Origin of the sequence: Geodermatophilus pulveris, assembly GCF_900188375.1 — a bacterium.
Lineage (GTDB): Bacteria > Actinomycetota > Actinomycetes > Mycobacteriales > Geodermatophilaceae > Geodermatophilus > Geodermatophilus pulveris.
On sequence record NZ_FZOO01000010.1, the window covers coordinates 57672 to 114075 of the forward strand.

The 56404-nt window shown below is 76.7% G+C and carries 54 protein-coding genes (1 of these 54 running past the window's edge); 20 read left to right on the plus strand and 34 right to left on the minus strand.

Features of this window, described 5'->3' with window-relative positions:
• Positions 1–20: 20 nt before the first annotated feature.
• Positions 21–635, minus strand: coding sequence for a hypothetical protein (locus CHB98_RS21830; RefSeq protein WP_179224647.1), 615 nt, complete (start codon positions 633–635; stop codon positions 21–23).
• A 107-nt stretch (positions 636–742) separates the two neighbouring features.
• Between CHB98_RS21830 and CHB98_RS17835 the strand changes: the two genes are divergently transcribed.
• The 3 genes from CHB98_RS17835 to CHB98_RS17845 all read left to right on the plus strand — a co-directional run bounded on the left by CHB98_RS17835 (position 743) and on the right by CHB98_RS17845 (position 3875).
• Complete coding sequence (locus CHB98_RS17835; protein WP_089306950.1) at positions 743–1588, plus strand: DUF1206 domain-containing protein; 846 nt, start codon at positions 743–745, stop codon at positions 1586–1588.
• A 149-nt stretch (positions 1589–1737) separates the two neighbouring features.
• A complete protein-coding gene (locus tag CHB98_RS17840; RefSeq protein WP_245821345.1) occupies positions 1738–2529 on the plus strand; it encodes a DUF1206 domain-containing protein in 792 nt (263 codons plus the stop codon).
• Between the two features lie 14 nt (positions 2530–2543).
• A complete protein-coding gene (locus tag CHB98_RS17845; RefSeq protein ID WP_179224649.1) occupies positions 2544–3875 on the plus strand; it encodes a DUF2254 domain-containing protein in 1332 nt (443 codons plus the stop codon).
• A gap of 56 nt (positions 3876–3931) precedes the next feature.
• Here CHB98_RS17845 and fabG read toward each other — a convergent pair whose 3' ends face one another.
• Positions 3932–4699, minus strand: a complete 768-nt coding sequence (gene fabG / locus CHB98_RS17850) for a 3-oxoacyl-ACP reductase FabG (RefSeq protein WP_089306953.1) — start codon at positions 4697–4699, stop codon at positions 3932–3934.
• A gap of 76 nt (positions 4700–4775) precedes the next feature.
• Positions 4776–5987, minus strand: a complete 1212-nt coding sequence (locus CHB98_RS17855; RefSeq protein ID WP_089306954.1) for an acetyl-CoA C-acetyltransferase — start codon at positions 5985–5987, stop codon at positions 4776–4778.
• Between the two features lie 122 nt (positions 5988–6109).
• Here CHB98_RS17855 and CHB98_RS17860 point away from each other — a divergent pair, with 122 nt between their 5' ends.
• Together CHB98_RS17860 and helR are read left to right on the plus strand one after the other, a co-directional pair.
• Positions 6110–7264 carry an MFS transporter gene (locus CHB98_RS17860; RefSeq protein ID WP_179224651.1) on the plus strand — a complete coding sequence of 385 codons (1155 nt, stop codon included), beginning with the start codon at positions 6110–6112 and terminating at the stop codon, positions 7262–7264.
• Positions 7265–7491: 227 nt separating this feature from the next.
• The gene (gene helR / locus CHB98_RS17865; protein WP_089307038.1) at positions 7492–9603 is read left to right on the plus strand and encodes an RNA polymerase recycling motor ATPase HelR; all 2112 of its coding nucleotides are present in this window, start codon (positions 7492–7494) and stop codon (positions 9601–9603) included.
• 58 nt (positions 9604–9661) lie between these two features.
• Here helR and CHB98_RS17870 read toward each other — a convergent pair whose 3' ends face one another.
• The 6 genes from CHB98_RS17870 to CHB98_RS17895 all read right to left on the minus strand — a co-directional run bounded on the left by CHB98_RS17870 (position 9662) and on the right by CHB98_RS17895 (position 15278).
• Positions 9662–10909, minus strand: a complete 1248-nt coding sequence (locus CHB98_RS17870; protein ID WP_089306956.1) for an ABC transporter substrate-binding protein — start codon at positions 10907–10909, stop codon at positions 9662–9664.
• Positions 10906–12156, minus strand: a complete 1251-nt coding sequence (locus tag CHB98_RS17875) for a branched-chain amino acid ABC transporter permease (protein WP_089306957.1) — start codon at positions 12154–12156, stop codon at positions 10906–10908. The genes CHB98_RS17870 and CHB98_RS17875 overlap by 4 nt, the downstream gene beginning before the upstream one ends.
• The gene (locus tag CHB98_RS17880) at positions 12149–13039 is read right to left on the minus strand and encodes a branched-chain amino acid ABC transporter permease (protein ID WP_089306958.1); all 891 of its coding nucleotides are present in this window, start codon (positions 13037–13039) and stop codon (positions 12149–12151) included. The genes CHB98_RS17875 and CHB98_RS17880 overlap by 8 nt, the downstream gene beginning before the upstream one ends.
• Complete coding sequence (locus CHB98_RS17885; protein WP_245821348.1) at positions 13036–13905, minus strand: ABC transporter ATP-binding protein; 870 nt, start codon at positions 13903–13905, stop codon at positions 13036–13038. Before CHB98_RS17885 ends, CHB98_RS17880 begins: the two co-directional genes overlap by 4 nt.
• Positions 13893–14681 (minus strand): ABC transporter ATP-binding protein, encoded by a 789-nt coding sequence (locus tag CHB98_RS17890; protein WP_089306959.1) that lies wholly within the window; start codon positions 14679–14681, stop codon positions 13893–13895. The genes CHB98_RS17885 and CHB98_RS17890 overlap by 13 nt, the downstream gene beginning before the upstream one ends.
• Before the next feature lie 243 nt (positions 14682–14924).
• Positions 14925–15278 carry an STAS domain-containing protein gene (locus tag CHB98_RS17895; protein ID WP_245821350.1) on the minus strand — a complete coding sequence of 118 codons (354 nt, stop codon included), beginning with the start codon at positions 15276–15278 and terminating at the stop codon, positions 14925–14927.
• A 191-nt stretch (positions 15279–15469) separates the two neighbouring features.
• Between CHB98_RS17895 and CHB98_RS17900 the strand changes: the two genes are divergently transcribed.
• Positions 15470–15751 (plus strand): hypothetical protein, encoded by a 282-nt coding sequence (locus CHB98_RS17900; protein WP_089306961.1) that lies wholly within the window; start codon positions 15470–15472, stop codon positions 15749–15751.
• 53 nt (positions 15752–15804) lie between these two features.
• On the opposite strand, the gene CHB98_RS17905 is transcribed toward CHB98_RS17900, so the two are convergent.
• On the minus strand, positions 15805–18795 hold the full coding sequence (locus CHB98_RS17905; RefSeq protein WP_245821352.1) for a sacsin N-terminal ATP-binding-like domain-containing protein: 2991 nt from the start codon (positions 18793–18795) through the stop codon (positions 15805–15807).
• A 175-nt stretch (positions 18796–18970) separates the two neighbouring features.
• The gene (locus tag CHB98_RS17910) at positions 18971–19303 is read right to left on the minus strand and encodes a hypothetical protein (protein WP_143425125.1); all 333 of its coding nucleotides are present in this window, start codon (positions 19301–19303) and stop codon (positions 18971–18973) included.
• A gap of 42 nt (positions 19304–19345) precedes the next feature.
• On the opposite strand from CHB98_RS17910, the gene ppk2 reads away from it, so the two are divergent.
• Positions 19346–20278: a polyphosphate kinase 2 gene (gene ppk2 / locus CHB98_RS17915; protein WP_089306963.1), complete on the plus strand. Its 933-nt coding sequence runs from the start codon at positions 19346–19348 to the stop codon at positions 20276–20278.
• 62 nt (positions 20279–20340) lie between these two features.
• On the opposite strand, the gene CHB98_RS17920 is transcribed toward ppk2, so the two are convergent.
• Both CHB98_RS17920 and CHB98_RS17925 read right to left on the minus strand, forming a co-directional pair.
• Positions 20341–21207, minus strand: a complete 867-nt coding sequence (locus CHB98_RS17920; RefSeq protein WP_089306964.1) for a DUF559 domain-containing protein — start codon at positions 21205–21207, stop codon at positions 20341–20343.
• Positions 21208–21334: 127 nt separating this feature from the next.
• Positions 21335–22654 (minus strand): MFS transporter, encoded by a 1320-nt coding sequence (locus CHB98_RS17925; protein ID WP_245821354.1) that lies wholly within the window; start codon positions 22652–22654, stop codon positions 21335–21337.
• 71 nt (positions 22655–22725) lie between these two features.
• Here CHB98_RS17925 and CHB98_RS17930 point away from each other — a divergent pair, with 71 nt between their 5' ends.
• From CHB98_RS17930 to CHB98_RS17940, 3 genes are all read left to right on the plus strand, one after another.
• Positions 22726–23745, plus strand: coding sequence for a GlxA family transcriptional regulator (locus CHB98_RS17930; protein ID WP_089306966.1), 1020 nt, complete (start codon positions 22726–22728; stop codon positions 23743–23745).
• A 220-nt stretch (positions 23746–23965) separates the two neighbouring features.
• A complete protein-coding gene (locus tag CHB98_RS17935) occupies positions 23966–25573 on the plus strand; it encodes a DEAD/DEAH box helicase (RefSeq protein ID WP_245821356.1) in 1608 nt (535 codons plus the stop codon).
• Between the two features lie 145 nt (positions 25574–25718).
• Positions 25719–26222 carry a plastocyanin/azurin family copper-binding protein gene (locus CHB98_RS17940; protein WP_089306967.1) on the plus strand — a complete coding sequence of 168 codons (504 nt, stop codon included), beginning with the start codon at positions 25719–25721 and terminating at the stop codon, positions 26220–26222.
• 38 nt (positions 26223–26260) lie between these two features.
• Here CHB98_RS17940 and CHB98_RS17945 read toward each other — a convergent pair whose 3' ends face one another.
• The 8 genes from CHB98_RS17945 to CHB98_RS17980 all read right to left on the minus strand — a co-directional run bounded on the left by CHB98_RS17945 (position 26261) and on the right by CHB98_RS17980 (position 35141).
• Positions 26261–27268 carry a sugar phosphate isomerase/epimerase family protein gene (locus tag CHB98_RS17945; RefSeq protein WP_089306968.1) on the minus strand — a complete coding sequence of 336 codons (1008 nt, stop codon included), beginning with the start codon at positions 27266–27268 and terminating at the stop codon, positions 26261–26263.
• 11 nt (positions 27269–27279) lie between these two features.
• Positions 27280–28443 (minus strand): Gfo/Idh/MocA family protein, encoded by a 1164-nt coding sequence (locus tag CHB98_RS17950; RefSeq protein WP_089306969.1) that lies wholly within the window; start codon positions 28441–28443, stop codon positions 27280–27282.
• 66 nt (positions 28444–28509) lie between these two features.
• The gene (locus tag CHB98_RS17955; RefSeq protein WP_089306970.1) at positions 28510–29574 is read right to left on the minus strand and encodes a substrate-binding domain-containing protein; all 1065 of its coding nucleotides are present in this window, start codon (positions 29572–29574) and stop codon (positions 28510–28512) included.
• Positions 29575–29668: 94 nt separating this feature from the next.
• Positions 29669–30835, minus strand: coding sequence for an ABC transporter permease (locus tag CHB98_RS17960; RefSeq protein ID WP_089306971.1), 1167 nt, complete (start codon positions 30833–30835; stop codon positions 29669–29671).
• Positions 30832–32403 (minus strand): sugar ABC transporter ATP-binding protein, encoded by a 1572-nt coding sequence (locus CHB98_RS17965; RefSeq protein ID WP_245821358.1) that lies wholly within the window; start codon positions 32401–32403, stop codon positions 30832–30834. Before CHB98_RS17965 ends, CHB98_RS17960 begins: the two co-directional genes overlap by 4 nt.
• Before the next feature lie 123 nt (positions 32404–32526).
• Positions 32527–33693 (minus strand): ROK family protein, encoded by a 1167-nt coding sequence (locus tag CHB98_RS17970; protein ID WP_089307043.1) that lies wholly within the window; start codon positions 33691–33693, stop codon positions 32527–32529.
• A gap of 70 nt (positions 33694–33763) precedes the next feature.
• Entirely contained in the window at positions 33764–34399 is a 636-nt protein-coding gene (locus CHB98_RS22815; RefSeq protein WP_179224655.1) for a CBS domain-containing protein, read from the minus strand.
• A gap of 70 nt (positions 34400–34469) precedes the next feature.
• The gene (locus tag CHB98_RS17980; protein WP_089306973.1) at positions 34470–35141 is read right to left on the minus strand and encodes an alpha/beta fold hydrolase; all 672 of its coding nucleotides are present in this window, start codon (positions 35139–35141) and stop codon (positions 34470–34472) included.
• Positions 35142–35267: 126 nt separating this feature from the next.
• Between CHB98_RS17980 and CHB98_RS17985 the strand changes: the two genes are divergently transcribed.
• Positions 35268–36689 (plus strand): NAD(P)/FAD-dependent oxidoreductase, encoded by a 1422-nt coding sequence (locus tag CHB98_RS17985; RefSeq protein ID WP_089307044.1) that lies wholly within the window; start codon positions 35268–35270, stop codon positions 36687–36689.
• Here CHB98_RS17985 and CHB98_RS17990 read toward each other — a convergent pair.
• The 3 genes from CHB98_RS17990 to CHB98_RS18000 form a co-directional block, all read right to left on the minus strand.
• Complete coding sequence (locus tag CHB98_RS17990) at positions 36686–37354, minus strand: alpha/beta hydrolase (RefSeq protein ID WP_089306974.1); 669 nt, start codon at positions 37352–37354, stop codon at positions 36686–36688. The genes CHB98_RS17985 and CHB98_RS17990 overlap by 4 nt on opposite strands.
• Positions 37351–38142 (minus strand): SDR family NAD(P)-dependent oxidoreductase, encoded by a 792-nt coding sequence (locus tag CHB98_RS17995; RefSeq protein WP_089306975.1) that lies wholly within the window; start codon positions 38140–38142, stop codon positions 37351–37353. Before CHB98_RS17995 ends, CHB98_RS17990 begins: the two co-directional genes overlap by 4 nt.
• A gap of 99 nt (positions 38143–38241) precedes the next feature.
• Positions 38242–40230: an alpha-amylase family protein gene (locus CHB98_RS18000; protein WP_245821360.1), complete on the minus strand. Its 1989-nt coding sequence runs from the start codon at positions 40228–40230 to the stop codon at positions 38242–38244.
• Between the two features lie 107 nt (positions 40231–40337).
• Here CHB98_RS18000 and CHB98_RS18005 point away from each other — a divergent pair, with 107 nt between their 5' ends.
• Together CHB98_RS18005 and CHB98_RS18010 are read left to right on the plus strand one after the other, a co-directional pair.
• On the plus strand, positions 40338–41282 hold the full coding sequence (locus tag CHB98_RS18005; RefSeq protein WP_089306977.1) for a S1C family serine protease: 945 nt from the start codon (positions 40338–40340) through the stop codon (positions 41280–41282).
• 130 nt (positions 41283–41412) lie between these two features.
• Positions 41413–42354, plus strand: a complete 942-nt coding sequence (locus CHB98_RS18010; protein WP_143425126.1) for a GGDEF domain-containing protein — start codon at positions 41413–41415, stop codon at positions 42352–42354.
• Between the two features lie 131 nt (positions 42355–42485).
• Here the strand turns inward: CHB98_RS18010 and CHB98_RS18015 are convergent, their stop codons facing one another.
• From CHB98_RS18015 to CHB98_RS18025, 3 genes are all read right to left on the minus strand, one after another.
• Entirely contained in the window at positions 42486–43295 is an 810-nt protein-coding gene (locus tag CHB98_RS18015) for an SDR family oxidoreductase (protein WP_089307045.1), read from the minus strand.
• 56 nt (positions 43296–43351) lie between these two features.
• On the minus strand, positions 43352–43543 hold the full coding sequence (locus tag CHB98_RS18020) for a hypothetical protein (protein WP_245821363.1): 192 nt from the start codon (positions 43541–43543) through the stop codon (positions 43352–43354).
• A 124-nt stretch (positions 43544–43667) separates the two neighbouring features.
• On the minus strand, positions 43668–44633 hold the full coding sequence (locus CHB98_RS18025; protein ID WP_089306979.1) for a helix-turn-helix transcriptional regulator: 966 nt from the start codon (positions 44631–44633) through the stop codon (positions 43668–43670).
• Positions 44634–44727: 94 nt separating this feature from the next.
• On the opposite strand from CHB98_RS18025, the gene CHB98_RS18030 reads away from it, so the two are divergent.
• On the plus strand, positions 44728–45249 hold the full coding sequence (locus tag CHB98_RS18030; RefSeq protein ID WP_089306980.1) for a DinB family protein: 522 nt from the start codon (positions 44728–44730) through the stop codon (positions 45247–45249).
• Positions 45250–45264: 15 nt separating this feature from the next.
• On the opposite strand, the gene CHB98_RS18035 is transcribed toward CHB98_RS18030, so the two are convergent.
• Together CHB98_RS18035 and mgrA are read right to left on the minus strand one after the other, a co-directional pair.
• Positions 45265–46191: a hypothetical protein gene (locus CHB98_RS18035; RefSeq protein ID WP_089306981.1), complete on the minus strand. Its 927-nt coding sequence runs from the start codon at positions 46189–46191 to the stop codon at positions 45265–45267.
• Between the two features lie 46 nt (positions 46192–46237).
• Positions 46238–47272, minus strand: a complete 1035-nt coding sequence (mgrA, locus tag CHB98_RS18040; RefSeq protein WP_089306982.1) for an L-glyceraldehyde 3-phosphate reductase — start codon at positions 47270–47272, stop codon at positions 46238–46240.
• A gap of 147 nt (positions 47273–47419) precedes the next feature.
• Between mgrA and CHB98_RS18045 the strand changes: the two genes are divergently transcribed.
• Together CHB98_RS18045 and CHB98_RS18050 are read left to right on the plus strand one after the other, a co-directional pair.
• Positions 47420–47662: a hypothetical protein gene (locus CHB98_RS18045; RefSeq protein ID WP_179224657.1), complete on the plus strand. Its 243-nt coding sequence runs from the start codon at positions 47420–47422 to the stop codon at positions 47660–47662.
• Entirely contained in the window at positions 47659–48087 is a 429-nt protein-coding gene (locus tag CHB98_RS18050) for a hypothetical protein (protein WP_089306984.1), read from the plus strand. Before CHB98_RS18045 ends, CHB98_RS18050 begins: the two co-directional genes overlap by 4 nt.
• A 31-nt stretch (positions 48088–48118) precedes the next feature.
• On the opposite strand, the gene CHB98_RS18055 is transcribed toward CHB98_RS18050, so the two are convergent.
• Complete coding sequence (locus tag CHB98_RS18055) at positions 48119–49303, minus strand: MFS transporter (RefSeq protein ID WP_245821365.1); 1185 nt, start codon at positions 49301–49303, stop codon at positions 48119–48121.
• 124 nt (positions 49304–49427) lie between these two features.
• On the opposite strand from CHB98_RS18055, the gene CHB98_RS18060 reads away from it, so the two are divergent.
• Entirely contained in the window at positions 49428–50495 is a 1068-nt protein-coding gene (locus CHB98_RS18060) for a LacI family DNA-binding transcriptional regulator (protein WP_089306985.1), read from the plus strand.
• A 12-nt stretch (positions 50496–50507) separates the two neighbouring features.
• Here CHB98_RS18060 and CHB98_RS22820 read toward each other — a convergent pair whose 3' ends face one another.
• Positions 50508–50963, minus strand: coding sequence for an ATP-dependent Clp protease proteolytic subunit (locus tag CHB98_RS22820; protein ID WP_281251876.1), 456 nt, complete (start codon positions 50961–50963; stop codon positions 50508–50510).
• Between the two features lie 155 nt (positions 50964–51118).
• On the opposite strand from CHB98_RS22820, the gene CHB98_RS18070 reads away from it, so the two are divergent.
• A complete protein-coding gene (locus tag CHB98_RS18070; RefSeq protein ID WP_218822418.1) occupies positions 51119–52336 on the plus strand; it encodes an amidohydrolase family protein in 1218 nt (405 codons plus the stop codon).
• Here CHB98_RS18070 and CHB98_RS18075 read toward each other — a convergent pair.
• On the minus strand, positions 52263–53024 hold the full coding sequence (locus tag CHB98_RS18075) for an AraC family transcriptional regulator (protein ID WP_245821367.1): 762 nt from the start codon (positions 53022–53024) through the stop codon (positions 52263–52265). The two genes, CHB98_RS18070 and CHB98_RS18075, sit on opposite strands and share 74 nt — an antisense overlap.
• Positions 53025–53073: 49 nt before the next feature.
• Here CHB98_RS18075 and CHB98_RS22115 point away from each other — a divergent pair, with 49 nt between their 5' ends.
• A complete protein-coding gene (locus CHB98_RS22115) occupies positions 53074–53505 on the plus strand; it encodes a DUF2000 domain-containing protein (protein WP_218822420.1) in 432 nt (143 codons plus the stop codon).
• 56 nt (positions 53506–53561) lie between these two features.
• Positions 53562–54521 carry a threonine/serine dehydratase gene (locus tag CHB98_RS18085; RefSeq protein WP_089306990.1) on the plus strand — a complete coding sequence of 320 codons (960 nt, stop codon included), beginning with the start codon at positions 53562–53564 and terminating at the stop codon, positions 54519–54521.
• Positions 54522–54532: 11 nt separating this feature from the next.
• On the opposite strand, the gene CHB98_RS18090 is transcribed toward CHB98_RS18085, so the two are convergent.
• Complete coding sequence (locus tag CHB98_RS18090; RefSeq protein WP_089306991.1) at positions 54533–55738, minus strand: MFS transporter; 1206 nt, start codon at positions 55736–55738, stop codon at positions 54533–54535.
• 181 nt (positions 55739–55919) lie between these two features.
• On the minus strand, positions 55920–56404 hold the end of the coding sequence (locus CHB98_RS18095; protein WP_089306992.1) for a vitamin B12-dependent ribonucleotide reductase. The gene runs 2380 nt beyond the window's last position; 485 of the gene's 2865 nt are visible here — the last part of the coding sequence; its start codon lies beyond the right edge, outside the window — the gene reads right to left on this strand; the stop codon is at positions 55920–55922.

Here is a 56404-nt window from a genome sequence, read left to right on the forward strand (position 1 = left end):
GGGCGGCACCGGGCGGGCGGTCAGCGCGGGATGCCGCAGCCGCCGGCGCTGCACGCGCAGCCGGCACAGGCCGCCGGCCGGGCCGGCGCCGGGCGGGCCGCCGCGGCACGCAGGTCGAGGGCCGCGACGACCAGGGTCACGCCGAGCAGGCCGAGGCCCAGCGCCCCGACGACGGTGGCGGCCCCCGCGGCGCGCGGCCACCCGGCGACCAGCCCGGTGACGGCCAGCAGGCCGGTCACCAGCACCCACCAGACCAGCGCGGCCTGCCCGCTGCGGCGCACCGCTCCCCCGCGGCGCAGCAGGGTCACCGCCCCGGCGAGCAGCACCGCCGGGACGGCGGCCAGCACCGCCCAGCCCGCGACGCCGGCGGGACCGAGGGCCATCGCGACGGCCACGCCACCCGCCGCCCCGACCGTCGCGCCCGGCGCGCCCCGGCCGCCGGTGACCAGGGGCACCGCGCGGGCGACCGCGAGCACGCCGCCCACCCCGAGCAGCAGCCGGGCGCCGCCGCCGGTCCAGGACACCGCCGCCGCTGCCACTCCGAGCAGGGCGGCGCCGCCGGCCATCCACGCGGGCCACGCCCGCCGCGCCCGCTCCGGGCTCGTCCCCGCCACCGCCGTCATCGCGCTCGCCACGGCACCGAGTGTCCCCCACCGGCGCCGGAGCACCCGGCGGGAGCACCGGCGCTGTGCCACCCTGGTGCCCCCGGGGACGGTGCGAGGCAGTGCGGGAGGAGCCGGCCATGGGCGGGACGACGGGTCGGGCGGCGGGCGCCGCGGACCGCGCGGGCAACAGCGACACCCTCGAGCACCTGGCCCGTGTCGGGCTGGTCGCCTACGGCGTCGTGCACCTGCTCATCGCCTGGCTGGCCGTCCAGCTGGCCTGGGGCGTCGGCGGCAGCGCGGCCCAGCCCGACCAGAGCGGGGCGCTGGCCACCCTGGCCCAGCAGCCGTTCGGCACGGTGCTGCTGTGGGTCCTCGCGATCGGCATGGCGGCGCTGGCGGCGTGGCAGGCCGCCGAGGCGCTGCGCTGGCGCGGCGGCCTGTCCGCGTCCGGGGAGGCGCGGAACAAGGCGGTGGTCACGGTCGTGAAGGCGGTGGCCAAGGCCGTCCTCTACGTGGCCATCGCGGTGCTCGCCGTGCGCTACGCCACCGGCGGGGGACAGTCCGGCGGTCAGGAGCAGCAGGCCGCGGCCGGCATCTTCGGCCTGCCCGCCGGGCGCTGGATCGTCCTGCTGCTCGGCCTCGGCATCGTGGGCATCGGCGGCTACCTGGTCCACAAGGGGATCACCAAGCGGTTCCTCAAGGAGATCGACCTCCGCGAGGCGCCGCCGGAGGCCACCCGGCTGGTGACCCGCCTCGGCCAGGCCGGCTACCCCGCCAAGGGCGTGTCCTTCGGCCTGGTCGGCGCGCTGCTGGTGTGGGCCGCGGTCACGTACGACCCGGCCGACGCCAGCGGCCTGGACAGCGCCCTGCGCAGCCTGCTGACCGTGCCGTTCGGCCAGTGGCTGCTCACCGTCGTCGCGGTCGGCATCGCCGCGTTCGGCGCCTACTGCCTCGTCCGGGCGCGCTATCCCGAGCGGACCTGATGGAGGAACCCCTCGCCCCCCACCGCTCGTGGCCCCGTCCGGGGGCTCGCCGCGAGCCTGCGGACGGTGAGGGGGACGGGGTCCTCCCCCGGCAGGGGGGCCGCATCGGACGCCTCCTCGAGTCGGCTCGCGAGGTCACCGACCACCCGGTGCTGGCGGCGGTGGCCCGGGTGGGCCTGGTGGCCTACGGCGTGCTGCACCTGCTGATCGGCTGGCTGGCGGTCGCGCTGGCCCGGGGCGTCGACGGCGATGACGCCGACCAGACCGGCGCCCTGCAGGCGGTGGCCGACAGCCCCGGCGGCACGGTGCTGCTGTGGCTGATCGGGCTGGGCCTGTTCTCCCTCGCGCTGTGGCAGGCCGGCGAGGTGCTGCTGTGGTGGCGCGGGCTGCTGGACCGAGCGCACCGCCTGCGGACGGCGTTCGTGTGCACGAAGTGCCTGGCCAAGGCGGGCGTCTACGCCGTGCTGGGCGTGACCGCGCTGCTGTTCGCGCTCGGCTGGGAGTACCAGGCCGACGAGCGGTTCCGCGAGCTGACCGGCGAGGCGCTGGAGGTGCCCGGTGGCGCGCTGCTGGTGTACGCCGTCGCGGCCGGGGTGGCCGCCGTCGGCCTCTACACCCTGGCCCGGGGGGTGACCGGCGGCTTCATGAAGGACATCGACCTGCCCGCCGCGCCCGACCGCTGGGAGCCGGTCATCGAGGCCGTCGGCCGGGTCGGCTACGTCGCCAAGGGCATCGCCTTCAGCCTGGTGGGCGTGCTCCTGTGGCGGGCGGCGAGCACCGCCGACATCTCCACGGCGACCGGCCTGGACGGCGCGCTGACCGCGATCGGCTCGGTCCGCGCCGGGCCCTGGCTGCTCGGTGCGGTGGCCGCCGGGTTCGCCGCCTTCGGCGTGTACGCCCTCGCCCGGGCCCGCTACCCCGACCGGGACCCGTCGTCGTGACCGGGCAGGGCAGGTTGGCGAGGGTCCGCGAGGCGGTCACCGGTGCACTGTGGCCGCTGCCGACGGCGGCCATCGTGCTGGCCGTCGGCCTGGGCATCGGGTTGCCGGTCCTGGACGAGGTGCTGGAATCGGGTCAGCGGCCGCTGGCCCTGGTGTTCGAGGGCGGGCCGTCGGCGGCGCGCGGCATCCTCTCGACGATCGCCGGCTCCATCATCTCGGTGACCACGCTGCTGTTCTCGCTGACCATCGTGACGCTGCAGCTGGCCAGCAGCCAGTACTCGCCGCGGCTGCTGCAGACGTTCGTCCGCGACCGCGTCGTCCAGGTCTGCCTCGGGGTGCTGCTCGGCACCTTCGTGTACGCGCTGGTCGTGTTGCGCAGCGTGCGCTCGGAGGACGAGTCGGACGACTCCTCGTTCGTGCCCCGCCTGGCGGTGACCGTGGCGCTGCTGCTCAGCCTGGCCTCGGTGGCGGCGCTGGTCACGTTCCTCGCCCACCAGACCCGCCAGCTGCGGGTCGAGACGATGATGCGCGACGTGCACGCCGAGGCCACCACCACCCTCGGGCGGCTGGTCGGGCAGCTGGCGGCCGACGACCAGCCCGACGCGCCGCTCCCGGCGGTGCCCGGGCACGCCCGTCCGCTGTGCGCCCGCGCGAGCGGTTTCCTGGTGCGGGTCGAGGCGGCGCCGCTGCTGGAGACGCTGGCCGGCTGCGGGGCGGTGCTGCGGCTGGACCGCCGTCCCGGGGAATCGGTCGTCGCCGGGACGCCCCTGGCCTGGGCGTGGACCGACGACCCGGCGGCGTGGCCGCCCGCCGACGAGCTGGAGGCGGCGCTGGCGCGGCACGTGGTGCTGTCCTTCGAGCGGTCCCCGGCGGCCGACCCCAGCTACGGGCTGCGCAAGCTGGTCGACATCGCCGCCCGCGCGCTCTCCCCCGGCATCAACGACCCGACGACCGCCGTCCACGCGCTGTCGCACGTCTCCGCGCTCATCGGGCAGCTCAGCTCGCGCGACACCTGGCACCGCCGGGTGACCGGCGACGACGGTGTCGTCCGGCTGCTGCTGCCGTCGTGGGACCACGGGGCGCTGCTGGACCTGGCGGTCACCCAGGTCCGCAGCTACGGCCGGCAGGACACCACCGTCGTCGAACGGCTGTTCTCGCTGCTCGCCGAGGCGGGCTGGCGGGCGCGCAGCGCCGAGCAGCGGCAGGCGGTGCGGGAGCACTGCGCGGCGCTGACCGCCCAGTCGCTCGAGGAGGTGCCGGCCGGGCGCACCGAGGACGACGTGCGGCGGATGGCCGCCGCGGTCGAGCGGGCGCTCGAGGGCCGGTGGGAGCCCCTGCGGTCCTGAGCGGGGACCCCCTGCCCGACCGCTCGCAGGCTCGCGGCGGGCCCCTGCAGGGGCCCTCAGTTCCGGGGGCCGCCGGCGACGTAGAGGACCTGGCCGGAGACGAAGCCGGCACCCTCGCTGGCCAGGAACGACACCGTGTGCGCGATGTCGTCGGGGCGCCCGGCCCGCTGGACGGGGATCGCGGCCGCCCGCTCGGCGACGTACTCCTCCCAGTCGCGGCCGATGCGGGCGGCGGTGGCGCGGGTCATGTCGGTGGCGATGAAGCCGGGGGCGACCGCGTTGGCGGTGACGCCGAACCGGCCGAGCTCGACCGCGACGGTCTTGGTGAAGCCCTGCAGGCCGGCCTTGGCGGCGGCGTAGTTGGCCTGGCCGCGGTTGCCCAGCGCCGAGGTGCTCGACAGGTTGATCACCCGGCCCCAGCCGGCCGCGACCATGTGCTGCTGCACCGCGCGGGTCATGAGGAAGGACCCGCGCAGGTGCACGTGCATGACGACGTCCCAGTCGGCGTCGGTCATCTTGAACAGCATGGCGTCCCGGGTGACGCCGGCGTTGTTGACCAGCACCACCGGCGGGCCGAGCTCCGCGGCCACCCGGTCGACGGCGGCCTGCGCCTGGCCGGCGTCGCCGACGTCGGCGCCCACCGCGAGGGCCCGGCCACCGGCGGCCTCGATCTCCTGGGCGGTGCCGCGGGCGTCGTCCTCGGCCAGGTCGAGCACGGCCACGGCGAAGCCGTCCCGGGCCAGGCGGAGGGCGGTGGCGGCGCCGATGCCGCGGGCCGCGCCGGTGACGATCGCGACCCGCTGCTGGGCGGTGGGGCTGGACATGCGGCAACTCCGGTGGTGAGAGGACGGGGTGGATCGGCCACCCTCCAGGGGCGTGTGGGGGGAGGGTGGTCCTCCTTCAGACCCGCTCGAACAGGGCGGCGAGGCCCTGGCCGCCGCCGATGCACATCGTCTCCAGCCCGTACCGGGCGTCGCGGCGGGCCATCTCGCGGGTCAGGGTGGCGAGGATCCGGCCGCCGGTCGCGCCCACCGGGTGGCCGAGGGAGATGCCGGAGCCGTTGACGTTGGTCCGCTCCCAGTCGGCGTCGGTGAAGCCCCACTCCCGGGCGACGGCCAGCACCTGGCTGGCGAACGCCTCGTTGAGCTCGATCAGGTCGACCTCGGCGAGCTTCACGTCGGCCAGCGCGAGCGCCTTGGCCGTGGCGGGCACCGGGCCGATGCCCATGGTCTTCGGCGGGACGCCGGCCACGGCCCACGACACCAGCCGGGCCAGCGGGCGCAGGCCCAGCTCGGCGGCCTTCTCCGGCGAGGTCACCACGCACACCGCGGCGCCGTCGTTCTGCCCGCTGGCGTTGCCGGCGGTGACGGTGGCCTCCGGGTCGTCCCTGCCGAGGATCGGCCGCAGCTTCGCCAGGGTCTCCACGCTGGAGTCCGGTCGGATGTGCTCGTCCCGGTCGACGACCGTGTCGCCCTTCCGGCCCCGGATGGTCACCGGCACGACCTCCTCGGCGAACCGGCCGGCCTCGGCGGCCGCGGCGGCGCGGTGGTGGCTGCGGACGGCGTACTCGTCCTGCTCCTCGCGGCTGATCCGGTACTCCCGGCGCAGGTTCTCCGCGGTCTCCAGCATGCCGCCGGGCACCGGGTGGTGCTGCCCGCCGGCGGTGACCCGGCCGCGGGCCAGCCCGTCCTGCAGCAGCACGCCGGGACCGGCCTTGACGCCCCAGCGCATGGCGGTGGAGTAGAACGGCGCGTTGCTCATCGACTCCGCGCCGCCGGCCAGGACGACCTCGGACGCGCCGGTCTGCACCTGCATCGCCGCGTACAGCACCGCCTGCAGGCCCGAGCCGCAGCGCCGGTCCACCTGGATGCCCGAGGCGGTCACCGGCAGGCCCGCGTCCAGCGCGGCGACGCGGCCGAGGGCCGGGGCCTCCATCGTCGGGTAGCAGTGCCCCAGCAGGACGTCGTCCACCGTCTCCGGCGGCAGGCCGGTCCGCTCCATCACGGCGCGGACGACGGTGGCGGCGAGGTCCTGGACCGGCACGTCGCGCAGGGCGCCGCCGAACCCCCCCACCGCGGTCCGGAGTGGCTCACAGATGACCGCATCGCGCACGGGGTCCTCCTCGTCGGGTCGCCGTCGGCACCGTGAGTCTGCCCCCGCGCACCCCGCAGCGTCCCGTCGGCCTCCCCGCCCGCCGCGGGCGGCACCGGCGCCGCGCTCCGTAGGGTGCCGCGGTGGCCTGGAGGCGAGCGGTGTTCACGTTGTTCGCGGTCGCGGCCGGCACCAACGTCCCGACGCCGCTGCTGCTGGTCTACCAGGAGCGGCTGGACCTCTCCGCCGAGGTGCTGACCGCGCTGTTCGGCTGCTACGCCGCCGGCCTGGTGCCCGCGCTGTTCCTCGCCGGGCCGCTGTCGGACCGGCTGGGCCGCCGCCGCGTCGCGCTGCCCGGCGTGGTGCTCGCCGGGCTGGCGTCGCTGGCCTTCGCCGCGGCCGGCGGGTCGCTGGTACTGCTGTTCACCGCCCGCTTCCTGCAGGGCGTGGTGAGCGGCGTCGTCTTCAGCGTCGCCAGCGCCTGGATCGCCGAGCTGTCGCTGGCCTCCGGGGAGGGCGCGGGCGGGCGGCGGGCCGCGTTCGCCATGACCGCCGGGTTCTCCCTGGGCCCGCTCACCAGCGGGCTGCTCGGCCAGTTCGCGCCGGCGCCGACCGTGCTGCCCTACCTGCTGCACGTCGTGCTCGTCGCGGCCGGGCTGGCGCTGGCCGTGCGGCTGCCTGAGACCGTCGTGCCGCACCCGGGCGGACGGCGGTCCGCCGGCGACCCGGCCGTCCCGCTGCTGCCCCCGGGCAGCCTGGCGCTGGCCGTCACGGTGCTGGCCCCGGTCGCGGTGTGCGTCTACGCCTTCCCGTCCTCGGTGATCTCCGCGGTGCCGCTGCTCGGCGAGCTGCCGGCCGGCGGGGTCGCGGTCACCGGCGTCCTCGCCGGGGTGACGCTGGGCGCGGGCACCCTGGTGGCCGGCCTGCAGCGCCGGCTCGGGCCGTGGACGGCGGTCACCGGGGCCGCCCTGGGCGCGGCGGGCTACACCGCGGCGGCGGTCTTCGTCACCACCGACGCGTGGCCGTGGCTGCTGGCCGGCGGGCCGCTGCTCGGCGCGGGCGGCGGCCTGTGCCTGGCGGCCGGGCTCACCGCCACCGGCCGGCTGGCCGCGCCCACCCGCCGCGGGGAGCTGACCTCGGTGTTCCTGGCGTGCGCCTACCTGGGCTTCGCCGTCCCGTTCCTCATGGCGCTGGGGGCCCGCTCCGCGCCGGCGTGGGTGCCGCTGGTGGTCGCCGCGGTGCTGGTCGCGCTGCTGGCCGTGCGGCTGGTGCCGGTCGCCCGCAGCGGCCGGCTGTGACGCCGTTGTCCGCGCAGGAGGCCCCGTCCCACTCGACCGTATAGCGCACCAGGGGGCTTGTGGCAAGACCCGGGTGGGGCCGCACACTCGCCGGCCGGAGCCGACGAGCGAGGGGGATGGCCGTGTCCGCAGGATGCACGCAGGACCGCCGGGCCGGGGTCGACGGCGCGAGCGCGCCGGGTGGGGTGCCGGTGCCCAGGCCGGGACCGCCCCGGCCGGAGACCGGCGTGTTCGACCTCCCGGAGCGGCTCGCCGCGAAGGCCGACCCGGCGCTGGTCGCCGAGGACGAGCGGCACCTCGCGGCCGTCGCGGCGGGTCTCGAGCGGGCGGTCGCCGACTTGTCCGCCCGCCTCGCTGCCGAGCGCTCGGCACCCGGTGGCAGGGGCCAGGGGGCGCTGGACCGCGACCTGGAGGTGCACCGGCTGTCCGCCCGGCTGCACACCCTGCGTCGCTCCGGCGCGGACGTGTGCCTCGGCCGCATGGTCCGCGCGGACGGCGCCGAGCCGGTGTACGTGGGGCGCCTCGGCCTGGCGGACGCGGCGGGCCGCCGGCTGCTCGTGGACTGGCGCTCCCCGGCGGCCGAGCCGTTCTTCGCCGCGACCCACGCCGACCCGATGGGCCTGGTCAGCCGCCGCCGGTACCGCTGGACCCGCGGCCGGATCAGCGACTACTGGGACGAGGTGTTCACCGCCGAGGCGCTCGCCGGGCACGCCGCCGCCCTCGACGACCAGTCCGCGTTCCTCGCCGGGCTGGGCGGCGCCCGGACGGGGCGGATGCGCGACGTGCTCGGCACCATCCAGAGCGACCAACACGCGATCATCCGCGCGGGGTCCCGCGGCGCCCTCGTCGTCGACGGCGGCCCGGGCACCGGCAAGACCGTCGTCGCCCTGCACCGCACCGCCCACCTGCTGTACTCCGACCCGCGCCTGGGCTCCCGCCAGGGCGGCGTGCTGTTCGTCGGCCCGCACCAGCCCTACCTCGCCTACGTCTCCGACGTCCTGCCCGGCCTCGGGGAGGAGGGCGTGCGGATCTGCACGGTGCGCGACCTCGTGCCCGGAGGCGCCGCGGCGGGGGTCGAGGCCGACCCGGACGTTGCCCGGCTGAAGGCGTCGCTAGACGTCGGAGCGGTGGTCGATGCAGCGGTGCGGTTCTACGAGGAGCCCCCGCGACGGGGGACGACGGTCGAGACCGGGACGGCCGGGTTCCGGCTCGGCCCCGACGACTGGGCCGAGGCACTCGAGGCGCCGGAGCCCGGCACCCCGCACAACGAGGCCCGCGAGGACGTCTGGCGGGCGCTGCTCGCGATCCTCCGGGACGCCGACGACGGCGCGGAGTCCGACGACGTCCTGCGCGCGTCGCTGCAGCAGGACCTCGACCGCGCGTGGCCGCTGCTCGATCCTGCCGACCTGGTCGGCGACCTGTGGTCGGTGCCGGCCTACCTCCGCCGGTGCGCGCCGCACCTGAGCCGGGACGACGTCCGGGCGCTGCGACGTGCGGACCCCCGGGCCTGGACGGTGTCGGACCTCCCCCTGCTGGACGCCGCCCGGCGGCGGCTGGGGGACAGGGAGGCGTTCGGCCGCACGCGCCGGCAGGAGGCCGTCGTCGCCGCCGAGCAGGAGCGCATGTCCGGGGTCATCGACGAGCTGATCGCGGCCGACGACTCCGAACTGCTGCTGATGACCTCCCTGCGCCACCGGGACCTGCGCGACGCCCTGGTCGACGAGGCCGCCCTGCCGACCGTCGACCCGGACGCGTTGGCCGGCCCGTTCGCGCACGTCGTCGTCGACGAGGCCCAGGAGCTGACCGACGCCGAGTGGCAGATGCTGCTGCTGCGCTGTCCGTCGCGCAGCTTCACCGTCGTCGGCGACCGGGCCCAGGCGCGGAACGGGTTCCCCGAGTCGTGGGAGGAGCGGTTGCGGCGGGTCGGGTTCGAGGAGGTCACCCTGGCCTCGCTGAGCGTCAACTACCGGACGCCGGCGGAGGTGATGGCGGAGGCCGAGCCGGTCATCCGGGCCGTGCTCCCGGACGCCAACGTGCCGGCCTCGGTCCGCAGCAGCGGGGTCCCCGTCGTCCACCGACCTGCCGCGGAACTGCGTGCGGTCCTGGACGACTGGCTGGCCGCGCACGCCGAGGGGACGGCATGCGTCGTCGGCGACCCCTCGTTCCCGGCGACGTCCCGCGTCCGCTCGCTGGGCCCGGAGCTGGTCACGGGGCTGGAGTTCGACCTGGTCGTCCTCGACGAGCGCACGGCGTTCGGCACCGGCGTCGAGGGCGCCGTGGACCGCTACGTCGCGATGACCCGGGCGACCGGGCAGCTCGTCGTCCTGACCGGTCCCTGACGCGCGACGGCGCCCCCTCCCGGCCGGGAGGGGGCGCCGCCGTGGGTGGTCGCGACGCTCAGGCGAGACCCGCCGCGAACTCGCCCTCGAACGCCTCCTGCACGACCTCGGCGCCACCGGGGACGTCGGCCGGCCGCAGGATGAAGCTCTGCGTGCTGGGCGAGGTCCCGGTCTCGAAGCCGTTGATCGGCACGACGAGGCCGCCGGTGTCGATGTTCTGCAGCTCGTTGAAGGCGTTGAACACGCCCTCGCGGGTGAGGTCACCGTTCTCGCAGGCCGCGTCGAGCACCTGCTTCATGATCGCGCTCATGCCGTAGCCGACGAGCACGCCGAGGCTCGGCTGCACGTTGGGGTAGGCCTCCTGGTACTGGGCGAGCAGCTCGGGCTGGGCGTCGAAGGCCGACACCGGGCTGGCCACGTACAGGTTGTCCTTGAGCGCCTGGGCCGCCGGGCCCTGCAGCAGTCCGGGTGCGAAGACCGGGTTGCTGCCGATGATCGGCACGTCGAGGCCCTGGGCCGCGGCCACGCCGGCCGCCGAGGCGGTCTGCGTGGGCGCGACGGTCAGGGCGATGGCGTCGACGCCCTGCGCGGCGAACTGGGTGATCTGCGCGGTCATGTCCTGGTCGCTGGACTTGATCTGCGCCGGGATGATGGTCAGCCCGCGCTCCTCGGCCACCGCCTCGCTGCCGGCCAGGCCGTTCTCGCCGTACTCGCCCTCGAAGTAGATGTGCCCGACGGTGTCGCCCTCGGCCAGCAGACCCTGCTCGAACATGTACGCGTAGCCGTTGGCCAGCTCGACGTCGTAGGTGGCGCCCGGGACCCCGGTGCCGGGGATCTCGGTGAGGGTGCGCGCCCAGGCCGACGGGAAGTTGACCATCGAGTCGGCCTCGAACTCCGGGGCCAGCGCGGTGTTGATCGGCGAGCCGATGGTCTGCTGCATCGCCAGGACGTTCGGCTCCAGGCTGCTGTACAGCTGCACGCCGGTCTGCGGCACGTAGCCGGTGTCCTGGACGTCGAGCTCGACGCTGTAGGTGTCGCAGACCTGGTTGTCCTGCCAGAACAGCTGGTTGGCGTTGGTGATGTCCTGGCCGAGCGCGGCGAAGACACCGGTCAGGTCGGTGAGGACGCCGAGCCGGATGGTCTCCCCCTCGACGCCGACGTCGGTGAGGACGTCCGCGGCCGCGCCGCCCTCGCCGCCTCCACCGCCGCCGCTCTCCTCCGGCGCCCGGGTGCTGCAGCCGGCCGTCACCACGACGACGGCGGCGGCGACCGCGGTGGTGGTGCGCAGGGTCTTGCCTGTTCTCATCTGGGGTTGCTCCCTTGTGCTGGTCGGTCCGAGGGGGTCGGTGCGGAGCCCGGTTGCTCCGGTGGTGTGGCGGGTCCGCCGCGGGCGGGCGCACGGCCCCGGCGGAGGCGTTGGGTGAGGCGCTGCGCGGCCCCGGCCAGGCCGGCGGGCTCGAACAGGACGATCAGGATGATCGCCGCGCCGTAGAGGAACCGGGCGGCGAAACCCGCGGAGATGCCGCCCTGGCCCGGGGCGCTGACCAGCGGCAGCACGTCGGCGTACTGCTGGAACAGCAGCGGCAGCGCGGTGACGAACAGCGCCCCCAGCACCGCGCCGCCCACCGACCCCAGCCCGCCGAGCACGATCATGGCCAGGTACTGGACCGAGACCAGCAGGGTGAAGGACTCCGGCGCGATGCTGCCGATGGACAGCGCGTAGAGGACGCCGGACAGGCCGGCGTACATCGAGCTGACCAGGAACACCCGCGCCTTGTACGCCTGGACGTTGACGCCCATGACCGATGCGGCGACCTCGCTGTCCCGCAGCGTCTGCAGCGCGCGGCCGGGCCGGCTGCGCAGCAGGTTGCGGGCGAAGACGTAGGCGGCGATCAGCAGGACCAGCCCGAGGTACCACAGCCGCTCGGCCTCCCGGAACGGGACGCCGAGGACGAACAGCTGGGGGTCGCTGTTGCCGAACGTGAACCCGAACAGCGAGAACTCCGGCGCCGCGCGGCCGTTGAACCCGCCGGTGACCGGCGTCCAGGTGTTGATCACGTGCACGCCGATGAACACCAGGGCCAGCGAGGCGACGCCGAGGTAGATGCCGCGCAGCCGCGCCGCGATCGGGCTGAACACCAGCCCGGCCAGCCCGGCGAGCAGCACGCCGACGACCATGCCCACGAGCGGCGGCAGGCCCAGCCCCTCCAGACCGGCGCGGGTGCCCAGCCCCCCGGACTCCCCGGAGATGTAGGTGTAGCTCACCGCCCCGACGGCGAGGAAGAACGCGTGCGCCAGGGACAGCTGGCCGGTGGTGCCCACCAGCAGGTTCAGCCCGATGGCACCGATGGCCGCGCCGAACACCGCGAACCCGGTGCGCAGCCAGAACTCGTCGAAGTACAGCGGGAAGACGAGCAGGAACAGCAGCAGCACGCCGGTCAGCACCCACTTCACCACCGAGGGGCGGCGGGCAGGTGCCGGCCCCGACGGGGCGGCCGCGGCGGCCGTGCTGCGGGTCGCCCCCGCCGGCGGTGAGACGGTCTGCTCAGACACGGGTCAGCTCCTTGGTGCCGAAGAGCCCCGACGGGCGGACGAGCAGGACGGCGATCATCACCACGTAGGGGACGACCTCGCCGAAGCCGCGCCCCAGGAACAGCAGCTGCTCCTGGTAGCCGGCGGCGAGGGACTCGGCCACCCCGATCAGCAGACCGCCGACCAGCGCACCCCCGGTGGAGTCCAGGCCGCCCAGGATGGCCGCCGGGAGCGCCCGCAGCGCGGTGGCGTACACCGCCGAGCTGACCCCGGGGGTCGGGCTGCCGACCAGGAACAGGGCGGCCACCCCGGCCAGGACGCCGGCGACGACCCAGGCCAGCGCGGAGACCCGGCCCTGCCGGATGCCCATCAGCGCCGCGGTCTCGCCGTCCTCCGCCGACGCGCGCATCGCCACGCCCCAGCTGGAGTACTTGAAGGCGACGAAGAACAGCACGATGAGGATGCCCGCGACGATCATGGCGACCAGCCGGTTCTGAGTGATGCCGATGCCGCCGATGCGCACCGACTCCCCGGCCCACGGGTGCGGCACGTTGAGGATGTCCGGGCCGATCCGCCGGATGAGCTCGGTCAGCAGGATGATGTCGACGCCGATGGTGACGATGGCCAGGCTGATCACCGGGGCGCCGCGCAGCCGGTTGATGATGAACCGCTCGACCACGAAGGCGGCCAGCGCGGTGATCAGCAGGCCGACGAGGACGGCACCGAGGAAGCCCAGCGACTCCGACAGCCGCGCGATCGAGTAGGCGCCCAGCAGGAGCAGCGAGCCGTGGGTGAAGCTCACCACCTCGCTGGCCTTGAAGATGATGACGAAGCCGAGCGCGATCAGCGCGTAGATGGCGCCGAGGGACAGCCCGTTGAACAGGAGCGAGAGGAACTGGGTCACGGGTGCGTCCCTGGCGTGTCGGAGGTGTGGTGTGCCGCGGCCTCGGCGGGGGTGCTGTCGTCGCCCGAGCCCAGGTAGGCGCGGATGACCTCGGGGTCGGACTGCACCTGCGCGGGGCTGCCGTCGGCGATCCGGCGGCCGAAGTCCAGGACGGTGACGCGGTCGGCCAGGGACATGACCATCCCCATGTCGTGCTCGACGAGGACGATGGAGATGCCCAGGGCGTTCCGGATCTCGCGGATGGCCTCGGCCATCCGGTTCGTCTCCTCGGCGTTCATGCCGGCCACCGGCTCGTCGAGCAGCAGCAGCCGCGGCTCGGTGCACAGCGCGCGGGCCACCTCGACCCGCTTCTGGTCGCCGTAGGAGAGCACGCCGACCGGGGTGTGCAGCTTCTCGCCGAGGTCCAGGAACTCGGCGATCTCCCGGATCCGCTCGCCGTGCCGCTTGCCCTCCCGGGTGGCGCGGGGCAGCCGCAGCCCGGAGGAGAGGAAGCCGGCCTTGGTCAGGTGGTGGCGGCCGAGCATGAGGTTCTCGGCCACCGACTGGGTCCCGGACAGCGCGATGTTCTGGAACGCCCGGGCCACGCCGACCCCGGCGATCTGGAACGGGCGCATCCGGTCCAGCCGCGCGTCGCCGAAGCGGACCTCGCCCTCGGCGGCCTTGTAGACCCCGGACAGGACGTTGAACATCGTCGACTTGCCGGCGCCGTTGGGGCCGATGACGGCGTGGATGGTCCCCGGCGTGACGGTGAAGGAGACGTCGTTGAGCGCGCGGATCGCGCCGAAGCGGACGCTGACGTGCTCGACCTCGACCGGTGGGACGTCCGGCCGGGTCTGCACGTCGCCGGCCGCGCTCACGCCGTCCACCGCGACAGCGTGCGGCGCGGGCCGCGGCTGACCTGCTCGGTGACCGCGGCCTCGCCGTGGCCGAGGTAGAGCCGCTGCACCTCGTCGGTGCGCGCCAGCTCGGCGGCGGCCCCGGACAGCGAGACCTTGCCGACGTCGAGGACGTAGGCCAGGTCGGCGACCCCGAGCGCCATGGTGGCGTTCTGCTCGACCAGCAGGACGGAGGTGCCCTGGCGGTTGATCTCGCCGATGACCTCGCCGATCTGGCCGATGATGCGCGGCGCCAGGCCCAGCGAGGGCTCGTCGAGCAGCAGCAGCTTCGGGCTGGCCATGAGCGCCCGCCCGATGGCGAGCATCTGCTGCTCGCCGCCGGAGAGCAGCCCGCCGCGCTGGGTGTTGCGCTCCTTCAGCACCGGGAAGAGGTCGAAGACCCGCTCCCGCGCCTTCGCCTTGGCGGCCCGGTCCCTGTTGCCCATGCCGCCGGCCCGCAGGTTCTCCTCGACGGTGAGCCGGCCGAAGATCCGCCGTCCCTCGGGCACCTGGACGATCCCCTGGCGGACGATCTGCCCGGGGTCACGGCCGGTGAGGGTCTGCCCCTCGAAGCGCACCTCGCCGGCGTCGACCCGCCCCCGGTGCAGCCGCAGCGTGCCGGAGATGGTGCGCAGCAGGGTGGACTTCCCCGCGCCGTTGCTGCCGAGGACGGCGACGACCGTGCCGTCGGGCACCTCCATGGTGACGCCGCGGACGGCCTCGACGGCCCCGCCGTAGGTGACCTGCAGGGAGTCGATGCTCAGCATGCGGGCGGCACCGCCGGCGTCCGTCGGGTGCCGCGCCGGGGAACGGCATCGGTCTGTGAGCTGAGGCACATGGCCGCGAACTGTAAACGCTTGGCGCGCCGATCCGTCCACCGGCCGCGCCCATCGTGACCAGCAGGTGACCTGACCCGCCGCGGCGTCACCCGACCGGGGCAGGACGCCGGCGCGGACCGGCTGCGCGGCCGGCCCGCGGGCCGGACGGCGTCGTCCGGGAGGGGTGCTGCCTCAGGCCGCCCCGGCGCCGGCACCGGGGCGGACGGCGAGCAGGTCGTAGAGGCCGGTGATCTGCAGCGGCCGGACGACCGCGCGGCCGGAGGCCACCACGCGCAGCGCGACGCCGTCGGCCGCCGCCCGCCGGTGGGCCCCGGCCAGGACGCACAGGCCCGCGGAGTCCAGGAAGGTCACCCGGTCGAGGTCGACGGTGAGCGTGCGGGGCCGGTCGGCGAGGGCCTCGTCGACCACGGCGCGCAGCGAGGGGGCGGTGGAGGAGTCGACCTCACCGGCGACGGTGACGCGGACGCCGGCGGCCGATCGGGTCACGTCGAGGGAGACGATGTCAGCGGCGTGGAGAGCGGTCACGGTGTGCCTCTCTGGTGGCGAGACCCGGGGAGGGCGACGACGGCAGCCGTGGGACGACGCGGGGTCCGGCATCGGGTCGCCGCGGCTGACTGTTGAACCGCTACACGAAGACCGTAGGGACGCCGGCCGGCAGAAGCAAGGGCCTGCCCGCCGCGGACCGGGTCCCGCCCGTGCGGGGGACACTGGGCGGCGTGTCCGGGCGGCTGGTGGTGTGGGGCGTCGTCGTGGCCGCCGGGTCGGTCGCGGCCTTCCTGCTGCTCGACCCGATCCTGGCCACGTTCCTCGCCGTCGTCGGGGCCTGCCTGTGGCTGCTCGCGCTGCTGTCGAGCACCTGGGACCAGCACCCCTCCTTCGAGCAGCGCGAGCTCGAGCGGGCCCGGAAGCGCGCCGCCCACCGGGAGCGCACCAAGGAGGCGCGGGCCCGCGACCGGGCCCGCTGGGAGGCCCACCAGCAGCGCCGGTCCGGTCGCTGAGAACCGGTCGTCGGCGTACCACCGGCGTCCGTGGCGTCGCCGGGGCCAGTGGGCTACGGGGCGACGGCGTCCTCGGCGGCGAGGGCGGCGGCGCGGTCCGGGGAGGCGAACGCCTCGGCCAGCGCCTGGCGCAGCGGCCAGGCGCCGGCCCGCCAGGCCAGCGCCCGGCCGAGCGCGGCCGGGGTGCCGTCGACGGCGTCGGGGCCGCCGTGCCCGGGCCACCACGGCACCGGCCGGCCGCCGGCGCGCAGGGGCTCGTGCACGGCGACCTCGCCGGCCAGGGACGCGACCCCGAGCCGGGCGGCGGCCAGCTCCGCACCGGGGACGTCGGCCCAGCGCAGGGTGCGCGCCGGGCGGCTCTCGACCCGCGCCCGGACCGTCTCGCCGGCGAGCGGGAGGTCCAGCAGGTCGGCCACGGGGCCGGGCGCGCCGCCGGCCGGGACGATGGCGGCGCCGACCAGCGGCTGCAGCCACGGGGCGTCCAGGACGACGGCCGCCCCGGCGGGCACCACCCGGTCGGGGGCCACCCGCACCCGGTCCGGCGGGTCGACGTCCACGCCGTCGAGCGCCGCGGCGAGCCGGGCGTGCACGGTGCGCAGCACGGCGGGCGGCACCGTGCGGCGGGGGTCGCCGAGCCGGTCGAGCAGGTCCAGGGCGGTGTCGACGTCGGCCAGCACGTCGGCCAGCGAGGCCGGCGGGCGCAGCAGGTCCAGCAGGGCCGGGTCGGCGTCGGCGGGGTCGTAGAGCCCCCGCAGCTCGGCGGCGTCCCGGTGCCGCAGCCGGTCCGGCCGCCGGCCGCCGAGCACCGGGTGGGTGCCCAGCCACCAGCGCAGGTAGCCGGGCACGGCCACCCCGCCGAGGGCGACGTCGGCCCACGCCCGCGGCGGCAGCCCGGCCAGCAGCGGGAGGGCGGCGGGCCAGTCGGCGACCAGCTCGAGGTCGCGGACCGCCGTCAGCGGCGGCCAGGCCGGCGGCGGGGCGCCGGTGGGCAGCCGGTCGAGGACGGCGTCGGCCCAGTCCGGCGCGCCGTCGACGTCCAGGTCGTCGGGGTCCTCGGCGGTCACCAGCGCGAAGCCGTCGAGCACGCCCACCGCGCGCAGCACGCCCGGGTCGGCGTCCAGCGCGGGGTCGAGGGTGCCGAGGGCCCCGTCGGCCAGGACGGCGGCGAAGCGGGAGCCCGGGAGCACGAGCTCGCCGGCCGGCGCCCAGCCGCCGGCGGCGTCGGGCAGCGCGAGCTCGGCCAGCCACGGCACCTGCCCGGGCGCGGTGCCGGCGGCGGCGACCAGCGCGAGGACGGCGCCGGCGAACGCGGCCGGGTCGCCGCCGGTGTCCCAGGCCTCGTCGGCCGCGTCGAGCGAGCCCTCGACCGCGGCCCGCACGTCGGGGTCGGCCAGCACCGCGGTGGCGGTCGCCGGGCGCGCGCCCAGCCGCTCCAGCAGCCGGCGGGCGGCGGCGGGTGCGACCGCGTCCGGGTCGGCCAGCCGCAGGCCCAGCGGGCCCAGCCGCGCCACCGGCAGACCCGCGTCGGGCAGCAGCACCCCGGCGGGGCCGTGCGCGGTGCGGCCGTCGGCCAGCGGGACGGGCAGGGCGGCGAGCTCCTCGCGGTCGGCGCCGTCCAGGGCGGCGTAGAGCCGCGCCCACCACGCCGCCGGCCGGGTGACGCCGCGCACCGCCTCCACCGCCTCGGCGGTGCCGATGCGGCGCACGCCCAGCGCGGCCAGCGCGGGCAGGTGGCCGCGCGCCGACCAGTCCGCCGGCAGCAGCCCGGGCAGCACGCCGGTGAGCGCGGCCACCCGCCCGGCGGTCGGCTCGGCGAGCACCGCGGCGGAACCGGGGAGCTGGCGGCCGGCGTCCTGCCCGGCGGCCGGCAGCCAGGCGGTGGCGCGCAGCCGGTCCAGCGCGGCGGTGCCCAGCGCGGCGTCGAGCTCGGCACCGGCCAGCCCGACGCGCGGTACGAACGCCAGCACCCGCGCGTCCGGGGCCAGCCCGGCGAGCAGGTCGGTGTAGCCGGCGGCGGCCTCGGCGACCAGCGCGTCGGTGACCGGCCCGGGCAGCACGTGCCGCCGGTCGGGGCCCAGCGGGAAGGGGGCGACCAGCCGCGCGGGCAGGCCCAGCGGCTCGTCGCTGGGCGTGGGCGCGTGCACCCGCTGCGGCAGCGGCAGCGGCACCGGGCGCCCGTCGTCGTCCAGGGGCACCGCCCAGGTGAGCGTCCACGCGCGGCGGTCCCGCTCCTCCACCGGCCGGTCGGCCAGCAGCCCGGCGGGCAGCACGCCGTCCCGGCGGGCCAGCCGCCAGGTCGTCGTCCGGTCGCCGTCGGTCAGCTCGGCCGCGGCGTCGCGGTACCGCACCGCCAGCGACCGCACCGTCCCGTCGAGGACGACGTCGATGCCGGCCAGCCCGGGCAGCGCGAGCAGCAGCCCCGGGTCGAGCTCCTCCAGGGCGGCCCGGACGGCGGCCCGCGCCCCCGGCCGCAGCGGCAGCACCACCTCGGTGGCTGAGCCCTCCGGCGGGGCGCCGTCGGCCGGCCAGGGCAGTCGCAGCACGGGCACGGCGCCGTCCCGGCGGGCCACCTCGGCGGCGAGGGTTCCGGTGCCAGTGACCGCGGCGCGGGTGCGGCCGGCGTCGAAGGCGATCCCACCGGTCGTCGAGCGGACCTCGGGTGAGTCGGTGACGGCCAGCACGGCGGCGAAGCCGACCCCGAACCGGCCGACGGTCGCGGGCTCGTCGCGCTTGGCCGAGGCGCGCAGGGTGGCCAGGCCCTGCACGCCGGCAGCGTCCAGCGGCGCGCCGGTGTTGGCCGCCCGCAGCACCTCTCCCCCGGCGCCGTCGGCGGCCAGCTCCAGCCGCAGCCGCCCGGGCACCCCGGCCCGGACGGCGGCGTCGGCGGCGTTCTGCGCCAGCTCGACGAGCAGCCGGTCGCGGTAGCCGCCGCGGACGAGGTCCTCCTCGGCGTTGGCGTCCTCCCGGAAGCGGGCCGGGGAGTCCGCCCACGCGGCGAGCACCCGCCGCCGCAGCCCGGCGGTGTCGAAGGGGTCGGCGCTCACGGGGTCATCGTGGCAGCGGCCGGTCAGCCGCCGCCCTCGGTGCACGGCTCTCGACCGGCACACCGGCGGGTCGTGGGGCGGTCGCCGACGTCGTCCGACCGGCCCGCGAGGCCGGTGGTCAGCGCCTCGACGGGCCGGCCGTCGTCACCGAGGACCTCCGCCCCCGGCCGGGCGGTCACCCGGACGCAGGTGGCCAGGGACGCCGACTCCTCGACCGGCTGCCAGCCGCGCAGCTCGGGGACCGACGCCCCACCGCCCGGACGAGCACGACGTCGTCGCGCTCGACCGGGGTGCGCAGCGCGTCGCCCCACGGGTCGAGTCCCTCGGCCGCCGCCCGGCCGATCGGCCGCCGGTCGCGCGCCCGGGCGCCGAGGTGGTCCGCGTGCACGGCGTCCACCCGCTGCTGCAGGAGGTCGCACACCTCCGCCTCCAGGTCGCTGGCGCAGCCGCCGAGCGCGAGGGACGCGGCGAGGGACGGGGCCGGCGCGGCGGCGCGGGAGGGGACCACCCGCACAGCGTGGCAGCGCCGCCGAGGGGTAACCCCCGCTGCATGTCCGAGATCGACGTCTCGCAGTACCGGCTGCAGGCTCTCCCCGACGACGCGTCCGACGAGGACTGGGACGACGACGGCGAGCTGTTCGGGCCCGACGGCCGGCGCATCGAGACCTGGCGGGAGGGCTACCCCTACCGGGAGCGGCTGGCGCGGCGGGACTACGAGCGGGAGAAGCGCCGGCTGCAGATCCAGCTGCTGCGGCTGCAGAGCTGGGTCAAGGACACCGGCCAGCAGCTCGTCGTCGTCTTCGAGGGCCGGGACGCCGCGGGCAAGGGCGGCACCATCAAGCGCTTCACCGAGCACCTCAACCCGCGCGGCGCCCGGGTGGTCGCGCTGGACAAGCCCTCGGAGCGCGAGCAGACGCAGTGGTACTTCCAGCGCTACGTGTCCCACCTGCCGGCCGCCGGGGAGATCGTGCTGTTCGACCGGTCCTGGTACAACCGCGCCGGCGTGGAGCGGGTCATGGGCTACTGCACCGAGGAGCAGTACCAGCGGTTCGTGCGCCAGGCGCCGGACTTCGAGCGGATGCTCGTCGACAGCGGCATCCGGCTGGTGAAGTTCTGGTTCTCCGTCTCCCGGCGCGAGCAGCGCACCCGGTTCATCGTGCGGCGGATCGACCCGGTGCGGCAGTGGAAGCTCTCCCCCACCGACCTGGCCTCCCTGGACCGCTGGGACGACTACACCGCGGCCAAGGAGGCCATGTTCGCCGCCACCGACACCGCGCACGCCCCGTGGACGGTGGTGAGGAGCAACGACAAGAAGCGGGCTCGGCTGGAGGCGCTGCGCTTCGTCCTCGCCTCGATGCCCTACGACGGCAAGGACGAGGCGGTCGTCGGGCGGCCGGACCCGAACATCGTCGTGGCCGCCTCCGACGTCCTGGAGTCCGACCGGGAGGCCCTGGCACAGCACGAGCTGTCCCCGGCCCGCTGAGCCGCAGCTGCCTCTCGCGCGCGGGAGGCCGGTCAGGGGGCCTTTCGCGCGCGGGAGGCCGGTCAGGGAGCGGCGAGAGCCGCCCGGATCCGAGCGACGAGAGCCGCCAGGTCGCGCAGGTCGGCGGCGCTGACGCGGACGACCCGCCACCCGGCCGCGCGGAGCCGGGCCAGACGCTCCTGGTCCTCGGCGATCTGGTCCCCGACGAAGTGGTGGGCGCCCTCGTACTCGACGGCGAGCCGCGCCTCCGGGAACGCCAGGTCGACCCGGGCGACGAAGCGGCCTCCGTCGACGACCTCGAACTGCGGCACCGGCTGCAGGCCGGCGAGGACGAGGCAGACCCGCAGCCGCGACTCCGGGGCCGACTCGGCCCGGGGATCGACGTACCGCACAGCCCGCCGGACCCGCTCAGCCCCCCACCGTCCGGCGCCCCGCTGGGCCAGGGTGACCAGGTCGTCCACCGTGACGTGGCGGACGCGGGCCATCGCGTCGAGGGCGGCGACGGCCGTGGTCAGCGGTTCGAGCGCCATGACGTCCCATGCCGTCCGCAGGGCCGTCGTCACGGGGAGGTCGTCGACCATGGCGAGGTCCCCGGGCTCCAGCACCGTGCGGTGGACCCGCACGCCCCGCGGCCCGCTCCACCGGGTGGACGGCGGGCAGACCACGGTGACCGGGTCGAGTAGACCGGCGAACGGGGCGCCGTACCAGGCGGCCGCCGAGTGGCCGCCGATCCGCGCCTCCGGGGGCAGCAGGAGGGCGACGCCCCGGCACCGGAGCCGGTGGTCGAGCTCCAGTGAGGGGTCGGCGTAGACGTTCTGGGTGAGGCGGTGGTAGCTGCGGGTGCGCAGTTGGCGGCGGCTCAGGAAGCCCTCGGCGACGGCGGCACTGCCGAGGAAGACACCGGTGAGCTGGCGGCGGGGGGCGGGCACCGGCGCAGCCTGGCGGACGAGGGTCGCAGCTGCCGCCGTCGTCCACAGGTACCGGGCCCCGCGACGGCCTTCCGCGCGCGGAAGGCCCAGCTGAGGGCCTTCCGCGCGCGGGAGGCCCTGGGGGTGGTCAGCCGTGGGCCTGGCCAGCGGCGGCCTGGGCGGGGGACGGCGGCAGCCCCTCGAGCGGGCCGGCCGACGGGCCCCGCGGGATGAGGAAGGACATGGCCGCGGCGGCGAGGCACAGCGCCCCGGCCAGGAACCAGGCCAGGTCGTAGGAGCCGGTGACGTCGCGGACCACCCCGCCGCCGAAGGCCGCGAACGCCGCCCCCAGCTGGTGGGAGGCGAACACCCAGCCGAACACCACCGGCGCGCGGGGGCCGAAGAACTCCCGGCACAGCGCCAGGGTGGGCGGCACGGTGGCCACCCAGTCCAGGCCGTAGAAGACGATGAACGCGACCATGCTGACGTGCAGCTCGGGCCCGAACAGGGCCGGCAGCAGGAACAGCGACATCCCGCGCAGCCCGTAGTAGGCCAGCAGCAGCAGCCGCGGGTCCACCCGGTCGGTGAGCCAGCCCGACAGCACCGTGCCGGCGATGTCGAAGACCCCGACGAGGGCGAGCAGCCAGGCCGCGGTGGTGATCGGCATGCCGTGGTCGTGCGCGGCCGGGATGAAGTGCGGCTGGACCAGCCCGTTGGTCGACAGCCCGCAGATGAAGAAGCCGCCGGCGAGCAGCCAGAACGGCACCGTGCGCACCGCCGAGAGCAGCCCGCGCACCGCCGTCCGCGCCGCGCCGGTGCGCACCGGGTCGACGTCGTCGGCGGCCGTCCCGCCGTAGGGCACGGCACCGACGTCCCGCGGCCGGTCGCGCAGCAGCCACAGCACCAGGGGGACGACGGCCAGCGCCGCCGCGGTCGTGCCCAGCGACGCCGCCCGCCAGCCCCAGCTCGCGTCGGCCCAGGCGACCAGCGGGAGGAAGACCAGCTGCCCGGTCGCGCTGCCCGCGGTGAGGACGCCGGACACCAGCCCGCGGCGGGCGACGAACCACCGGCCGGTCACGGTGGCCACCAGCGCCAGCGCCATCGACCCGGTGCCCAGGCCCACCAGGACGCCCCAGAGCAGCACCAGCTGCCAGCTCGCCGTCATGAACACGGTCAGGCCGCTGCCGGTGGCGGTCAGCAGCAGCGCCGCGACGACGACCCGGCGGATGCCGAAGCGCTCCATCAGCGCCGCGGCGAACGGCGCCGTGAGCCCGAACAGCGCCATGTTGACCGCGACGGCGGCCGAGATCGTGGTGACCGACCAGCCGAACTCCGCCCGCAGCGGGTCGATGAGCACCCCGGGCACCGCGCGGAACGCCGCGGCGCCGACCAGCGCCAGGAACGTCACGCCGGCGACCCACCAGGCCGGGTGGATGCCCGCGGTGCGCCGGGCGGCGGTGCTGGTCACGGCGGCCAGCATGGCCGACCGGCGGGACGCCGGACAGTGGCCCGGCGGCCAACACGTGCAAGGATCCGGCCATGAGACGGGTCCCGGGTCCGGCCACGACACGGGGGCCGCGCCACGAGGTCGCCGTCCTCGCGCTCCCCGGCTCCATCGCCTTCGAGCTCGGCCTGCCGCACCGGCTGCTGGAGTCCGCGGTGGACGAGGACGGGCACCGCCTCTACCGCGTGCGGGTGGCCACGCTGGACGGCGGCCCGGTGCGCACCTCGGCCGGCTACTCGATCACCCCGGAGCACGACGGCACGCTGCTGGCCACGGCCGGCACGGTCGTCGTCCCGGGGGTGCAGGGCGGGCCGGCCATGACCGACGGCACCCTCCCCGGCGGGCTCGCCGAGGCGCTGCGCGACGCCGCCGGGCACGCCCGGATGGTGTCCATCTGCACCGGCGCCTTCGTGCTCGCCGCCGCCGGGCTGCTCGACGGCCGGCCGGCGACGACGCACTGGATGCACGCCGAGCCCTTCCGCCGGCTGTTCCCCGCCGTCCGGCTGGACCCCCGCGTGCTCTTCGTCGACCACGGCGACGTGCTCACCTCCGCGGGCAACGCCGCCGGCATCGACCTGCTGCTGCACCTGGTGCGCCGCGACCACGGCTCCGGGGTGGCCAACCGGGTGGCCCGGCGCAACGTCGTCGCCCCCTGGCGGGAGGGCGGCCAGGCCCAGTTCGTCGAGCGGCCGCTGCCCGAGGCCGGCGACGTGGGGACGGCGGCCACCCGCGCCTGGGCGGTCGAGCGGCTGGGCGAGCCGCTGACGCTGGCCGACCTGGCCGCGCACGCCCGGATGAGCGTGCGCACCTTCACCCGCCGGTTCCGCGAGGAGACCGGGGTCTCCCCGCTGCGCTGGCTGGCCGGGCAGCGGCTGGCGCTGGCGCGGCAGCTGCTGGAGAGCACCGACGCGCCCATCGACCGGGTCGCCGCCGACGCCGGCTTCGGCACGCCGGCCTCCCTGCGCCAGCACCTGCGGGCCAGCATCGGCGTGGCCCCGGGCACCTACCGGCGCACCTACCGCGGGGGGAGTGTGAGCGGCGCCTCCCCCATGTGAGGGCACAGTCGCGCACCGCGTCTGGTTGAGTGGGGTGTACCGGCGCCGCCCTCGCTCATCCGGAGCGGCAGGAATCGACGTCGGGCTGAGGCTGCGCCACCCCGGTGCGCCCGGCTGACCGACGTCTCGCCGACGAGCTGAGCCCGCCCTGCCCCGAGCAGGTGCGCCTGCGCTCGCGCGCCCCGAGGTGTCCGGCGGCCACTCGGACCTCGAGGAACCCATGACCTCCCCCCAGCACCCCGCCCGCCCCGCCACCGGCGGCCCCGACCGACCCCGCCGCAGCCGCGGTGGCCGCGGCCGCGGCGGCCGTCCCGCCGGCGAGCCGCAGCAGGTCCCCGCCGCCCCGCGCGCCGCGGCCCCCGCCCCGCCGGTCGTCCCCACCGGCGGCGACGCCACCGTGCTGCCGACCGACACCACCTTCGCCGCCCTCGGCGTGCCCGCCCCGCTGGTCGAGGTGCTCACCGCCAGCGGCATCACCGCCCCGTTCCCCATCCAGGTCGCGACGCTGCCGGACTCCCTGGCCGGGCGCGACGTGCTCGGCCGCGGCCGCACCGGCTCGGGCAAGACGATCGCCTTCGCCCTGCCGCTGGTCGCCCGGCTGGCCGCGTCCGACAGCCGCCGGCAGCCGCGGCGGCCGCGGTCGCTGATCCTGGTGCCGACCCGCGAGCTGGCCAACCAGGTCGCCGCCGTGGTCGACCCGCTGGCCCGCGCCCTGGGCATGCGGACCGCCGTCGTCTTCGGCGGCGTGGGGCAGAACCCGCAGGTCCAGGCGCTGGCCGCGGGCCTCGACGTGCTCATCGCCTGCCCCGGCCGGCTGGAGGACCTGATCGGCCAGGGGCACGCCGACCTCGGCGCCGTGGAGATCACCATCCTCGACGAGGCCGACCACATGGCCGACCTCGGCTTCCTGCCCGGCGTCAAGCGGCTGATGGACCGGACGCCCAGGACCGGCCAGCGGCTGCTGTTCTCCGCCACCCTGGACAACGGCGTCGACGTGCTGGTCAAGCGCTACCTGACCAGCCCGACCACGCACTCGGTCGACCCGGCCGTGGCGCCGGTGTCGACGATGACCCACCACGTGCTCCGGGTCGAGGCCGCCGACAAGCCGGCCGTCGTGCGCGAGCTGGCCTCCGGCCTGGGCCGCAGCGTGCTGTTCACCCGCACCAAGCACCAGGCCAAGAAGCTGGCCAAGCAGCTCACCGCGTCCGGCGTCCCGGCCGTCGACCTGCACGGCAACCTCAGCCAGAACGCCCGCGAGCGCAACCTCGAGGCGTTCAGCAACGGCAGCACCCGGGTGCTGGTGGCCACCGACATCGCCGCCCGCGGCATCCACGTCGACGACGTGGCGCTGGTGGTGCACGTCGACCCGCCGACCGAGCACAAGGCCTACCTGCACCGGTCCGGGCGCACCGCCCGCGCCGGCGCCGGCGGCACCGTGGTCACCGTCACCACGCCCGACCAGGCCGGCGAGGTGCGCACCCTCGCCCGGCAGGCCGGCATCACGCCCACGGTGAGCGCGGTGCGCCCCGGCGCGGCCGAGATCACCGAGCTGACCGGCCCGGCCGCGCCGCACGTCGAGCCGGCACCGACGCCGGAGCCCCAGCCCCAGGGCCCGGGCCAGGGCGGGGGACGGCGGCGCCGGCCGGCCGGCGGGTCCGGCCGCTCCGGCGGCCAGGCGGGCACCCCGGCCGCCGGCGGGACGGCGTCGTCCGCCCGCGGGCAGGGCCGCCCGGCGGGCCCGGCGCGCACCCGCGCCGAGCTGGCCGCGCGGGCCGGCAGCCACTCCGCGGCGTCCTTCAGCGGGCGCACCCGCCGCGGGGGCCGCTGAGCCCCGGCCCGTGCCCTGCATCCGGTCGGCGGTCGGCGTGCGAACACCGGGTGCAGGGCTGTCCACGGGTCCTGCGCCCGTGCACCATCAGTCCCGAGCGGGGCCGCTGACGGGGCGGTCCACCGCCGATCCCCTGGAGGCCCGCGTGCCGCACCCGACCGGTCCCACCCGCTCCGCCCGCCGCGCCGCCGCGCTGGTGCTGACCCTCGGCGCCGTCCTCGTCAGCGGGTGCTCCGCCGACGAGGGCAGCACCGGGGAGGCGACCGCCGCCGAGGCACCGGCCAGCAGCGCGGCCCCCTCCAACAGCGCGGAGGCCTCCACCCCGGCGCCCGCACCGTCCGCGGCGGAGAGCCCGGCGGAGGCGGAGGTGCAGACCGTCGCGGCCAGCCTCGGCGAGATGTACATCGAGCTCGGCGGCGAGGTCTCCGCACCCGGCACCTACACCTTCGAGGTGGTCAACGACGGCCGCATGCCGCACGACTTCGTCGTCGAGCGGGACGGCGAGGACGTCACCGCCACCGAGGTGCTGCAGCCGGGTGAGTCGGCCACCCTCGAGGTCACGCTGGAGGACGGCGACTACGTCTTCTACTGCTCGGTGGGCAGCCACCGCGCCCAGGGCATGGAGACGCCGGTCAGCGTCGGCGCCTGAGTCCCGGGGGCCGCCCGCGCGCGGGCGGCCCCCCGTCGTCAGGCCCCGCTGGCGAAGGCCGCGTCGAACGCGGCCGCCGGCGGGTCGAACGCCAGCCGCCGCACGAACGCCAGCGCCTCGGGCGCGCCGACCAGCCGGTCCATGCCGGCGTCCTCCCACTCCACCGAGATCGGCCCGTCGTAGCCGATGGTGTTGAGCATCCGGAAGCAGGCCTCCCACGGGACGTCGCCGTGGCCGGTGGAGACGAAGTCCCAGCCGCGCCGCGGGTCGGCCCACGGCAGGTGCGAGCCCATCCGGCCGTTGCGGCCGTTGCCGACCTGCTTCTTCGCGTCCTTGCAGTCGACGTGGTAGATCCGGTCCCGGAAGTCCCAGAGGAAGCCCACCGGGTCGAGGTCCTGCCACACGAAGTGCGACGGGTCCCAGTTGAGCCCGAACGCCGCGCGGTGGCCGATGGCCTCCATGGTCCGGACCGTCGTCCAGTAGTCGTAGGCGATCTCCGACGGGTGCACCTCGTGGGCGAACCGGACGCCGACCTCGTCGAAGACGTCGAGGATCGGGTTCCAGCGGTCGGCGAAGTCGCGGTAGCCCTCCTCGACCATCGACTCGGGCACGGGCGGGAACATCGCCACGGTCTTCCAGATCTTCGACCCGGTGAACCCGACGACGGTCTTCACGCCCAGCTTCGCCGCCGCGCGGGCCGTCGTCTTCATCTCCTCGGCCGCCCGCTGTCGGACGCCCTCGGGGTCGCCGTCCCCCCAGACACGCGGGTGCACCATGCCGCGGTGTCGCTCGTCGATCGGGTCGTCGCAGACGGCCTGGCCGTTGAGGTGGTTGGAGATCGCGACGACCGACAGGCCGTGCTTCTCCAGCAGGGCCAGCCGCTCCTCGACGTAGGAGTCGTCGGTCGCGGCGCGCTCGACGTCGAGGTGGTCGCCCCAGCAGGCGATCTCCAGGCCGTCGTAGCCCCACCCGGAGGCCAGCCGGCACACCTCCTCGAACGGCAGGTCGGCCCACTGGCCGGTGAACAGGGTGACGGGACGGGGCATCGTCGTTCCTCTCAGATCCGGGTCCACACGGAGTCGGCCGCAGCGCTGCGCTCGACGGCGTCCAGCACCCGCTGCACCTGCAGCCCGTCGGCGAAGGACGGCGTCGGGTCCTCGCCCTTGCCGATGGCGGTCACCAGGTCGACGACCTGGTGGGTGAAACCGTGCTCGTAGCCCAGGCCGTGCCCGGCCGGCCACCACGCGCCGACGTAGGGGTGGCCGGGCTCGGTGACGACGATGCGGCGGAAGCCGGCGGTCTCGGCCGGCTCGTCACCGTCGTGGAAGTGCAGGACGTTCATGTCCTCGAAGTCGAAGGCCAGGCTGCCGCGTGAGCCGTTGACCTCGATCCGGATGGCGTTCTTCCGGCCGAGGGCGAACCGGGTCGCCTCGAAGGTGGCCAGCGCCCCGCCGTCGAACCGGCCGAGGAAGAGCGCGGCGTCGTCCACGGTGACCCTGCCGGTGCCCCGGCCGGCGACGCCGGACAGCGACCCCGCCGAGGCCGGCAGCGGCCGTTCCTCGACGAAGGTCTCCAGCACCGCGCTGACCCCGGTGAGCCGCTGCCCGGTGACGTGCTGGGTGAGGTCCACGATGTGCGCGCCGATGTCGCCGAGCGCACCCGAGCCGGCCCTGTCCTTCTCCAGCCGCCACGACATCGGCGCGGCCGGGTCGGCGATCCAGTCCTGCAGGTACTGGGCCCGCACGTGCCGGATCTCGCCGAGCCGGCCCTGCGCGACCAGCTCCCGCGCCAGGCCGATGGCCGGCACGCGGCGGTAGGTGAAGCCGACCATCGACCGCACGCCGCGGGCTGCGGCGCGGGCGGCGGCGTCGGCCATCGCCTCGGCCTCGGCGACCGAGTTGGCCAGCGGCTTCTCGCAGAGCACGTGCTTGCCCGCCTCGAGCGCGGCGATCGCGATCTCGGCGTGGGTGTCGCCGGGGGTGCAGACGTCCACGAGGTCGACGTCGTCGCGCTCGAGCACGCGGCGCCAGTCGGTCTCGGTCGACGACCAGCCCAGGCGGGCTGCGGCGTCGGCGACGCGGACGGCGTCCCGGCCGGCCAGCACGGTGAGCGCGGGCCGCACCGGCAGGTCGAAGAAGTGAGGGGCAGTGCGCCAGGCCTGGGAGTGCGCGGCGCCCATGAAGGCGTAGCCGATCAGGCCGACGCCGAGGGTCGGGGTCATGCGGTCTCCTCACCGGAGCCGCCGGGGGACGGCGCGCCGTCCCCCGGCGACCGGCGTGTCAGCGGGTCAGGACTCGAACGCGGCGTCGATGTACTGGTCGACGTTCTCGGCGGTCACGACAGGGGCGTCGAGCACGATCCTCTGCGGCACCCCCTGCGAGGAGAGGTCGGACAGGCTCTTGCCCTGCGCGATCAGCCGGGCGAGCGCGATGCCGTCCGCGGCCTGGGTGTGCGGGTAGATGACCGTCGCCTCGAGCACCGACTCGCCGGCCTGGATCTCGCGCATCGCGTTGGCCGATCCGGCGCCGCCGACCATGACGAACTCGCTGCGGCCGGCGTTGCTGATGGCGGCCAGGACGCCGACGCCCTGGTCGTCGTCGTGGTTCCAGATGGCGTCGATCTGCGGCGCGGCCTGCAGCAGGTTGGCCGTGGCCTCCTCGCCGCCCTCGACGGTGAAGTCCGCCGCCACCCGGTTGTCCACGTTGAGGCCGCACTCGGCCAGCGCGTCGGCGAAGCCCTGGCTGCGGTCCTGCGTCAGCGGCAGCGAGTCGATGCCGGCGATCTCCGCGACGACCGCGTCGGGCTGGTCGCCGAGCTGCTCGCAGATGTACTGGCCGGCCGAGACGCCCATGCCGTAGTTGTCGCCGAGGATGGTGGCCCGGGCGGCGAACGGGCTGTTGAACTCGCGGTCGACGTTGACGACCGGGATGCCGGCCTCCATGGCGCGCAAGGCGACGGGAGTCAGTGCGGCGCCGTCGAAGGGCAGCAGCACGATCGCGTCGACGCCCTCGTTGATGAAGGTCTCGACCTGGCTGATCTGGGTGCTCACGTCGTTGGTGCCCTCGGCGATCGAGAGCTCGACGTCCTCGTAGCCGTCGGCCTCGGCCTGCGCGGCCTGGCTGATGCCGGCCATCCAGCCGTGGTCGGCGGCCGGCGCGGAGAACCCGATGCGCACCGTCTCGCCGGCCTCGTCGTTGGGGCTGGCGGCCTGGCCGCCGCCGCCACCGCCACCGCCACCGCCGGAGCTCTCGGGGGTGTTGCCCGTGCAGCCGGCGACCAGGACGCCGGCGCCGAGGACGGCGAGCGCGGTCGACGTGACACGACGGAACGGGCGCTGCCTCGCTTCAGACATGTTCTCTCCTCGGGTGTCGCCTCCCTGGCTGTCGTCGGCCAGGTGGTCGGGTCGTGCGGTGGTGCCGGTCCGGGGACGGGTGCCCCGGACCGCGTCAGGGGCGGTCGGTCGTCGCGCCGGGCGCGGGGCCGCCGGGTCCGCCGGGGGTCGCGCCGCCGGAGACGGTGCCGGCCGCGCCGGCCGGGGCGGGCGGGCTGCCGCCGGCCGAGCCGCGGCCGAGCCGGCCGAGGCTGAGGGAGCCGGTCGCGATCCGCATCTGCAGCAGGACGGCGACGACGATGATCACGCCGCGGGCGACCGCCTGTGCGGAGCTGGACAGGTTGTTCAGCGTGAAGACGTTGCCGAGCGTGGTGAAGATCAGCACGCCGAGGACGGTGCCGACGATCGTGCCGCGGCCGCCGATCAGCAGCGTGCCGCCGATGACCACCGCGGCGATGGCGTCGAGCTCGTAGAGCGTGCCGTGCGTGGAGCTGCCGGTCGTCGTCCGGGCCATGAGCATGACCGCGGCGATGCCGCAGGTGACGCCGGAGAGCACGTAGAGCCACATGGTGTGCCGCTGCACCCGGATGCCGGCCAGCCGCGCGGCCTCGGCGTTGCCGCCGACGGCGAAGGTGCGCCGGCCGAACGTCGTCCGGTTGAGCAGCACCCACCCGGCGGCGGCGACCAGCGCGAAGATGACCACGAGCGTGGGCACGCCGAGGACGTCGCCGGAGAAGAAGGCGAGGAAGTCCCGGTCCTGCACGATCTGGGTGCGCCGGTTGGCGATGATCTCCGCGAGGCCGCGGGCGGCGGCCAGCATGGCCAGCGTCGCGATGAAGGCGACGAGCCTGCCGTAGGCGATGACGATCCCGTTGACCAACCCGCAGCCGGCGCCCACCAGGAGCGCGGTGACCACCATGACGATCCAGTGGACGTCCGCCGCCATCGCCTGGGTGGCCAGCGTCGTCGCCCACACCGAGGACAGCGCCACGATCGCCCCGACCGACAGGTCGATGCCACCGCCGATGATCACGAACGTCATGCCGATGCTGACCACGCCGATCACCGCGGCCAGCCGCAGGATCGTCAGCACGTTGTCGACGGCGAGGAACCGGTCGGGGGCGGTGGCGGTGCCGACGATGCAGAGCACCGCGAGGGCGACCACGAGGCCGAGGTTGCGGCCCGCGGGGCCGGCGAGGAACCCCGGCCCGCTGCGGCGCCCGGCCGCGCCGGATGGCTGCCGGGGAGCGTCGGTCCCCGTCGCCACGGTCGTGCTGCTCATGCCACGTCTCCCTCGCGCTGCCGCGCGGCGCCGCCGTGGGCGGCCGCGTCCTCCATGACCAGGTCGAGCACGCGGTGCTCGTCGAGCGCGCCGGCCGGTTCCTCCGCCAGCACGCGGCCGTCGCCGATGACCAGCACCCGGTCGGCCAGGCCGAGCACCTCGGGGATCTCGCTGGACACCACGACGACGGCCACGCCGCGGTCGGCGAGCCCGCGGACCAACGCGTAGATCTCCGACCGGGCTCCGACGTCCACACCCCGCGTGGGCTCGTCGAGCAGCAGCACCCGGCAGTCGCGCAGCAGCCAGCGGGCCAGCACGACCTTCTGCTGGTTGCCGCCCGACAGCGTCCGGACCTCCCGGTCGACGTCGGCCGGCCGGACCTCGAGGGCGGTGACCTGCTGCCGGGCGGCCTCGGACTCGGCGGCCCGGGACAGGAAGCCGGCGCGGGCGAACCGCGCCAGGCTGGACAGGCTGATGTTCCGGGAGACCGACTCGCCGAGCAGCAGCCCCTGGCTCTTGCGCTCCTCGGGTGCCAGCCCCACGCCGGCGGCGACCGCGGCGCCGACGTCGCCGGCGCGCAGCCTGCGGCCGCCGACCCGGACGGTGCCGGACGTCGCGCGGCGGGCGCCGTAGACGGTCTCGAGGATCTCGGAGCGGCCGGACCCGACCAGGCCGGCCAGACCGACGACCTCCCCGGGGCGGACGGCGAAGGAGACGTCGGCGAAGGCGCCGCGCAGCCCCAGCCCCTCGACCTCGAGCAGCGGGGCGGCGGCGGGGTCGGGCAGCGCCCGGCGCTCGGGGAAGACGTACTCGATGTCGCGGCCGGTCATCAACGAGATGACCTCGCGGGTCGTCGTCCCGCGGGCGGGCAGGCCGGTGGCGACGGTGCGGCCGTCCTTGAGGACGGTGATCCGGTCGCCGACCTCGCGGATCTCCTCGAGCCGGTGGGAGATGTAGACGACGGCGACGTCGTGCGCGGTGAGGTCGCGGACCACCGCGAACAGCCGCTCGACCTCCTCGCTGTCCAGGACGGCCGACGGCTCGTCCATGATGATCAGCTTCGCGTCCTGGGAGAGGGCCCGGGCGATGCTGACCATCTGCTGCGCGGCGGCCGGCAGCGAACCGACCTCGGCGGTGGGCCGGATGTCGGCGTGGCCGAGCCGCTCCAGCAGCCGGGCCGCGGCGCGGTTGGCCGAGGCCGGCCGGGTGACCCCGAAGCGGGACTCCTCCCGCCCGAGGAAGACGTTGTCGGCGACGGTGAGGCCGGCGACCAGGTCCAGCTCCTGGTAGATCGTGGCGATCCCCAGCGACATCGCCGCCTGGGGGTCGCCGAGGCGGACCGGCTCGCCGCGCCAGGAGATCCGGCCGGCGTCGGGCTGGTGCGCCCCGGCGAGGACCTTGATGAGGGTCGACTTGCCGGCCCCGTTCTGGCCGAGCAGGCAGTGCACCTCACCCGCGCGGACGTCGAGGTCGACGCCGTCCAGCGCGCGGACCCCCGGGAAGGACTTGACCACCCCGCGCACGTCCAGCAGCGGCGGGCCCCCGGCAGGGGCAGGAGGGACGACCACGGCGGCACCACCCCACACTTCTGCTCAACGCTGACCAATAGTCGGTTGAGGCGAGAACATAAGGGGACGGCGAGACGTGGTCAAGGACACGGTGCACCGGCCCTCCGCGGAGGGCCGCCGCCGTCAGCGGGCGAGCGCCTGCTCGACGGACTCCTCGTCGAGGAAGCCCTCGATGGCCATGAGCGCCGCGCCCACCCGGCCGGAGAGCCCCGGGGCCTCGCTGACGCTGATCTCCAGAGCCCGGGCGGCCAGCGGCATCGACCGCCGGTAGACGGACTCGCGGATGCCGGCCAGCAGCGGGACCCCGGCCTGGGCGACGCCCCCGGTCACCACGATGCGGTGCGGGTTGAAGAAGTTGACCAGGGCGGCGAGGACGGTGCCGATCGTCCGGCCGGCCTCCCGCACCAGCTCGACGGCCGCCCCGTCACCGTGTGCCGCGCGCTCCACGACCTCCCGGGTGCTGCGGACCGGGAGCCCGCCGGCGACCGCGTCGCGCAGCAGCGCCCCGCCGCCGGCGAGCGCCTCCAGGCAGTTCTCCTGGCCGCACCGGCAGACGACCAGCCGCCCGTCCGGCGTCGTCACGTGGATGTGCCCGATGTCCCCGGCGCTGCCCTGCGCCCCGCGGTAGACCCGCCCGTCGACGATGACGCCGCAGCCGATGCCGGTGCCCACCTTGACCACCAGCACGTCCTGGACCGACCCGGCCACCCCGATCTCGCCCAGCGCCATGACGTTGACGTCGTTGTCGACGTACACCGGGCACCCGTAGCGCCCGAACGCGCTGGGGATCGGGAAGTCGTGCCAGCCCGGCATGATCGGCGGGTGCGAGGGCCGCCCGCTGGAGTGCTCCACCGGCCCCGGGACACCGACGCCGACCGCGCACACGTCGGCCGGCTCCAGGCCCGCCTCGGCGAGCACCAGCTGGGCCAGCCGGTCGACCTCGGCCAGCACCGGGCCGGGGCCCTCGGCGATGTCGATCGGGTGGCCGACGGTGGCCAGGACGTCCGCCGAGAGGTCGGTGACGGCGACGTCGACGCTGGTGACCCCGAGGTCGACGGCGAGGACGCACCCGGCGCGCCGGTTGAACTCCAGCAGGGTCGGCGGCCGGCCCCCGGTGCTCCAGCCGCGCCCTCCCTCGGCGAGCAGGTTGGCCGCGATCAGCTGGTCGATCCGCGCGCTCACGGTGTTGCGGGAGGCGCCGGTCAGGGCGACCAGGTCGGCCCGGCTGCGCGCGCGACCGGTGCGCACGTGCCGCAGCAGCGCGCCGGCCGAGGCGGAGGAGTGGGCCACGCGCACATCGTGACACGCAGCGGCCTCTCCTCCCCCGCCCGCGAGCCGGGGGCCGCTGCGGGCGCTCACCTCAGCCGGCGGGCGACCCGGCGGGGGCGATGTGCACGCCGGCCAGCCCGCCGACGGTGCGGGCCAGCGCGGTCAGCGCCCGCTCCTCGACCTCGGCCGAGGGCTGGGGCGCGCCGCGGGTGCGCCGCACGGTGGCCACCCCGTCGGCGACGGTCACCGACCAGGCGTCGAGCTCGCCGGTGTAGCGCTCCACCAGGCGCAGCAGCTCGGCGCCGATCTCCGCGTCCGGGCGGACGAGGGTCCGCAGCAGGTCCCGGCGGCTGACGATGCCCACCAGCCGCTCGCCGTCGACCACCGGCACGCTGCGCAGCCGCTCGTGCACCAGGAGGCGGGCGACGTCGGCGATGTCGGCGGCCGCCTCGACCGAGCGGACCGCGGTGGTCATCACCCCGCCCACCACGGCGGACGGCGGCCCGGCCGGCGGCTCGTCGTCGCGGCGCAGGTGCAGCCTCGGGTCCTCGGGCAGCCGGTCGCGCAGCACGTCGGCCTCGGCGACGATGCCGACCAGGCGGCCCCCGTCGTCGACCACCGGCAGCGCGGCGAAGCCGCCCTCGGCCATCAGCCCGGCGGCCTGCCGGACCGGCGTCCCCGGGCCTGCCGTGACCACGTCGCGGGTCATCACGTCCCTGACCTGCACGGGCCCTCCTCGGTGTCGGCGGTGGGTGCGGCGCACCCGGTGCATGACCGTCCCGGCGGCGTCGAAACCGTCACGCCCGCCGGTCGCGGTGGGCGGCCGACGCCGAGCGGGCCTGCCGCAGCACCCGCGCCACCTCGCGCGGGTGGGTCTGCACCGCCATGTGCGCGGCCCCGGGCAGCTCGACCAGCCGGCCGTGCGGGGCCGCGGCCGCCACGGCGGCGGCCCAGTCGTGCGGGCACAGCCGGTCGCGGGTGCCCCGGACGACGGTGACCGGCACGGCGACCGCCCCCAGCCGGACGTCGATCGGGTCCGGGGAGGCCGACCGCCACAGCCGCCGCATGGCCGACGGCCCGGTGGACAGCCACTGGACGGCGACCAGCGGCAGCTGCCACCACGGCTCGCCGATCGCCGTCGCCAGCCAGCGCAGCACCAGCCGGCGCGCCGACCGCAGCCGGGGGTCGGTGGTCGGCCCGAGCAGGACGACCCCGGCCACCCGCGGGTCCCCGGCCGCGGCGGCGGCCACCTGGCAGCCCTGCGAGTGACCGACCAGCAGCACCGGGCCCGCCCCCAGCCGGTCCCGCAGCAGGGCGGCCAGCCGGTCCACCGAGGGCACCGGGCCGGGCAGCCCCATCCCCGGCAGCAGGACGACGTCGGCGGGCAGCTCCGCCCGCAGCCGGGCCGAGGACCGCGTGTCGAGGCCCAGGCCGGGGACCAGGACCGGCCGGATCACGGGTGCGGGCACCGGACGGGTCTACCGCGGCGGCGTGAGCGGCCCGTCGGCGGGTAGCACAGCAGGTCGAACGGTGTGCTCCGGATCGCTCCCGGCCGGCCCGGGCGGGAGGTCCCGAGGTGGGAGACTGAGGTCATCATGACGACATCCCCGGCGACCGGCCCCGCCGGCGCCTCCCCGTCCCGTCGGCCCCGGGTCGTCGTCATCGGCTCCGGCTTCGGCGGGCTCTTCGCGGCCAAGGCGCTGCGCCGGGCGCCGGTCGACGTCACCGTCATCGGCAAGACCGGCCACCACCTGTTCCAGCCGCTGCTCTACCAGGTGGCCACCGGCATCCTGTCGGAGGGCGAGATCGCCCCGGCCACCCGGGAGGTGCTGCGCCACCAGGAGAACGCCCGCGTCGTGCTCGGCGAGGTCACCGACATCGACCTGGCCGGTCGCACCGTGACGTCGTCCATCCTGGGCCGCACCCTGGTGCACCCCTACGACGAGCTGATCGTCGCCGCCGGCGCCGGCCAGTCCTACTTCGGCAACGACCACTTCGCCGAGTTCGCGCCGGGCATGAAGAGCATCGACGACGCCCTGGAGCTGCGGGGCCGCATCTTCGGCGCCTTCGAGCTGGCCGAGCTGTCCACCGACCCGGCCGAGCGCGACCGGTTGCTGACCTTCGTCGTCGTCGGTGCCGGCCCCACCGGGGTGGAGATGGCCGGGCAGATCGCCGAGCTGGCCCACCGCACGCTGCGCCGCGACTTCCGGTCGATCGACCCGACCCAGGCCCGCGTCGTCCTGCTCGACGCGGCCCCGCAGGTGCTGCCCCCGTTCGGGGAGAAGCTGGGCGAGCGCGCCCGCCGGCACATGAACGAGATGGGCATCGAGGTCCAGCTCGGCGCCATGGTGACCGACGTCGACGCCGACGGCCTGACCGTCAAGGACGCCGGCGGCGAGCTGCGCCGGATCTCCGCGGCCACCAAGGTGTGGGCCGCCGGGGTGCAGGCGAGCCCGCTGGGCCGGCTGCTCGCCGACCGGTCCGGGGCCGAGGTCGACCGGGCCGGGCGGATCAGCGTGCTGCCCGACCTCACCCTGCCCGGGCACCCGGAGGTGCACCTCGTCGGCGACATGGTGGCCAGCGGCCTGCCCGGGGTGGCCCAGGTGGCCATCCAGGGCGGCCGGTACGCCGCCGACGCCGTCGCCCGGCGGGTCCAGGGGCGCCCGCCGCGCGGGCCGTTCCGCTACCGGGACAAGGGCAACATGGCCACCATCTCGCGGTTCTCCGCGGTGGCCGACATCAAGGGCGCGAAGTTCGAGGGCTTCCTCGCCTGGGTGCTGTGGCTGGCCGTGCACCTCGTCTACATCGTCGGCTTCAAGAGCCGCGTCACCACGGTGCTGCACTGGGCGGTCAGCTTCCTCGGCCGCGGCCGGTCCCAGCGGGTGGCCACCCAGCAGCAGGTCTACGGCCGGCTGGCCCTCGAGCGGCTCGGCCCGGGCTTCGCGGCCTCCAAGACCGGCGGCCCCAAGGACCCGGCGGCGGCGGCGACCGACGTCACCGAGCGCGAGTCGGCCTAGCCGAGCCAGGTGGTGAGGGCGCCGGCCACGTCCTCGGGACGGACGACGTGGCCGCCGTCGAACTCGGTGTAGGTGACCTCGTAGCCGCCGGCGTCCAGGTCGCGGGCCAGCCGGCGGCCGCACCGGTCGACCGGCAGCACCCGGTCGCCGGTGCCGTGGGAGATCCACACCCGCGGGCGGCCGGCGAGCCGGGGCGGGGCGGCGAAGCCCGGCGAGAGCGCCAGCACCGCGTCGACCAGGTCGCCGTTGGCCAGCCCGAGGCTCAGCGCGTACGACGCGCCGTCGGAGAAGCCGCCGAACGCCACCGAGGTCAGCGCCTGCCGGGCGACGACGGCCTGCAGCGCGGCGTCGAGCACCGCGACGTCGCGGCCCAGGCCGCCGGCCAGCAGGTCCCAGGTGGCGGCGGCCGACGCGGGCGCCAGCACCAGCGCGTCGCGGGCGGTGGCCGGGTCGCCGACCGCGGCCAGGCTCTGCTCCGGCGTGCCACCGGCGCCGTGGAAGAAGACCAGCAGCGGCCGCGGCCGGGGCGGCCCCGCGGGCACCAGCAGCTGCGCCCGGTCGTGCGGCCCGAGCGCCAGGGCGTGCCGCCCCGGCGGGTACGGGACGGCGGCGGGTGCGGCCACCGGCCGGGCGGTGAGCCGGCCGGCGGCCGCGGGCCCGGTCACTCCCCGGAACCCGGCTCCGCCATCTGCCGGTGCGCCTTGCCCTTGAGCGCGTCGGGCAGCACCTTGTTGGCCAGCCCCTGCGCCTTGGTCGACAGCGACCCGGCGACCACCTTCCGTTCGCCGTCCATCAGCGCCTCGTACCCCTGCGCGGCGACCTGCGCGGGGTCGTCCTTGGGGCCGGTGCCGACCTTGGTGTCCATGAGCTCGCCGCGCTCGAAGAACTCGGTGTCGGTCGGGCCGGGCATCAGCGAGGTGACCGTGACGCCGCTGTCCTTGAGCTCCTCGGCCAGCGCCTCGGCGAAGGACTGCACGAAGGACTTCGACGCGTTGTAGACCGCCTGGAACGACCCGGGCATCGTCGAGGCGATCGAGGAGGTGAACAGCACCCGGCCCTCCCCGCGGGCGGCCATGTCGCGCAGCACCAGCTTGGCCAGCCGCACCGTCGAGGTGACGTTGAGGTCGATGATCTCCACCTCCGCCTCCACCGGGGTGTCGACGAACGCCCCGCCCTGGCCGACGCCGGCGTTGAGCGCGGCGGCGGCCAGGGGGCGCCCGGTGGCCCGGACGGCGGCGTGCAGGGCCTCGACGCCCTCGGCGGTGCGCAGGTCGGCCCGGAACGCCGACACCGACGTGCCCGAGCCGCGCAGCCTGGCCGCGGCGGTGTCGATGGCGGTGTCCTCGGCATTGACCAGCAGGTCGAAGCCGTGCTCGGCGAACTGGCGGGCCAGCTCGAAGCCGATGCCGCTGGATGCGCCGGTGACGAGGGCGAGGGGGCGTGGTCCGGTCATGCCCGTCCCGCTACCCCGAGGGCCCGCCGGTCATCCGGCTCCGGCCGCGCCGTCCCGAGCACCTCGCGACTCGCAGCCGGTGTCCGCGCCGCGGGACGGTCACGGCTCGGCGTACCAGGCGAACCCCAGCCCGGGGACGACGACCCGCCCGCCGCGCACCGGGAGGACGCCGTCGCTGCCGTGCACCTGGGCGAAGCCGCCGAAGCCGGTGACGGTGTCGGCGTCCACGGCCTGCGGGTCCGGGGAGAAGTTGGCCACCCCGACGAAGGTGCCGCTGCGCGGGTGCTTGCGCCGCCACGCCAGCACCGCGTCGCTGCCGGCGTCGACCACCGCGGACTCCACGCCACCGCGCAGCGCCAGCAGCGACCGGCGCACCTCGCCCAGCCGCCGGATGCCGGCGCACACCCGCCCCTCCAGGGTGTCCGGGTCGCCGGCCCGGGCGGCGGCGGCCCAGTCCATCGGCGGGCGGTGCATCCAGCGGTTGTCCGGGGCCCGCGCGGGGTCGGCGAGGTAGCCGGTGTCGTTGCGCAGGGCCAGCTCGTCGCCCATGTAGAGCAGCGGGATGCCGCCGTACGAGAACGCGACGGCGTGGAGCAGCAGCAGCCGGCGCACGCCGGCGTCCAGCGCGGCGTCGTCCCCGGCCTCCAGCGCGGCCTCGATGCCGCACAGCGACGCCGCCGAGCCGGAGATGCGGGCGTCGCCGGTGGCCTCGTCCTCCTGGAACAGCGCGCCGCGGGCGAACGAGCCGGGGAAGCGGCCGGCGTAGAAGTCGTTGAGGAACCGGCGGTGGGCGAAGCCGTCCAGGCCCACCGCGGCGGCGTCCTCGTCGGTGACCGCCCAGCCGATGTCGTCGTGGCCGCGCACGTAGGTGACCCAGGTGGCCGTCGGCGGGACCGGCCGCATCCGGCGCAGCGACTGCCGGGCCAACCGGACGTCGCGGGTGGCCAGGCTGCTCCACAGCAGCACCATGAGCTGGTTGTGGTAAGCCAGCTCGCACTCCGGCCGGTAGCGGTCGTGGCCGCCGAGGTAGGCGACCAGGTCGTCGGGCGACACGATCGCCTCGGCCTTGAAGACGACGCCCGGGGCGGCCAGCCGGGTCAGCGCGTGCAGCAGCTGCAGCAGGGTGTGGCCCTCCGGCTGGTTCTGGCAGCTGGTGCCCAGCCGCTTCCACATGAACGGGACGGCGTCCATGCGGAACACGTCCACGCCGCGGTTGGCCAGCCAGGTGATCTCCCCCAGCATCGCCAGGGTCACCTCGGGGTTGGTGTAGTCGAGGTCCCACTGGTAGGGCCAGAACGTCGTCCACACCCAGCCGCCGGCTCCGCCGCACGCCTCCGGCACCCAGCTGAACGACCCCGGCGCCCGGTCGGGGAACACCGGGGGGATCGTCGCGTCGTAGGCGTCGGGCAGCGTGCGGTCGGGGAAGGCGGTGTAGTAGCCGGCGAAGGCGGGGTCGCCGGCCAGCCAGGCCTGCGCCCAGGGGTGCTCGCGGGCGGTGTGGTTGAGCACCAGGTCGATGCACAGGGCCATGCCCCGCCCGTGCAGCGCGCCGGCGACGGCCTCCAGGTCGGCCATGGTCCCCAGCCGGGGGTCGACCGCGCGGTAGTCCATGACCGCGTAGCCGCCGTCGTTCTCCCCGGGCCGGGGCCGCAGCAGCGGCATGAGGTGCAGGTAGGTGGTGCCCAGCCCCGCGAGGTGGTCCAGCCGGCCGGGCAGCCGGTCGAGGGTGCCGCAGAACCGGTCGACGTAGCAGACGTAGCCCTGCACCCGGGACCGCTGGAACCACGCGGGGTCGATCTCCCGGCGCCGGTCCAGGCGGCGCAGCTCCTCCGGCCGCTCGGCGGCCGCGGCGAGGGCGGCCCGCAGCGCCCGGGCCACGAGCTCGTCGGCGGCGTCCTCCCCGTAGAGGGTGGCCACCGGCTCGTGCACGTCGTAGAGGGAGAGGTCGGCGCGGGCGAGGAAGGCGTCCCCCTCCGCGGGGCCCAGGGCGGCGACCGCCTCCGCCTCCAGCCTCGGCCGCAGCCGCGCCCACGCCTGCTCCGCCGCGGCCCGCCGGGCCGCCGCCGGGATGGTCGCCGGGATCGTCACGGCGCCAGTATCGGGCGGCTGTTCGCCCACGGCATGACCGCTCCCGCGCCCGGCCGATGCGGGGTTCACTGGTGTAAGCACGTAATCAGGTCATCGGGAGGTGTGCCGTGTCCGGACCCCTGGACTCCGACCTGCTCGACACCTACTCGCAGGTCGTCACCGCCGTCGCCGCCGAGCTCACCCCGCACGTCGCCGCCCTGCAGGTGACCGCCCCGGACGGGCGCGGCGGCGCCGGGTCGGCGGTCGTCGTGCCCGGCGACGGGCTGATGCTCACCAACGCGCACGTGGTCGGCCGGGCCCGCGGCGGCCGGGCGGTGTTCGCCGACGGCAGCGAGACCGACGTCGACGTCGTCGGCGCCGACCCGCTGTCGGACCTCGCCGTCGTCCGGGCGCGCGGGGCCACTCCCCCGCCGGCCCGGCTCGGGGACGCCGCGACCCTGCGCGTCGGCCAGCTCGTCGTCGCCGTCGGCAACCCGCTGGGGCTGGCCGGCTCGGTGACCGCCGGCGTCGTCAGTGGGCTGGGCCGGTCGCTGCCCACCCGCGACGGCCGCACCGCGCGGGTGGTCGAGGACGTCATCCAGACCGACGCCGCGCTCAACCCGGGCAACTCCGGCGGCGCGCTGGCCGACTCCGCCGGCCGGGTGGTCGGCGTCAACACCGCCGTGGCGGGCTGGGGGCTGGGCCTGGCGGTGCCGGTCAACGACACCACCCGGCGGATCGTCGACGCGCTGGTGCGCGACGGCCGGGTCCGCCGGGCCTACCTCGGGCTGGTCAGCACGCCCGCGCCGCTGCCGGCGCCGCTGGCCGAACGCACCGGACGCCGGCGCGGGCTGCGGGTCGTCGACGTGGTGCCCGGCTCGCCGGCCGACCGGGCCGGGCTCAAGCCCGGCGACCTGGTGCTGGAGGCCGCGCGGCGGCCGGTCGCGGAGGCGCAGAGCCTGCAGCGGCTGCTGTTCGACGAGGCGATCGGCCGGCCGCTGCCAGTGACGGTGCACCGCCGCGGCGCGATGGTCGACGTCGTCACGGTGCCCACCGAGCTGACCGGGAGGTGACGCCAGGCCGGGCTCGGGGTGACGCGGAGTCACACCGGCGTCCCCCGGTCGGGCGTCGGTGCCCCCCCATGTGGTGGAGGCGGTCACGCAGGGCTGCGGAGTGTCGTCCGGGCGGGTGATCCTGACCCGGATGAACGGGGGGAGCATGCTCACCGCACGACCGGGCGGCATCGCGCTGCTCGCGCTGCTGTACGCGGTCGGCGCGGGGCTGTGCGCCGTGGGGGCCCTGGTGCCCGCCTCGCCGCGCACGCCGGTCGTGATCCTGTGGGTGCTGGCCCTCCTGGGCGCCGCCGTGTCGGCTCTGCTGTGGCTGCGCCGCGACCGGCTGGGCCCGCGGGCGCTGCACGCGGCCGTCGCCCTGCCGTCGGTCGCCATCGGCGTGCTGGCCTGGCGCTCCGCGACCGCGGTGGGCATCGTCGGCCTGGGCCCGGCGATGGTGACCGTGGCGGTCTTCGCCGCGCACTCGTTCTCCCGCCCGGTCGCCCGGGCGCACGTCGCGCTGCTGCTCACCGTGGCCACCGCCGGTGCGCTGGCCGCCGCACCGGCGGGGTTCTTCCCGCAGTGGCTCACCACGGTGGTCACCGTCGTCGTCCTCACCGAGGCCCAGGCCCGCATCTCCGGTGACCTGCGACGCGCGGCGGGCACCGACCCGCTGACCGGGCTGGCCAACCGGCGCGCCTGGCAGGCGGCTGCCGAGCGGAGCCTGGCGCACGCGCTGCGCAGCGGGGAGCCGTTCACCGTCGCGCTCATCGACCTGGACGGCTTCAAGGCGGTCAACGACCGGCTGGGCCACGGCGCGGGCGACACGCTGCTGCAGGCCCTGGCCGGCGCGTGGAGCGCGGAGCTGCGGCTGTCGGACCTGCTCGGCCGCTACGGCGGCGACGAGTTCGTGCTGAGCCTGCCGGACACCGACGCCGACCGGGCCGGGGACCTGCTGGCCCGGCTGCGCTCCGGCCACCCGGCCCCCTGGTCGGCCGGGACCGCGACCGCCCAGCCCGGCGACACCCTCACCGAGATGCTGATGCGCGCCGACGCCGAGCTCTACCGCGCCAAGCGCGACCGCCGCTCCTGACGGAGGACCGCCCTGCCCCATCGCTCGCGAGCTCGCGTCTGGCCCCGTCCAGAGGCTCGCCGCGAGCCTGCGAGCGGTGAGGAGGACGGGGTCCTTCCGCCTGCAGGAGGGCTGTTCCAGCACCTCACCGTTCAGGGGCGGCGCCAGTCGTCGGCGGTCAGGTGCGACCCGGCCATCGGCCCCATCTGCAGCATCCCGCCGTCCACGACGTAGGACGAGCCGGTCACGTAGCCGGCCTCGGGCGAGGCGAGGAAGGCCACGACCGCGGCCACCTCGCGCGCGTCGCCCGGGCGGCGCAGCGGGATGCCGGGCCGCTCGTGGCCGGGCGCGGCGGGGTCCTCGTCCTCCTGGCCGGTCATCGGGGTGGCGATCTCCCCGGGCGCGACGGCGTTGACGGTGATGCCGTGCTCGGCCAGCTCGATCGCGGCCACCCGGGTGAGCAGGCCCAGCCCGCCCTTGGCCGCGCAGTAGGCCGCCGCACCCACCCGCGGCTGGTGCTCGTGCACGCTGGTGACGTTGACGATCCGCCCGCCGCGGCCGGCCGCGACCATCCGCCGCGCGGCCCGCTGCAGGCACAGGAACGCCGCGTCCAGGTCGGTGGCCAGCACCTCCCGCCAGGTCGCGTAGTCGGTGTCGAGGACCGACGTCGCGTGCCCGGTGCCCGCGTCGTTGACCAGGACGTCGACCCCGCCGAGGGCCTCGGCGAGCTCGTCGACCACGTCGGCGGCCTCCGGCAGCCGGGTGAGGTCGACGTGCCGCACCTCGGCGCGCCGGCCCAGGGCCCGCACCTCCGCGGCGGTGGCCTCGGCGTCGGCCTCCGCGCGGTACCAGGTGATGCCGACGTCGCAGCCGGCCCGGGCCAGCGCGACGGCGGCGGCCCGGCCGATGCCGGACTCCGAGCCGGTGACGACGGCGACGCGGGGTGCGGGGTCCTCGGTCATGCCGCCCATGCTGCGGCGGTCGGGCCCGGCCCGCAGCGCGGTCGCGGGCCGGGTGCTCAGCGCAGGGCGAGGCGCCGGTCGAGCAGGGCGTCCACCTCGGCCTCGGCCTCGGCCACCCGGCGGGCGTTCTCCCCCGACGGGCAGCGGACGGCGGCGCTGCGGGCGGCGCGCACGGCGCTGTGGGCGACGACGATCTGCAGGTCGAGGGTGCCCAGATCGGCGGCTGTGCGGGTCACGGTGCGGGTCATGGTGGCCTCCCCGGGACGGTGGGGTACGGGACTCAGGGTGGACCAGGGGTGTGACGGGACCGGTCCGGTGCCGGGCTCTGCCCCCACCCGTGCAGCCGGCCGGGCGGTCCGATGCGGGTCGAGCTCAGTCCTGGTCGGGACCGGCCCGGCCGAACCGGCGTCCCCACTCGTGCAGCTGCTGCAGCAGCTCCGGCGGCGAGACGACGGTCACCTCGGCGCCCAGCGTGCCGATGGCGAACGCCGGCCAGTCCAGCCCGTCGGCCTCCATGTGCACCCGGCTGCGGCCCGGGCCGTCGTCCTCGACGCGCGCCCACCGGCCGATCCGCGCCCGCACCCGGCCGGCGGGGGCGTCGACGAGGAACTCCACCGCGGTGGGGCCGCCCTGGCCGGTCGTGCCGGCCCGGACGAAGGCGACGGCGCCCTCGGCGGGCAGCCACCGCGGCGCGAACCGGGTCCCGGTCGGCCGGGGCCGGGCCAGCCGGTCGAGGCGGAAGCTGCGCCAGTCGCCGCGGTCGAGGTCGTAGCCGACGAGGTACCAGCGCCGGCCGAGGGTGACCAGCCGGTGCGGCTCCACGTGCCGCTCCGACGGCGTGGCGTCGGCGGCGGTGTAGCCGAAGGACAGCCGCTCCTCGTCCCGGCAGGCCTGGGCCACGACGGTCAGCGCCTCCGGGTCCACGAAGTGCCGCGGGCCGGCCCAGGGCACCGGGTCGGTCACCGCGCGCAGCGCCTCCACCCGGCGCCGCAGCCGGGTCGGCATCACCTGCACGACCTTGGCCAGCGCCCGCACCGACGACTCCGCGGTGCCGGCGACCGCGCTCTGCGCGGCGGTCTGCAGGCCGACGGCCAGCGCCACCGCCTCCTCGTCGTCGAGCACCAGCGGGGGCAGGGCGGCGCCGGGGGCGAGCTGGTACCCGCCGTCGACACCGCGCTGCGCCTCGACGGGGTAGCCGAGCTCCCGCAGCCGGTCGACGTCCCGGCGCAGGGTGCGGGCGGAGACGCCGAGCCGGCCGGCGAGGTCGGGCCCGGCCCAGTACCGGCGCTGCTGCAGCAGGGAGAGCAGGCGCAGGGTCCGCGCGGAGGGGTCGCCCACGCGGCGATCCTGCCCCGGATTGCGGTCAGGATCCGTCCGCTGCGGTCCCTAGCGTGGTCCTCGTCAGCGACACCGGACAGCGGAGGCGGACCCCATGGACACCACGACCACCCCCACCGGCGAGCGGGCCGACCTGTTGGAGGCGCTGGCGGTGCACCGGCACTTCCTCCGGTTCGCCGTCCGCGGCCTCACCGACGAGCAGGCCCGGCTGCGGCCGACGGCCAGCGAGCTCACCCTCGGCGGACTGGTCAAGCACGTCGCCCGCACGGAGGCGTCCTGGGCCGCGTTCGTCGTGGCGGGGGCGGCCGGGATGGCCGGTCCGGACGACGTCGACCCGCTGGCCGCGCGGGTCGAGGAGTTCCGGATGGGCCCCGGCGAGACGCTGGACGGCGTCCTCGCGGACTACGCGGAGGTCGCGTGCCGCACCGACGACCTGGTGCGCACCCTGCCGGACCTCGGGGCGTCGCACCCGCTGCCCGAGGCGCCGTGGTTCGAGCCGGGCGCGACCCGCTCGGCCCGCCGGGTCTTCCTGCACATCATCGCCGAGACCGCCCAGCACGCCGGGCACGCGGACATCCTGCGGGAGACCCTCGACGGCCAGCGGACGATGGGGTGAGCCTCCGCGGCCGGCTCAGCCCTCCTCGAGGGCGCGCAGCGCGGCCAGCGCCCGGTCGCGGGCCGCGGCGGCCTCGGTGGCGTGCCGCTCGGCGGTCCGCCGGTGCCGCTCGGCGCGGCGGAGCTCCTCGGCGGTCCGCGCGGCGTCCTGCTCCGTGCGGGCCAGCTCGTCGGACAGCTCCTGCACCCGCGCCTGCAGGTCGGCGCGGCGGGCGTCGAGGTCGTCGACCCGCTGGCGCTCCTCCTCGGCCTCGGCGGCGGCCTCCGCGGCCGCTTCGGTGGCCTCCCGCACCGCGGCGCGGGCCTCCTCCAGCTCCCGCCGGCGGCGGTCCTCGGCCGCGCGGCGGGCCTCCTCGCGGCGGGCCCGCTCCGCGGCCCGGTCGCGACGGTCGGCCCCCCGGGTCCGGTCCCGCGCCGGCGGGGGCTCCCCGGTGCGGGGCGGCACGATCCGCAGCGCCGGCCGGGTGCCCGTCGTCCCCAGGCCGCTGTAGGACATCGCGGCGGTGAGCCGGCCGGACAGCAGCGCCGCGCCGGCCTCGGGGTCGGCCATCGCCGCGCGCAGGGTGTCTGCGACCTGGGCCTCCACCGCACCGCCCACCCGGGCGCCGCGCTCCCGGGCCAGCGCGGTCGCCTGGCGGGTCAGCGCGGTGAGCAGCTGGGCGCGCTGGCGGTCCAGGGCGCGCAGCTGGTCGCCGGCCAGGCTCTCCTGCGCCTGGCGCAGCAGCTCGCCGAGCTCGACCAGACCCTCGATCTCCGCCCGCTGCTCGCGCGCCAGCAGGTTGCACACCCAGGCGGCCACGGTCGGCTTGGGCAGCGCCCCGATCTCGCGGGCCAGGGTCCGGTCGCCCGCGGCCCGGGCGTCGTGCTGCCGCTGGGTGCGCACCGCGACGAACTCCTCCGGCGGCACCGCGTACAGCTCGTCGGCGACCTCGTCGAGCTCCACGCCGCCGACCCTGCCACGCGGCCCGGGCCGGCCGGGCGGGGCGCCGTCACCCGGCCGTCCGGGGGGCCTCCCACAGGTCGATGCCGGAGTCGACGGCGTGCTGGTCGATGGCCGCCAGCTCCTCGTCGGAGAAGTCGAGCTGCTGCAGCGCGCCGACGTTCTGCTCCAGCTGCGCCACGCTGCTCGCGCCGATCAGCACGGAGGTCACCCGCGGGTCGCGCAGCGCCCAGGCCAGCGCCATCTGCGCCAGGCTCTGCCCGCGCTTGCCGGCGATCTCGTCCAGCGCGCGCACGTGGCCGAGCGACTCCTCGGTGAGGAGGTCGGTGGACAGCGACTTGCCCTGGCTGGCGCGCGAGCCCTCCGGGACGCCGTCCAGGTACTTGCCGGTGAGCATGCCCTGGGCCAGCGGGGAGAACGCGATGCACCCGGCGCCGACGTCCTCGAGGGTGTCCAGCAGGCCCTCGGTCTCGATCCAGCGGTTGAGCATCGAGTAGGACGGCTGGTGGATCAGCAGCGGCGTCCCCAGGTCGGCGAGGATCTCCGCCGCCCGCGCGGTGTCCTCCGGCGAGTAGCTGGAGATGCCGGCGTAGAGCGCCCGGCCGGACCGGACGGCGGTGTGCAGCGCGCCCATCGTCTCCCCCAGCGGCGTGGTCGGGTCCGGCCGGTGGGAGTAGAAGACGTCGACGTACTCCAGGCCCATCCGGCGCAGCGACTGGTCCAGGCTGGCCAGCACGTACTTGCGCCCGCCACCGCCCTGGCCGTACGGGCCGGGCCACATGTCGTAGCCGGCCTTGGAGGAGATGACCAGCTCGTCGCGGTAGGGGGCGAGGTCGTCGCGCAGGTGCCGGCCGAAGTTGGTCTCGGCGCTGCCGTAGGGCGGGCCGTAGTTGTTGGCCAGGTCGAAGTGGGTGACGCCGAGGTCGAAGGCGCGGCGCAGGATGGCGCGCTGCCGGTCGAACGGGACGTCGTCCCCGAAGTTGTGCCACAGCCCGAGGCTGACCGCCGGGAGGTCCAGCCCGCTGCGGCCGGTGCGCCGGTAGGTCATCGAGTCGTAGCGGTCGTCTGCGGCGAGGAAGGCCATGGTCGGCTCCCTGCCCGCCCGGCGGCCGGCCCAACCCGGCCGCGGAGATCGGTTGGCGCGACCGGGCGCGCAGGCCGATGCTGGCCCGGGGGCGCGACCGGCGTCCCGGCCAGCCACCGATCGGAGCGAGGCACCTCGATGACCAGCATGACCAGCAACGACGCGGCGACCGGCAGCCGCGACATCAAGTCCCACGAGACCACGAGCTTCGCCGACCTCGGCAAGGAGATGTGGAGCTACCTGACCGGCAAGGGCGCGGCGATCAACTACGAGTTCGTCGACATGGTGGTCGAGGTGCCGCGCGAGACCGGCCCGCAGGCCCCGCGGGCGACGTGGCGGCTCAACGGCACGCTGCGGATCACCACGTCCGAGAACGCCAGCCGGGGATGACGCCGGACGCCGGACGCCTGCACGTGGACGCCGACCTCTCCCTCGAGGTGGACGGCGCCCCGGTGCGGGTGGAGTCCTCCGGCGCGCGGGTGCGGGTGGTCGCCGACGACGTGCGCGGGCTGGTCGACCAGCTGCGCACGGCGGCGCGGGCGGCCGGGGCGGGGTCGCCACGGGACGGCGTGGCGACCCTCGCCGACCGGCTGGCCGCCGACGGGCTCACCGGGGTGCTGGCCGCCCCCACCGGGGACGTCGCCGTCATCGGCGCGGGCGTCGACTCACCGGTCGGGGGCCTGCTCTGGGGCACCCGGCGGGTGCACGTCGACACCCTGGGCCTGGTGCGCTCCAGCGACGCGGCCCGGTGGACGCTCGCCGGCGCCGCCGCCCTGCTGCTCGTCGTCCTGGCCGCCCGGCGCCGGCGGCGCTGAGCCACCCGGCGCCGAGCTACCCGGTGCTGAGCTACCCGGCAGTCGGCAGCGGCCGGGTGGCACCGGCGGCCAGCAGGCCGGCGGCGAGGACGGCGAGGACGACGAGCAGCGCCTGCAGCACCCCTGTGACCTCGGCGACGAACCCGATCAGCGGCGGGCCGGCGAGGAACGCGGTGTAGGAGATCGAGCTGACCACCGACACCCGGGCGGCCGCCCGCGCGGGGTCGTCGGCGGCGGCGCTCATGCCGACCGGGAAGCCCAGCGCGGCGCCGGCCCCCCACAGCACCGCCCCGGCGAGGGCCAGGGGCACCGCGGGGGCGGTGACGAACAGCAGCAGGCCGAGCACCGCCGTCGCGGCGCCGGTCCGCAGCACGGCCACCCGGCCCCAGCGGTCCAGCAGCGCGCCGCCCACCACCCGGACGGCGGTCATCGCGGTGACGAAGACGGCGAAGCCGATCGCCGCGGTCGCCTCGCCCAGGCCGTGGCCGTCGACCAGGGCCACGGCGAGCCAGTCGTTGGCGGTGCCCTCGGTGAAGGCGAAGGCGAGGGTGGACAGCCCGACCAGCAGGGTGCGCGGCTCCCGCCAGGCCTGCCCGACGCCCGAGCCGGCGGCACGCTGCTCGTCGTCCGGCGGCTCCACGGGGAGGAACGAGCGGGTGGCGACCGCGATCGCGCCCAGCGCGAGGACCGCCGTTCCCACGAGCTGGGCGGCCAGCGGGAGGGCCACGGCCGCGGCGCCGGCCCCCAGCAGCGCGCCGGCGACCGTGCCCACGCTGAACCCGGCGTGCAGCCGCGGCATGAGGGCGCGGTCCAGCCCCCGCTCGACCGCGGCGCCCTCGATGTTCATGGCCACGTCCCAGCTGCCCACGCCCACGCCCACCAGCGTCAGGCCCGCCCCGGCGGCGAGGACCTGACCGGAGGCCAGGCCGAGGGCCAGCAGCAGCAGCCCGGACACCGCCACGACCGCCCCGGCCAGCACGCCGCGGGCCGGGCCGATGCGGTGCACCACCGGGCCGGTGAGCGGCAGCGCCACGGTCGAGCCGACGGCGATGCACAGCAGCAGCAGCCCCAGCCCGGCCGACGACAGGTCCAGCGCGTCGCGGGCGGCGGGCACCCGCGAGATCCACGACGCGAAGGCGAACCCGTTGACGACGAAGGCCACGGCGACGGCGACCCGCGCCCGCTCGAGGGAGGCGGTGGAGGAGGTCAGGTGCACCAGGGGTCCTTCCGTGCGCGGCGTCCCGGTCACTCTATCGAATCGATTCGATGATCGTTTCCTCGACCGCGGGCCGGTGGGGTCGTAGCGTCGGCGGCCCCGACCCGACGAGGAGCCCGCGACCGTGAGCGACCGGACCCGCCCGACGCTGGCCACCGTGGCCGCCCGGGCCGAGGTGGCGCCGTCGACGGCGTCGCTGGTCTTCTCCGGCTCCGAGCGGGTCGCCCCGGCGACGCGGGACCGGGTGCTGGCGGCGGCCGCCGAGCTCGGCTACGCCGGCCCGGACCCGGTCGCCCGCTCGCTGCGCTCCCGGCGCAGCGGGGTCGTCGGGGCGGTGATCGGCGAGCGGCTGACCTACGCGTTCAGCGACCCGGTCGCGGTGCAGCTGCTCGACGGGGTCACCGAGGTGCTCAGCCCGCTGGGCGTCGGCCTGCTGCTGCTACCGGGGGACGCCGACCGGCACGGCCCGACGCTGGCCCAGCTGGCGCACGTGCCGCTGGACGCGGTGGTCTACGCGACCTGCGGGCCGGAGGACGACCCGGCCCTGGAGCACCTGCGGCGCCGCGAGGTGCCCATCGTGGCCGTCGACGGGCCGGGCGGCGACGACGTCGTCCTCGTCGGCGTCCCCGACCGCCGGGGCACCGCCGAGCTGACCCGGCACCTGGCCGACCTCGGGCACCGCCGGGTCGCGGTGGTCGCCCTGCCGCTGCGCCTGGACGGCACCCGCGGCCCGGTCACCGCCGAGCGCCGCGCCCGGGTGCACTTCCGCGACGTGCGCGAGCGGGCCCTCGGCGTCGAGGACGTCCTCGGCCCGGTGCCGCTGTGGGAGACGGCGACCAACGCGGTCGAGGAGGGCGCGCGGGCCGGGCGGGTGCTGCTCGACGTCTCGGCGGCGGACCGGCCGACGGCGGTGGTCGCGCAGAGCGACATCCTGGCCGCCGGCGTGCTGCGCGCCGCGGAGTCCCTCGGCCTTCGGGTGCCCGAGGACGTCAGCGTGGCCGGCTTCGACGGCGTCGACCTGCCCTGGCTGCCGCCGGTGCGGCTGACCACCGTCGTGCAGCCGACCACCGAGAAGGGCCGGGTCGTCGGCCGGGCGGTCACCGAGCTGCTCGCCGGACGGCGGCCGGCCGACGCCGTGCTCGACGTCCACCTGTCCGTCGGCACCACCACCGGGCCGGCCCCGCGGGCGTGACCCCCGCGCGGGTCAGGCCGAGTGCGAGGCCGGCGCCGACGACGGCGACACCCACCCAGACCGCCGGGGCCGGCGGCGGCCCGCCGAGGAGCACCCCGGTGCCGGCGGCGGCCACGGGCGCCGCCCGGTGAGCAGCCCGGCGCGGCCGGCCCCCAGCCGCATCCCCACGGAGCAGGTCGCCACGTCGCAGTCGAGGAACTGCATCCTGTCGTAGACGGCCATGCCCGCGCTCACCGATCCGCCGGGCGAGTTGATGTGGAGGTGGATGTCGCTGCGCGCGTCGTCGGCAGCCAGCAGCAGCATCTGCGCGCACAGCTGGTTGGCCACGTCGTCGTCGACCTGGCGGTCCAGGAAGACGATGCGCTCGCGCAGCAGCCGGTCGAACACGGCGTCGGTCAGGGAGGCGTGGCCGCCGGCGCCGCTCAGGCGGGCGGCGTCCGGCGTGGTCGGCATCGGGATGACTGGCATGGTCCGGCCTCGTTCTGGATGGGTGGATCCGTCGGCCGGAGTGGACCAGCGCGCCACTCGGGACATGCGGTGGGATGGCGTTGTTGCGCCGAGCGCGCAATCTCCACGCCGAGGGCGGAACCGACACGCCCGGGTGGGCACGGGAGGTGGTGGACGTGGTGCGGGACGCGTTCGTGGTCACCGGGGCGGCGGTGTTCGACGGCACCCGGTTCCGGCCGCCGGCCTCGGTGCTCGTCGTGGCTGACCGCATCGCCGCCGTCGAGGACCGCCTGACCCCTCCCACGGGCGCGACGGTCGTCGAGGCCGCCGGCGCCACGCTCCTGCCGGGCCTGGTCGACGCGCACACGCACGTGTCGGCCGGGGCGCTGGAGGCGGCGCTGCGCTGCGGCGTCACGACCGAGGTCGACATGTTCGCCGACCCGGCGCTCATCCGGTCGCTCCGGGCCCGGGCGGCCGCCGACCCGGCGGCACTGGCCGACGTCCGTTCCGCGGGGACCGGCGCCACCGCCCCCGGCGGTCACCCGACCGTCCTGGTCGACCTCGGCCGGCTCGCCCCGTTCCCCACCATCGCGCGACCGGACCAGGCCGCGGCCTTCGTCGCCGCCCGCATCGCGGAGGGCTCCGACCACCTCAAGGTGGTGCTGGAGGACGGCACCACCACCGGCCGGGCGGTGCCGCGGCTGCCCGACGACGTCCTGCGCGCCCTGGTCACCGCGGCCCACGCCGAGGGGCTCGTCGTCGTGGCGCACGCGCTCACACAGGCCGACGCGCTGGCCGCGGTCCGCGCCGGCGTCGACGGCCTGGCCCACCTGTTCCTCGACGAGCCCCCGTCGGAGGAGTTCGTCGCGGCGGCCGCGGGCAGCGGCGTCTTCGTCGTCCCCACGCTGACCTCGCTGGCCGCCCGCAGCGGCTCCCGCCGCGGCCCGGCGCTGGCGGCCGACCCGCACCTGGGGCCGCTGCTGGACCCCGCGCAGCGGTCGCTGCTGCTGGCGGGCTTCCCGGCCGGGCCCGGGGCGCGGGCCGACCTGCGGCACGCGCTGGACGCGGTGCCCCGGCTGCGCGACGCCGGGGTGCGCCTGCTGGCCGGCACCGACGCGGCCAGTCCCGGCACCGCGCACGGCGCGAGCCTGCACGACGAGCTGGACCTGCTCGTGCAGGCCGGCCTGGCCCCCGGCGAGGCGCTGACCGCGGCCACGGCGGCACCGGCCGCCGCGTTCCCCGCCCTCGCCGACCGCGGCCGGCTGGCCCCCGGCCTGGCCGCGGACCTCGTCCTCGTCGACGGCGGCCCGCGGGCCGACGTCACCGTGACGCGGAGGATCCGCGCGGTCTGGCGGCGCGGCCGGCGGGTGCCCCTGCCGGGACGGACCGGCTGACGGGGGCTGGACCGGAGCGGGCGTAGGCCGACGGCGTGGTCGCCAGCAGGCGCCGGAGGTGCCGGGTCAGGTGGGCCTGGTCGTAGAACCCCACCGCGGGTGCCACCCGGGCCGCCGGCACGCCGTCGAGCAGCAGCCGGCGCGCCCGGTCGAGGCGCCGCCCGGTCAGGTGTCGGTGCGGCGGCAGCCCGTGCCGACGGGTGGAGCACCGCACCAGGTGGGTGGGCGGCGCCCCGAGCAGCCGGCCGGCCTCGGTCAGCCCGAGCCCCTCGACGGTGCGGGCGTCGAGCAGGTCGCGCAGCCGGTCCGTGAGGACGTCGTCCCGCACGGCCGGCGCCGCGGCGACCGTGCCGGTCAGGTGCCGCCGCAGCCGGTCGGGCACGAGCGCCAGCCGGCTCTCCGCCTCCAGGGCCTCGGTGCGCGCGGCCAGCGCGGCGTGCAGCTGGGACAGCCGCACCCGCAGCACGGGGTCCTCGAGCGTCGGGCGGTCGACGGCGGCGCCGATGCCGTCCTCGCCGAGGGTGTCGGCGTCCAGGTACAGGACGCGCTTGCGGAAGCCGCCCGGCGTGTGCGCCCGCCCGTCGTGGGTGTGTGCGGGGTGGGCGTGGTCGGTGAAGGAGGCGTGGAAGACCTCGGCCGACCCCGGCACACCCGGCCGCCGGGCGGTGACCCGTGAGCCGGTCGGCACGTCAGGAACGTACAAGACCCGGCGGGGGCGGCCGGGCGATCCTGCGGGCATGGACCCTGCGCAGCCCGCCGTCCGGTGGCCCACGGGGATCGCCGTCCTGCTGCGGGAGGACCTCGCGTCGTGGCAGGCGCTGAACGTGACCGCCTTCCTGTCCGGCGGCATCGCCGCGACCCTGCCGGAGCTGATCGGGAAGCCCGACGCCGACGCCGACGGCACGGCCTACCTGCCGATGTTCCGGCAGCCGGTGCTGGTGCTCAGCGGCACCGCCGAGGTGCTCACCCGCGCCCACGCCCGGGCGCTGGAGCGCGGGCTGCCGCTGTCGGTGTTCACCGCCGACCTGTTCGCCACCGGTGGGGACGACGAGAACCGGGCCGCGGTGCGCGCCGTCCCCGCCGCCGCCCTGGACCTGGTCGGCCTCGCCCTGCACGGACCGCGCAACGCCGTCGACACGGTGGTCGAGGGCGCGCGGATGCACGCGTGACGGCGGCCTGCCCCGGCCGTCCGGCGCCGGCTGCCCGCCGTCCCTACGGTGGACGGGTGATCAACAGGGACGACGTCGAGGCGGCCCGGCAGCGCACCGCCGGGCTGGTGCGCCGGACGCCCGTCACCGCCGTGGCCGCCGGCGAGCTCGTGCCGGACGCCCCGGTGCTGCTCAAGCTCGAGCAGCTGCAGCACACCGGGTCGTTCAAGGCCCGCGGTGCGCTCAACCGGGTGCTGGCGGCGGCCGGGCGCGGGGAGCTCGGCCCGGCCGGCGTGGTGGCCGCGTCGGGCGGCAACGCCGGGCTGGCGGTGGCGTACGCGGCGGCCCGGCAGGGGGCGGCCGCCCGGGTGTACGTGCCGGCGACGGCGCCCGCGGTGAAGGTGGCCCGGCTGCGGGAGCTCGGCGCCGACGTCGTCCAGGTCGGGGACCGCTACGCGCTGGCCTACGAGGCCGCGGTCGCCGAGGCGGAGCGGACGGGGGCGCTGTTCTGCCACGCCTACGACCAGCCGGAGGTCTGCGCCGGGCAGGGCACGCTGGCCCTGGAGCTGCTCGACCAGGTGGACGGCGGGGTCGACACGGTCCTCGTCGCGGTCGGCGGCGGCGGGCTCATGGCCGGGGTGGCCGCCGCCCTGGAGGGCCGGGCCCGGGTCGTCGGCGTCGAGCCGCGCACCGCCGGCACGTTCGCGGCCGCCCTCGCCGCCGGGGTGCCGGTCGACGTGCCGGTGTCCGGCGTCGCGGCCGACTCGCTGGGCGCCACCCGGCTCGGCGCGATCGCCTGGGCGGTGGCCGGGCGCACCGGCGCCGGATCGGTCCTGGTGGACGACGCCGACGTGGTCGCCGCCCGGCTGTCCCTGTGGGAGGAGCACCGGCTGGTCGTTGAGCACGGCGCGGCGACCGTGGTGGCGGCGCTGCGCTGCGGCGCCTACCGGCCGGCACCCGGCGAGCGGGTGGTGGCGGTGCTGTGCGGCGCGAACACCGCGCTGGCCGACCTGACGCCGGAGGCGCCGCTCCGCTGACGGGCGCCGGGCTACCCGCCCGCCGCCGGCCGCCCGGCCCGCGGCAGGGCGAGGGCGGCGAGCAGCCCGGCGGCCAGCACGCCGGTGGTCACCGCGAAGGCGACCTGGTAGGAGGCGACGTCGGTCAGCCACCCGGCGGCCAGCGGCCCGACGATGGCGCCGAGGTCGGCCGACATCTGGAACACCGCGACCACCCGGCCGCCGCGCGCCGGGCTGACGTCGGCGACCAGCGCGGCCGGGACGCTGGCGAGGAAGGACGCGCCCAGCCCGAACACCGCCATCGACAGCAGGAAGACCCACAGGGCCGGCGGCGCGACGAGCGCGGCGGTCGAGGCGGTGGCCAGCGAGGCGCCGAGGACCAGCGCGGGGCGCCGTCCCCAGGTGTCGGCGAGGGCGCCGGAGCGCAGCAGGCCCAGGGCCTGGGCCACCGAGCCGGCCAGCAGCCCGGCGCCGGCCCACGCGACGGTGCGGCCCAGCTCCTCGGTGACGTAGAGGGGGACCAGCGAGTTGCGGACGCCGAACAGGACCCAGCCCACGCCGAGGTTGGCGACCAGCGCGGCCAGGTACACCCGCGACCGCAGCGCCGTGCCCAGGGGGACGGCCTCGGGCTCGGCTCCCGACGACGTCCGGGCGGCCTGCTCGCGGCGGGTGGCCGAGGGGCGCAGCAGCACCATGGCCACCGACCCGGCCAGGAGCAGGAACCCGGCGTAGAGGAAGAACGGCAGCCGCGGGGAGAGCTCGGCGAGCAGCCCGCCGGCCGCGGGGCCGGCGATGCCGCCGAGGATGAAGCCGCCCTGCCAGGTCGCGGCGGCCCGCCCGCGGTGCGACGGGGGCGCGACCCGCAGCAGCAGGGACAGCGCGGCGACGGTGAACATGGCGCTGCCCACGCCGCCGGCGGCGCGCAGGACGAGGAACAGCGGGAAGTCCGAGGCCAGGCCGGCCAGGCCGGTGGTGACCGCGACGACGACCAGGCCGGCCGACAGCACCGTCCGCTCGCCGAACCGCTCGACCAGCGAGCCGCCGCCGAAGGCCGAGACGAACCGGAAGAACGCGAAGGCGCTGACCGCCAGCCCGACGGCCGTGGTGCCGACGCCGAAGGAGCGGGCGAACAGCGGGATGGCCGGGGCGACGATGCCGAAGCCGAGGGCGACGACGAAGGCGACGACGGCGAGGATGCCGACCTCTCGGGGCAGCTCGCTCCGCCCCCGCCACAGCACGCCCTGGATGCTCGCACGGGGCGATCGGCGGCCGCCGGGGCGCGGGGCTCCTCGGCGGCGGACTGCCCAGGCGGCCGCCGACGACGGACCGCCCGGCCCCCGGGGCGGGGACCGGGCGGGTCGCGTCGCGCCCGCCGGGGCGTCCTGCGGGGGCCGCAGGACGGCCCGGCGGGCGTCGCCGTCAGCTGCAGCCGCTGGTGGAGCCGCAGCCCTCGCAGACGTAGCAGCTGCCGGCCGGGCGCATCTTCGTGCCGCAGGTCATGCACAGCGGCGCGTCGGTCGCGGTGCCGGTGACCAGCTCGAACAGCTCGGCCGACGAGTGCGCCTCGGTGACCGGCTTGTCCGACCGGGCGGCGGGCGACGCCGGCTTCACGGACGTCTCCGTCGGCACCGAGCCGCGCAGCGCCTCGACGTCGACCTCCTCCTCGACCGCGGCGGTCGAGGCCGAGGTGCCGTAGCCGGACACCTGGGCGGCCCGCTCCTCGGCGGTGAAGATGCCGAGGTTGGCCCGCTTGTCCACCGGCAGGTGGTCCAGGGCCAGCCGCCGGAAGATGTAGTCCATCACCGACTGGGCGATCCGGATGTCCGGGTCGTCGGTCATGCCGGCCGGCTCGAAACGCATGTTGGTGAACTTCTGGATGTAGGTCTCCAGCGGCACACCGTGCT

Excerpts from the sequence above, each read along its gene's own strand:
- CHB98_RS17945 (WP_089306968.1), bottom strand. The coding sequence starts at position 27,268 with ATGCCCCGTCCCGTCACCCTGTTCACCGGCCAGTGGGCCGACCTGCCG.
- fabG (WP_089306953.1), bottom strand. The coding sequence starts at position 4,699 with ATGTCCAGCCCCACCGCCCAGCAGCGGGTCGCGATCGTCACCGGCGCG.
- mgrA (WP_089306982.1), bottom strand. The coding sequence starts at position 47,272 with ATGGCCTTCCTCGCCGCAGACGACCGCTACGACTCGATGACCTACCGG.
- CHB98_RS17985 (WP_089307044.1), top strand. The coding sequence starts at position 35,268 with ATGACGACATCCCCGGCGACCGGCCCCGCCGGCGCCTCCCCGTCCCGT.
- CHB98_RS18010 (WP_143425126.1), top strand. The coding sequence starts at position 41,413 with ATGAACGGGGGGAGCATGCTCACCGCACGACCGGGCGGCATCGCGCTG.
- CHB98_RS17870 (WP_089306956.1), bottom strand. The coding sequence starts at position 10,909 with ATGAGAACAGGCAAGACCCTGCGCACCACCACCGCGGTCGCCGCCGCC.
- CHB98_RS22115 (WP_218822420.1), top strand. The coding sequence starts at position 53,074 with ATGGACCCTGCGCAGCCCGCCGTCCGGTGGCCCACGGGGATCGCCGTC.
- CHB98_RS17930 (WP_089306966.1), top strand. The coding sequence starts at position 22,726 with ATGAGACGGGTCCCGGGTCCGGCCACGACACGGGGGCCGCGCCACGAG.
- ppk2 (WP_089306963.1), top strand. The coding sequence starts at position 19,346 with ATGTCCGAGATCGACGTCTCGCAGTACCGGCTGCAGGCTCTCCCCGAC.
- CHB98_RS17995 (WP_089306975.1), bottom strand. The coding sequence starts at position 38,142 with ATGACCGGACCACGCCCCCTCGCCCTCGTCACCGGCGCATCCAGCGGC.
- CHB98_RS17835 (WP_089306950.1), top strand. The coding sequence starts at position 743 with ATGGGCGGGACGACGGGTCGGGCGGCGGGCGCCGCGGACCGCGCGGGC.
- CHB98_RS17890 (WP_089306959.1), bottom strand. The coding sequence starts at position 14,681 with ATGCTGAGCATCGACTCCCTGCAGGTCACCTACGGCGGGGCCGTCGAG.
- CHB98_RS17960 (WP_089306971.1), bottom strand. The coding sequence starts at position 30,835 with ATGAGCAGCACGACCGTGGCGACGGGGACCGACGCTCCCCGGCAGCCA.
- CHB98_RS18030 (WP_089306980.1), top strand. The coding sequence starts at position 44,728 with ATGGACACCACGACCACCCCCACCGGCGAGCGGGCCGACCTGTTGGAG.
- CHB98_RS17950 (WP_089306969.1), bottom strand. The coding sequence starts at position 28,443 with ATGACCCCGACCCTCGGCGTCGGCCTGATCGGCTACGCCTTCATGGGC.
- CHB98_RS18050 (WP_089306984.1), top strand. The coding sequence starts at position 47,659 with ATGACGCCGGACGCCGGACGCCTGCACGTGGACGCCGACCTCTCCCTC.
- CHB98_RS18015 (WP_089307045.1), bottom strand. The coding sequence starts at position 43,295 with ATGACCGAGGACCCCGCACCCCGCGTCGCCGTCGTCACCGGCTCGGAG.
- CHB98_RS22820 (WP_281251876.1), bottom strand. The coding sequence starts at position 50,963 with ATGCCAGTCATCCCGATGCCGACCACGCCGGACGCCGCCCGCCTGAGC.
- CHB98_RS17935 (WP_245821356.1), top strand. The coding sequence starts at position 23,966 with ATGACCTCCCCCCAGCACCCCGCCCGCCCCGCCACCGGCGGCCCCGAC.
- CHB98_RS17955 (WP_089306970.1), bottom strand. The coding sequence starts at position 29,574 with ATGTCTGAAGCGAGGCAGCGCCCGTTCCGTCGTGTCACGTCGACCGCG.
- CHB98_RS18020 (WP_245821363.1), bottom strand. The coding sequence starts at position 43,543 with ATGACCCGCACCGTGACCCGCACAGCCGCCGATCTGGGCACCCTCGAC.
- CHB98_RS18045 (WP_179224657.1), top strand. The coding sequence starts at position 47,420 with ATGACCAGCAACGACGCGGCGACCGGCAGCCGCGACATCAAGTCCCAC.